This is a genomic window from Spiroplasma apis B31 (assembly GCF_000500935.1).
GTDB classification, from domain to species: Bacteria; Bacillota_I; Bacilli_A; order Mycoplasmatales; family Mycoplasmataceae; genus Spiroplasma_A; species Spiroplasma_A apis.
Window position 1 is genome coordinate 115,344 of sequence record NC_022998.1, and the last position, 57,671, is coordinate 173,014.

At 29.7% G+C, this 57,671-nt stretch carries 39 protein-coding genes and 17 tRNA genes (2 of these 56 cut by a window edge); 51 read left to right on the forward strand and 5 right to left on the reverse strand.

Annotated elements, in window-relative coordinates; translation table 4 throughout:
- The 11 genes from SAPIS_RS00495 to gatB form a co-directional block, all read left to right on the forward strand.
- A protein-coding gene (locus SAPIS_RS00495; RefSeq protein WP_023788883.1) for a hypothetical protein crosses the window boundary here: on the forward strand, positions 1–1,166 show its 3' portion. 655 nt of this gene lie to the left of the window's left edge; only the last 1,166 of its 1,821 coding nucleotides appear in the window; its start codon lies off the left edge, out of view; it ends in the stop codon at positions 1,164–1,166.
- A gap of 109 nt (positions 1,167–1,275) precedes the next feature.
- On the forward strand, positions 1,276–2,994 hold the full coding sequence (gene ptsP, locus SAPIS_RS00500; protein WP_023788884.1) for a phosphoenolpyruvate--protein phosphotransferase: 1,719 nt from the start codon (positions 1,276–1,278) through the stop codon (positions 2,992–2,994).
- 61 nt (positions 2,995–3,055) lie between these two features.
- Positions 3,056–3,532 (forward strand): PTS sugar transporter subunit IIA, encoded by a 477-nt coding sequence (locus tag SAPIS_RS00505; protein WP_023788885.1) that lies wholly within the window; start codon positions 3,056–3,058, stop codon positions 3,530–3,532.
- Between the two features lie 127 nt (positions 3,533–3,659).
- On the forward strand, positions 3,660–4,664 hold the full coding sequence (locus tag SAPIS_RS00510) for a CPBP family intramembrane glutamic endopeptidase (protein WP_023788886.1): 1,005 nt from the start codon (positions 3,660–3,662) through the stop codon (positions 4,662–4,664).
- An 8-nt stretch (positions 4,665–4,672) separates the two neighbouring features.
- Positions 4,673–5,566 carry a pseudouridine synthase gene (locus SAPIS_RS00515; RefSeq protein WP_023788887.1) on the forward strand — a complete coding sequence of 298 codons (894 nt, stop codon included), beginning with the start codon at positions 4,673–4,675 and terminating at the stop codon, positions 5,564–5,566.
- Positions 5,567–5,602: 36 nt separating this feature from the next.
- Positions 5,603–7,510 carry a hypothetical protein gene (locus SAPIS_RS00520; protein ID WP_023788888.1) on the forward strand — a complete coding sequence of 636 codons (1,908 nt, stop codon included), beginning with the start codon at positions 5,603–5,605 and terminating at the stop codon, positions 7,508–7,510.
- Positions 7,511–7,584: 74 nt separating this feature from the next.
- Positions 7,585–9,204, forward strand: a complete 1,620-nt coding sequence (locus SAPIS_RS00525; protein ID WP_023788889.1) for a hypothetical protein — start codon at positions 7,585–7,587, stop codon at positions 9,202–9,204.
- A gap of 11 nt (positions 9,205–9,215) precedes the next feature.
- Positions 9,216–11,216 (forward strand): NAD-dependent DNA ligase LigA, encoded by a 2,001-nt coding sequence (gene ligA / locus SAPIS_RS00530; RefSeq protein ID WP_023788890.1) that lies wholly within the window; start codon positions 9,216–9,218, stop codon positions 11,214–11,216.
- Positions 11,216–11,506 (forward strand): Asp-tRNA(Asn)/Glu-tRNA(Gln) amidotransferase subunit GatC, encoded by a 291-nt coding sequence (gene gatC / locus SAPIS_RS00535; protein WP_023788891.1) that lies wholly within the window; start codon positions 11,216–11,218, stop codon positions 11,504–11,506. The genes ligA and gatC overlap by 1 nt, the downstream gene beginning before the upstream one ends.
- Positions 11,506–12,972 (forward strand): amidase family protein, encoded by a 1,467-nt coding sequence (locus tag SAPIS_RS00540; protein WP_023788892.1) that lies wholly within the window; start codon positions 11,506–11,508, stop codon positions 12,970–12,972. The genes gatC and SAPIS_RS00540 overlap by 1 nt, the downstream gene beginning before the upstream one ends.
- Positions 12,965–14,410, forward strand: a complete 1,446-nt coding sequence (gene gatB / locus SAPIS_RS00545; protein ID WP_023788893.1) for an Asp-tRNA(Asn)/Glu-tRNA(Gln) amidotransferase subunit GatB — start codon at positions 12,965–12,967, stop codon at positions 14,408–14,410. The genes SAPIS_RS00540 and gatB overlap by 8 nt, the downstream gene beginning before the upstream one ends.
- A gap of 56 nt (positions 14,411–14,466) precedes the next feature.
- Here gatB and SAPIS_RS00550 read toward each other — a convergent pair whose 3' ends face one another.
- Positions 14,467–15,159 (reverse strand): potassium channel family protein, encoded by a 693-nt coding sequence (locus tag SAPIS_RS00550; RefSeq protein WP_023788894.1) that lies wholly within the window; start codon positions 15,157–15,159, stop codon positions 14,467–14,469.
- Positions 15,160–15,254: 95 nt separating this feature from the next.
- Here SAPIS_RS00550 and SAPIS_RS00555 point away from each other — a divergent pair, with 95 nt between their 5' ends.
- The 37 genes from SAPIS_RS00555 (at position 15,255) to SAPIS_RS00735 (ending at position 50,312) form a co-directional block, all read left to right on the forward strand.
- The gene (locus SAPIS_RS00555; RefSeq protein ID WP_023788895.1) at positions 15,255–16,880 is read left to right on the forward strand and encodes a TrkH family potassium uptake protein; all 1,626 of its coding nucleotides are present in this window, start codon (positions 15,255–15,257) and stop codon (positions 16,878–16,880) included.
- Positions 16,881–17,395: 515 nt separating this feature from the next.
- Positions 17,396–17,471 (forward strand) — tRNA-Asn (locus SAPIS_RS00565).
- 8 nt (positions 17,472–17,479) lie between these two features.
- Positions 17,480–17,555, forward strand: a tRNA-Glu gene (locus SAPIS_RS00570).
- Positions 17,556–17,568: 13 nt separating this feature from the next.
- Positions 17,569–17,644, forward strand: a tRNA-Val gene (locus SAPIS_RS00575).
- Positions 17,645–17,653: 9 nt separating this feature from the next.
- Positions 17,654–17,729, forward strand: a tRNA-Thr gene (locus SAPIS_RS00580).
- Positions 17,730–17,814: 85 nt separating this feature from the next.
- Complete coding sequence (locus SAPIS_RS00585) at positions 17,815–18,189, forward strand: hypothetical protein (protein ID WP_041612566.1); 375 nt, start codon at positions 17,815–17,817, stop codon at positions 18,187–18,189.
- 162 nt (positions 18,190–18,351) lie between these two features.
- A tRNA-Lys gene (locus SAPIS_RS00590) sits at positions 18,352–18,427 on the forward strand.
- Between the two features lie 5 nt (positions 18,428–18,432).
- Positions 18,433–18,517: transfer RNA gene (locus tag SAPIS_RS00595), tRNA-Leu, on the forward strand.
- A gap of 86 nt (positions 18,518–18,603) precedes the next feature.
- Positions 18,604–19,443 carry an HAD-IIB family hydrolase gene (locus SAPIS_RS00600; protein ID WP_023788897.1) on the forward strand — a complete coding sequence of 280 codons (840 nt, stop codon included), beginning with the start codon at positions 18,604–18,606 and terminating at the stop codon, positions 19,441–19,443.
- A gap of 13 nt (positions 19,444–19,456) precedes the next feature.
- Complete coding sequence (trxA, locus tag SAPIS_RS00605) at positions 19,457–19,759, forward strand: thioredoxin (protein ID WP_023788898.1); 303 nt, start codon at positions 19,457–19,459, stop codon at positions 19,757–19,759.
- Positions 19,760–19,778: 19 nt separating this feature from the next.
- Complete coding sequence (locus SAPIS_RS00610) at positions 19,779–20,588, forward strand: Cof-type HAD-IIB family hydrolase (protein ID WP_023788899.1); 810 nt, start codon at positions 19,779–19,781, stop codon at positions 20,586–20,588.
- Positions 20,589–20,647: 59 nt separating this feature from the next.
- Positions 20,648–23,521, forward strand: a complete 2,874-nt coding sequence (locus tag SAPIS_RS05140) for a glycoside hydrolase family 18 protein (protein WP_023788900.1) — start codon at positions 20,648–20,650, stop codon at positions 23,519–23,521.
- A gap of 101 nt (positions 23,522–23,622) precedes the next feature.
- Positions 23,623–23,748, forward strand: coding sequence for a hypothetical protein (locus tag SAPIS_RS05560; RefSeq protein ID WP_023788901.1), 126 nt, complete (start codon positions 23,623–23,625; stop codon positions 23,746–23,748).
- A 54-nt stretch (positions 23,749–23,802) separates the two neighbouring features.
- Positions 23,803–24,861, forward strand: a complete 1,059-nt coding sequence (gene potA, locus SAPIS_RS00620) for a spermidine/putrescine ABC transporter ATP-binding protein (RefSeq protein WP_023788902.1) — start codon at positions 23,803–23,805, stop codon at positions 24,859–24,861.
- The gene (potB, locus tag SAPIS_RS00625) at positions 24,861–25,874 is read left to right on the forward strand and encodes a spermidine/putrescine ABC transporter permease (protein WP_023788903.1); all 1,014 of its coding nucleotides are present in this window, start codon (positions 24,861–24,863) and stop codon (positions 25,872–25,874) included. The genes potA and potB overlap by 1 nt, the downstream gene beginning before the upstream one ends.
- Positions 25,838–28,975, forward strand: coding sequence for a spermidine/putrescine ABC transporter permease/substrate-binding protein (gene potCD, locus SAPIS_RS00630; protein ID WP_023788904.1), 3,138 nt, complete (start codon positions 25,838–25,840; stop codon positions 28,973–28,975). The genes potB and potCD overlap by 37 nt, the downstream gene beginning before the upstream one ends.
- Before the next feature lie 62 nt (positions 28,976–29,037).
- A tRNA-Cys gene (locus SAPIS_RS00635) sits at positions 29,038–29,112 on the forward strand.
- A gap of 202 nt (positions 29,113–29,314) precedes the next feature.
- Positions 29,315–29,391, forward strand: a tRNA-Arg gene (locus tag SAPIS_RS00640).
- A 45-nt stretch (positions 29,392–29,436) separates the two neighbouring features.
- Positions 29,437–29,513: transfer RNA gene (locus tag SAPIS_RS00645), tRNA-Pro, on the forward strand.
- 25 nt (positions 29,514–29,538) lie between these two features.
- Positions 29,539–29,614 (forward strand) — tRNA-Ala (locus SAPIS_RS00650).
- A 7-nt stretch (positions 29,615–29,621) separates the two neighbouring features.
- Positions 29,622–29,698: transfer RNA gene (locus tag SAPIS_RS00655), tRNA-Met, on the forward strand.
- A gap of 23 nt (positions 29,699–29,721) precedes the next feature.
- A tRNA-Ile gene (locus SAPIS_RS00660) sits at positions 29,722–29,798 on the forward strand.
- 49 nt (positions 29,799–29,847) lie between these two features.
- A tRNA-Ser gene (locus tag SAPIS_RS00665) sits at positions 29,848–29,940 on the forward strand.
- 8 nt (positions 29,941–29,948) lie between these two features.
- Positions 29,949–30,024: transfer RNA gene (locus tag SAPIS_RS00670), tRNA-Met, on the forward strand.
- A 4-nt stretch (positions 30,025–30,028) separates the two neighbouring features.
- Positions 30,029–30,105: transfer RNA gene (locus SAPIS_RS00675), tRNA-Asp, on the forward strand.
- Between the two features lie 8 nt (positions 30,106–30,113).
- A tRNA-Phe gene (locus tag SAPIS_RS00680) sits at positions 30,114–30,189 on the forward strand.
- Positions 30,190–30,320: 131 nt separating this feature from the next.
- Positions 30,321–30,397 (forward strand) — tRNA-Ile (locus SAPIS_RS00685).
- Positions 30,398–30,476: 79 nt separating this feature from the next.
- The gene (locus SAPIS_RS00690) at positions 30,477–32,264 is read left to right on the forward strand and encodes an MATE family efflux transporter (RefSeq protein ID WP_023788905.1); all 1,788 of its coding nucleotides are present in this window, start codon (positions 30,477–30,479) and stop codon (positions 32,262–32,264) included.
- Between the two features lie 179 nt (positions 32,265–32,443).
- Positions 32,444–35,149 carry a magnesium-translocating P-type ATPase gene (mgtA, locus tag SAPIS_RS00695; RefSeq protein WP_023788906.1) on the forward strand — a complete coding sequence of 902 codons (2,706 nt, stop codon included), beginning with the start codon at positions 32,444–32,446 and terminating at the stop codon, positions 35,147–35,149.
- 72 nt (positions 35,150–35,221) lie between these two features.
- A complete protein-coding gene (gene leuS, locus SAPIS_RS00700; protein WP_023788907.1) occupies positions 35,222–37,642 on the forward strand; it encodes a leucine--tRNA ligase in 2,421 nt (806 codons plus the stop codon).
- A gap of 276 nt (positions 37,643–37,918) precedes the next feature.
- Positions 37,919–41,758, forward strand: a complete 3,840-nt coding sequence (locus SAPIS_RS00705) for an AAA domain-containing protein (protein WP_023788908.1) — start codon at positions 37,919–37,921, stop codon at positions 41,756–41,758.
- A gap of 13 nt (positions 41,759–41,771) precedes the next feature.
- Positions 41,772–44,039, forward strand: a complete 2,268-nt coding sequence (locus tag SAPIS_RS00710) for a hypothetical protein (protein ID WP_023788909.1) — start codon at positions 41,772–41,774, stop codon at positions 44,037–44,039.
- Position 44,040: 1 nt separating this feature from the next.
- Positions 44,041–45,129, forward strand: a complete 1,089-nt coding sequence (locus SAPIS_RS00715) for a hypothetical protein (RefSeq protein ID WP_023788910.1) — start codon at positions 44,041–44,043, stop codon at positions 45,127–45,129.
- An 8-nt stretch (positions 45,130–45,137) separates the two neighbouring features.
- Positions 45,138–46,949: an AAA family ATPase gene (locus SAPIS_RS00720; RefSeq protein WP_023788911.1), complete on the forward strand. Its 1,812-nt coding sequence runs from the start codon at positions 45,138–45,140 to the stop codon at positions 46,947–46,949.
- Entirely contained in the window at positions 46,936–47,532 is a 597-nt protein-coding gene (locus tag SAPIS_RS00725) for a 4Fe-4S single cluster domain-containing protein (RefSeq protein ID WP_023788912.1), read from the forward strand. The genes SAPIS_RS00720 and SAPIS_RS00725 overlap by 14 nt, the downstream gene beginning before the upstream one ends.
- Positions 47,533–47,620: 88 nt before the next feature.
- Entirely contained in the window at positions 47,621–48,268 is a 648-nt protein-coding gene (locus tag SAPIS_RS05145) for a nitroreductase family protein (protein WP_023788913.1), read from the forward strand.
- 172 nt (positions 48,269–48,440) lie between these two features.
- The gene (locus SAPIS_RS00735) at positions 48,441–50,312 is read left to right on the forward strand and encodes a hypothetical protein (protein WP_023788914.1); all 1,872 of its coding nucleotides are present in this window, start codon (positions 48,441–48,443) and stop codon (positions 50,310–50,312) included.
- A gap of 63 nt (positions 50,313–50,375) precedes the next feature.
- Here the strand turns inward: SAPIS_RS00735 and SAPIS_RS00740 are convergent, their stop codons facing one another.
- Entirely contained in the window at positions 50,376–51,221 is an 846-nt protein-coding gene (locus tag SAPIS_RS00740; RefSeq protein ID WP_023788915.1) for a bifunctional 5,10-methylenetetrahydrofolate dehydrogenase/5,10-methenyltetrahydrofolate cyclohydrolase, read from the reverse strand.
- Between the two features lie 112 nt (positions 51,222–51,333).
- Here SAPIS_RS00740 and SAPIS_RS00745 point away from each other — a divergent pair, with 112 nt between their 5' ends.
- Genes SAPIS_RS00745 through SAPIS_RS00755 form a run of 3 tightly spaced genes read left to right on the forward strand, consistent with a single transcriptional unit; the run spans position 51,334 to position 53,983 of the window.
- Positions 51,334–52,080 carry a polysaccharide deacetylase family protein gene (locus tag SAPIS_RS00745; RefSeq protein WP_023788916.1) on the forward strand — a complete coding sequence of 249 codons (747 nt, stop codon included), beginning with the start codon at positions 51,334–51,336 and terminating at the stop codon, positions 52,078–52,080.
- Positions 52,074–52,430 carry a hypothetical protein gene (locus SAPIS_RS00750; RefSeq protein WP_023788917.1) on the forward strand — a complete coding sequence of 119 codons (357 nt, stop codon included), beginning with the start codon at positions 52,074–52,076 and terminating at the stop codon, positions 52,428–52,430. Before SAPIS_RS00745 ends, SAPIS_RS00750 begins: the two co-directional genes overlap by 7 nt.
- Positions 52,418–53,983, forward strand: coding sequence for a formate--tetrahydrofolate ligase (locus SAPIS_RS00755; protein WP_023788918.1), 1,566 nt, complete (start codon positions 52,418–52,420; stop codon positions 53,981–53,983). Before SAPIS_RS00750 ends, SAPIS_RS00755 begins: the two co-directional genes overlap by 13 nt.
- 55 nt (positions 53,984–54,038) lie before the next feature.
- On the opposite strand, the gene SAPIS_RS00760 is transcribed toward SAPIS_RS00755, so the two are convergent.
- The 3 genes in view from SAPIS_RS00760 to SAPIS_RS00770 are tightly spaced (at most 7 nt apart) and all read right to left on the reverse strand, a layout consistent with a single transcriptional unit that may run on beyond the window.
- Entirely contained in the window at positions 54,039–55,163 is a 1,125-nt protein-coding gene (locus tag SAPIS_RS00760; RefSeq protein WP_023788919.1) for a mannitol dehydrogenase family protein, read from the reverse strand.
- A complete protein-coding gene (locus SAPIS_RS05150) occupies positions 55,163–57,028 on the reverse strand; it encodes a PTS sugar transporter subunit IIA (RefSeq protein WP_023788920.1) in 1,866 nt (621 codons plus the stop codon). The genes SAPIS_RS00760 and SAPIS_RS05150 overlap by 1 nt, the downstream gene beginning before the upstream one ends.
- A 7-nt stretch (positions 57,029–57,035) precedes the next feature.
- On the reverse strand, positions 57,036–57,671 hold the end of the coding sequence (locus SAPIS_RS00770) for a PTS mannitol transporter subunit IICB (protein ID WP_023788921.1). The gene runs 900 nt beyond the window's last position; 636 of the gene's 1,536 nt are visible here — the last part of the coding sequence; the start codon falls outside the window, past its right edge; it ends in the stop codon at positions 57,036–57,038.

Genomic DNA, 57,671 nt, shown 5'->3' on the forward strand with positions numbered 1-57,671 from the left:
AAACTAAAAAACTTTCTTTAATTAATAAAAGATATGAACTAGGAAGCGACTTTTATCAAAAATTTAAAACTCATTCTATCATGAAAGATGTGTTTACTGATTCAAAACCTTACGGTGAATTAGGTAACTTATTCAATCAGTTTTCTAAGGATGACGGAAGGATTTCTAATAATTTATTAGCAAGAGCCTTATTTATGGGGCAATCAAGTATAGAATCTTATACAACTAAAGATAATGTACTTAAAAATTGAAAAATTTATGATAATGTTTTAAAACCAGTTTATGAGGTTACAAAAGACTATAAATCAGACACCACAATTAAAAACTTAGACAGTAATTATTTATTTGGTTCATTTACAAATCAAACAAGTAGATCACAACTTAACTTGAAAGCTTATTCAAATTTCCTAAAAGGAAATGAAAAAACAAAAAATCTATCTGAATTATTTGATTATGCAACATCTGTTTACGATAAATATTGATATGGATTAGCAAATGAATCATACATTTCAAATTACTCAATAAGTTTTAAAGGCAATTCTTTATTACCAAGAGTTGTTGGAACAACCAACTTGATATTGGGTGAAACAGAGGATTCTTCAAGACCTTCAGAAGAAGATAAACATGATTTAGAATACAACAAAGGATTATTTAACTTTTATAATGAACACCCAGAATTAATGGTTATGAACTTTTTAGTTACACAATTATATAATGTTGCAACTAATTTTGATAACTTTAATTTCGTAGATGTATTCAAAACTTATCAAGAGGACTTAACTTTCGAAGATGCCTTAGAAAAATATAATAGTGTTTATAATAAAGCTAACCAATTCAATAACATCAACTTTTTAGGCAACTTCTCTTGAATATATAGAGGATATTCTAACGACCCCTTTTATATGGATTATTTTTATTCAGATCTTAGCACAACAATTATCACTCCTTATGAAGGGATCAAATATATAACACCAGCTGATATTCAATATGCTAAAGAAAAATCAGCAAGCAATCAGCTTTCAAAAAATTTCGAGCCTATATTTGAATCTAAATTAAAAGCAAAAGGTGGAATAAATTATTGATTATCTGTTTCATGTTGAATCGTAGCAACAGGAATATTCATATTATTCTCTGCTTTAATATTTAAAAGAAAATCTAAAATCTAAAACAAATAACCCTAACTTGGGTTATTTTTTTAATAAAAAAAACTAAAAATATAGGGGTAATAATTTTGTATAATAAGTATGTTTAATAAATTAGGAGGAATACGTAATAATGTCAACAAAATTAAATGGTATTGGTGCCAGCAACGGTATAGCTTTGGCTAAGGTTTATTTATTGGATGAACAACCAATCATAATACCTCAAAATAATATTACTAACACAGAAGAAGAATTAAATAATGTCAATCTAGCAATCATAAATGCAAAAAAAGATTTAGAAAATCTTCAAGTTATTGCAAAAGAGAAGTTAGGTGAAGAAAAGGCTGCTATATTCGAAGCACATGCGTCAATTTTAGAAGACCCTGCTATGGCTGAAGAGTTCACAGAATTAATAAAATCTAAAAATTATAACGGAGCAAAAGCAATCAGTGAAGTGGCAAACAAGTTTATTGAGATGTTTAATGCAATGGAAGATGAATATTTTAAAGAAAGAGCAGCAGACATTAAGGATGTTACAGATAGATTGATAAGATACGTTCTAAAATTGCCTGTAGTTGATCTTGCTACCATTTCAGAAGAAGTTGTAATTGTAGCAGAAGATTTAACACCTAGCCAAACAGCACAATTAAATCCAAAATATGTAAAAGGATTTGCATGTAATATTGGTGGTAGAACAAGCCACGCAGCAATAATGGCAAGAAGTTTGGAAATACCAGCGGTTCTTGGTCTGAAAACAATATTGGAAGAAGCTAAAAACGGTGATATCCTTGCGATTGACGGTAACTCAGGAGAAGTAGAAATAAACCCAGTAAGTAAAGAAGAATGAATCAAGAAAGCTGAAAACTTCTTGAAGGAAAAAGCTGAGCTAGAACAATTTAAAACAAAAAAAACATTAACAAAAGACGGGTATGATAAATTTGTTTTAGAAGGTAACATTGGTAGTCCCAAAGATGTTAGTGCTGTCCTAGAAAATGGTGGAGAAGGAATAGGTTTATTTAGATCTGAATTTTTGTATATGGATAACGATCACTTCCCTACAGAAGAAGAACAATTTGAGGCATACAAAAAAGTTGTCTCAGATATGAATGGTAAAATAACTATTATACGTACACTAGATATTGGTGGCGATAAAAAATTATCTTACTTCGAATTCCCTCATGAAATGAACCCATTTTTAGGATACAGAGCAATAAGATTTACACTTGATAGAAAAGATATTTTCAGAGACCAAATTAGAGCATTACTTAGAGCAAGTGCTTTCGGTCCTGTTGGAATTATGTTCCCTATGATAGCAACAGTTGATGAGTTCTTAGCGGCTAAAAACTTTACTTTAGAATGTAAAAAACAACTTGAGAGTGAAGGTGTAAGTGTCGGAAAAGACCTACAAATTGGTATGATGGTTGAAATACCAGCAGCAGCAATTCATGCTGAACAATTTGCTAAATACTCTGACTTTTTCAGTGTTGGAACAAATGATCTTATTCAATATTCAATGGCTGCAGATAGAATGAGTGAGCATGTAACCTACTTATATCAACCTTTTAACCCTTGTATTTTAAAGTTGTTGAAACTTACAATAGACGGAGCACATAAACACGGGAAATGAGCTGGAATGTGTGGAGAAATGGCTGGAGAACCAGACGCTATACCACTATTGATGGGTCTTGGGCTTGATGCTTATTCTATGTCTGCAACTAGTATTTTGAAAGCAAGAAGCATAATGTCAAAACTAACTACTCAAGAAACAAAAGATTTGGCTTCAAAAGCATTAGAGTGTGATACTTCGGAACAAGTATTAGAACTAGTGAAAAATTTGATGAAAAATAAATAAACTATTAAACTAATGTAATGTATTACGATATCATATTAATGAAAGAGGAGAGTGCTTAAATATGGGTTTATTTACAAAAAATAAAAGTATTGAAATTTTTTCACCAGTTGATGGTGAAATAATAGACTTAGCAAAAGTAGAAGACGAGGTCTTTGCAGAAGGAATGATGGGTGATGGTTTAGCCTTCGTACCATCTAATGGTGATTTTGTTGCACCAATGGCTGGAAAGTTAGTAACTGTTTTCCCAACTGGACATGCTTATGGAATAGAAAGTAAAAATGGAGTAGAAATTCTTTTACACATAGGTTTAGATACAGTTACTCTAGAAGGTGAAGGTTTTGATGTAAAAGTTAAACAAGGTCAAACAGTATCTGCAGGTGACCAGTTAGTTGTTGTTGACTTAGAAGAAGTGGCTAAAAAAGTTCCTTCTATACAATCACCTTTAATATTTACTATTGACTCTATGGAAGGCAAAAAGTTAGAAATAGTAAAAAAAGGAAAAGTAGCAAAAGGCGACTTGGTTGCAATCGTAAAATAAATTAATAAAATCTCAAAAATAATTTTGGTGAACTTTAACCACAATTATAAAAAGAGATTTTTTTTATTTTTTTATTTCTTGCAGAGTTCTCGTTATAATTTAGATAGTGACAAAAAGGTGGCTTATTGTGAGTAATGTGAAAATTCATCCAAAAAATAAAAAAAACAAACAACTTGATTTTAAAAGTTGACAAGATAAACATTTTTCTACTAACCATAATTTTAAGTTTGATATATTAAACTGAAAAACTGACGGTATGATTTTTGCAAGTTCTGCATTATTTGTACCTTTATTGTTATCGATAATTTTCACAATTTTTTTCAATTTACAAAGTTCGGTAAATGTACAAGCAACACTCCAAATACTAACTCTTATATCTGTTGGTGTTGGTTTTATATTCAATTATATGCGAAACGGTTCGGGCTTTTGAAAAAATGGTTATGGATGATTTTACATTTATACATTCTTACAACCTGTATTAGCTCTTCTATTAAGTATCTTTTTATTGAGTATACCGAACTCAGACGATATAAAAAGTTTTTTAACCATAGGATTATATATTGTGTCAACCACCATCCTTGTTATCTTGGTCATGACTAAGGACCGTACTATATTTAAAAGAATTAAAGAAACTTTAAAGACTCAAAAAGTAAAGTTATTACTTGTTACATTTGTTGGTATAGTGCTTATTTTGGCTATCTGTCAAGGTATATTTGTATATTTGTATAACTGAATATTTAATATAAAAGGCGAATCTAATAATCAAGAAAGTTTAATAGGACCGTTAAAAAATAAAAACACACCAACCATAACAAAAGTTATTTACTTGTCTATTTTATTTATATATGTTGTTTTATTAGCACCTATATGTGAAGAAATAGTAACTCGTAATTGCTGATTCTTGAATGTTTCTAATAAGTGGTTCGCATACATTACAAGCTCAATTTACTTTGGTTTTCTACACTTTGGTTTTACAGGTGATTATATTCATTCACTGAGCTACATATCAAGTGGTTTTATTTTGGGTGGTGCTTTTATTTTAACCAAAGGGAATGTAACTTACTCATGAATGTTACACCTAACTAACAATTTAATATCGTTCATACTAATATTAGTATCAATATTCATATAGGAGAAATAATGACAATTTTAAACGTAAATCAAAATGATGAGAATCAAACAATTTTTAACTTCATTAAAAAGAATTTTAAAACAACTAAACTATCTATAATTTATAAATGATTTAGAACTAACAAAATCAAATTAAACAATAAGAAAGTAAAAGATCAAAAACTTAAATTAAAAGCCGGGGATGAGATTAAGGTATACGACTCATCACAAAGTGTTTTGAGAGATGAATTCGTAATGTGTGATTTCTCTAGTTTAGATATTATTTTTGAAGATGAAAACATTCTTATTATTGATAAAAACCACAATGTAGAAATGCACTCGCAAATAAATCCTTGTCTAGATAACATGGTTAAGACATACTTAATAAGAACAAAACAATATAGTCCAGAAGAAGAAAATAGTTTTGTTGTTAGTCATGTTCATAGGTTAGATAAGCTGACAGCAGGTCTGGTAATTTATGCAAAAAATAAAAAGACTTTAGATGTTATGCTTCTCGCAATACAAAATAAATTGCAAATACAAAAATACTACCAGGCAACTTTGGAAAATGATAGTCTTCCCGAGGGCCTTGTTGAGGGATTTATATTATATGATAGTGAAAAGCAAAAATCTGTTTATTCCGAAATAGAAAAACCCGGTTATAAGAGTTGCCAACAAATTAATAAATTAGTTGATAAACTTAAGTATACTTATGAGATTCAACTCTTATCAGGCAGAAAACATCAGATAAGAGCAATATGTAGCTTTTTTAAAGCACCAATAGTTGGTGACTTTAGATATGGTGCTGAAAGAACGGGTGTTAAAGCAATTGGCTTAGTTGCAAGCAAGTTACGTTTCGAGAACTTTGAAAATGATTTAGCATACTTAAACGGAAAGGAATTCCTATCTAAAAAAAGAGTTTAAATGATAAAATATTATTTATATAAGGAGGAGGACTAAATGGTATCTACAAAACAGGGTATTTTCAGTATTATTATTGGTACTACTATATCGCTTTTTAATGCCATAATTCAATTTTTAACTATTTATTGGGTTTTGGAAAAGTTTGGATCACAATTTAACGGGTTTATCAGGTTGGTTAGTTCCTTTTCGGCATTGATTGCAACTGCCGAAGGTTCTCTTGGTTTAGCAACAACGATTTTATTGGTTAAACCCATTGTTCAAAATGATTGAATAACCGCTAACGAAATTTATTCTACCTCAAAAAAAGCTTATAAAAAATCTGCTTTAACTAGTATAATTCTTGTCTTGTTACTAGCATTTATTTATCCTCTATATGTTGGTGTTTCTGCAAATGGTAGCATATTTGATACTTCTAGTTGAAAGCAAATTGGGTTGAATATCACTCAAAACGGCGAGACTACACTTTTAGGTTATTGAGCGCTACTGATTATTACCCTTATATTTGGTTTCAAAAACTTTGTAGGTTCTTATTGATTTAATGTCTACGAAAACTTAATCGCAGCAGATAATAAAAACTCAATTAGACGCTTAGTAATATTATTCACAGATATTGCAGTATATTGGATACTATTCTATTTGCTTAGTTTAAAAAATGTGAATGCCATAATTCCATTTATATCCATATTACTTTATTCGCCAATTAAAGGTGCAATGATTTATTTATATGCAAAAAAGAAATACCTTTGATTGAAATATTACAAGGATTTTAATAGTTTCAAACTAAATACTACCAAGCGAAAAATTGTAGTTTCTTCAATTGGTACATCATTATTATTAAATACTGACGTTATAATAGCATCACTTGTTCTTGGTCTTGGAGTATCTTCTACTCTTTCGCTATATCTTGTAATTGCGGTTAACACGCGTCTAATTATGACAAATTTTATTACATCATTTAGAGAGTTCTTTGTAGTTCTAGTTGCCAAACGGGGTAGAATTCAGTGAGAAAGCTACGCAAAATATGAGCTTTATATTTATTTAGTGGCTGGGTTTACTTTTATAAATATGTCAATATTATCACCTTATTTTGCAAGTGCATTGTATGGTGATATTGCTCAAAAGTCTCTGGAAACATTGAGCGGTGAAGATGAAGCATTGAGATTCATGTTTTATAATCCGTACTTTTCTATACTATACGCTAGTTCAACAGCTTTAATAATTTTGTGCGAAGCACAAATAACCCTTATTCATGCAAAGGGTAGGTATGGGGAAGTATCGAAGTTTCAAAACTATTTAGGTTCTATTTATATAGTGTTAAGTTTCGCAATAAGCTATATATGTAAGATAACCAATGCAGGTGGGGAAAACTTCGCATTGGTGTCAGGTATCATTGCCCTTTACACAATTAAAATGATCTTTTTAGTAGCTAGATATGCTTATTTATGGTTTTATGTTTGAAAATACGCAACTTACAATTCAACTAAAAAACACGTTTTGAATAATTTTTTAATACTTATAGTACCGGCTATAACTATGAGTTTGATAAATTGATTCGTGATAAAAAATAAGTTTGATGTAGAATCATCAGCAAGAGGTAATGCACCTATTCAACCTTTAATCGGATTATTCTTTGGAGTTATTTTTGTTTCTGGTGTTGTGCTAGTATTGTTCGCTTATTTATTTTCTCCAAAAATGATGAACGGGATCATGATTAATATGCCATTGATTAACAAAATAGTAACAAAAAAACTCGCTGAGGAACGTCAAAAGCGATTTGAAGAGAATGGTATAGATGTAAATGATATTGTCGACAATACAGAACAACTATCACAAGCTCTTTATGGAATTAAAGACGACAGTGCAGCTGCCCATATTTCTTTAGAAACATTAGATATAAATGTCAGCTCAAATAACGAAAAAATTTATATTATAAAAGGGAAATAACACTCCTTTTTTTATTTTTTTCTAGGCTTATTGTTGGTATGTTGGGAATGGTATAATAAATTTGGTGAAAAGAAATGACGAGTTTATCAATTTGATTCCCTATTGTGTTAACAATACCTATTATCTTTATGTTTTACACATCAGGGACTATTATATTAGAACTTTTAAAGTTTAAAATAAAGAATAGTTTTTCAGCAATTGCAGCTGGTTTTTTTACTTATTTCACATTTATATCAGTACTAACATTTCCATTACAACTTATTTCTGTACTACCTTATATATTCTTTATATATTTCATATGAGCATTGACAATTTTGTTTATCGCTTTTTGTTTTGTTTTCTCAAAGTACTGACTATCAACAAACGTTTTCTCATTGAACACAATCATCTACATGGGAATAGTTGCTTTGATTGTAGGTATTAATTTTTTTGGTATCCAATTCGTGAATAACGTTAGTTTTGCACGACACAAAAATACATTATCAATATTGAACTGATTAAAAGATAATCCTGTTTCATTTTTCAATAACGCAACATTATTTAATTTTTTAGGTTTCAAACCATTTCAAGGGTGATATACTTTTCAATTATCTTTGATAATATTGGGTAATATTGAAACCTACCAGTATCAAGATTTCATAAAACCTTTTTGTTTTATTATTGATGCATTTCTTTTCTCTTCAATATTCATAACTATGTTTGAGGCTTTAAAGAAAAAAACTAAAAGCATAAATACTTGTGCTTTGTTCGCCATATCTCTAATTATATTCTCAATAAGTAAATTATTGATAGCTTACTTTGACGCATCGTTCTGGGGAGGAGAGTCAATATTCATTTACTTAGTATTTTATTCAATAATGTTATTATTGAAGTACACCACTTCTGAGTATAGAGAAAGAAATAACACATTTTTTAATGGAATGGTTTTAGGTGGTTATATTTGTTTTTCTTGAGATAGTTCTTACCAAGTATTATTTCTTCTTTATGGATTTATATTTGTAATTCAAAAAACGTACTCTAGAAACTTTACTAAAGATTTACTAAAACTTTCTATATTCTCATTGATTGATATATTTTTCTTTAACATTGTCTTGGGTTATTATATACAAAGTCTTCTTTTCGGAATACTTACTGTCTTCTTGATATTGACTGCTTTTTGAATGTCTCGTAATTATTCGGTTGTATCAAAGTTTGAAATATTTATTGACCAAAAGACAAATTTCACAATATTGCTACTTCCTATAAGTTTTATGTTAATTTCCATCGCTATAACACTAGGTATGGAGCAGCCGTTTGTATCTACAAACGATAACTACCTTAACTTTCTTTACGTTTGAACTTCAATATTTAAAAATAAAAATGTTAACTTTTGAACAACTTTTATTCTCGCAATGGTTATTTTAGCCTTATCATTTTTTTGAATATTCATTAGGAAAAAAATTAGAACTACAGGGCTTACAGGAATTATTGATTTGATATTGATTAGTTATTTAACTTTCTACAATCCGATAGTTGTTAAGTTTATAAACTTCATATACCCAGATATGACAAAAACAAATGGTGTTGTTATGATAGTAATGGGTATAGTATTATTAAATGTTGTTGTTTATTGATTGTTCGACTTCATCAAAAGACGAAAAGTAAGCACAAATGAACCAGTTATTATTAAAAAATATACTTGATTAAGTTTATAGGAGATATTATTATGAGCAATATAAAGGAAAAGTTAGATAGCTTGAAAAAAAAGCTTAATGAGTGAAACCACGCATACTACGTTTTAGATGCGCCTTTGGTTTCAGATGCTGAATATGATTCACTTTTGAAAGAACTTATCGAACTAGAAAGTTTAAATCCAGAACTAGTTACATCAGATTCTCCAACTCAAAAGGTTGGGGGACTCGTACTAGATAAGTTTGCCAAACACAAACATCAGGTGCCTATGCTAAGTCTTAGCAACGCTTTTAACGAACGTGATTTGATTAATTTCGATGATCAAATATTTAAAAGTATAGGTAATAAAAATTATAATTACTTTGTTGAACCAAAAATTGATGGGTTATCTATATCTCTTCTTTATAAGTTCGGCGTTTTACAAAAAGGTGTCACAAGAGGAGATGGTTACTATGGGGAGGATGTAACTAATAATGTTAAGACAATAAAAAGTATTCCCTTAAAAATAGAAAATTCAGATGAATATTTTGAAGTTAGAGGTGAAGTTTTTCTTTCTAAAAAAGAGTTTGACAAAATAAATGAAAAAAGAAAAGACAACGATGAACCTCTTTTTGCCAACCCCCGAAATGCCGCTGCTGGAACACTAAGACAATTAGACTCATCAATAGCAGCAAGCAGAAATTTAGATGCTTTTTTATATTATTATATGAATAGAACCAAATATCACAAACACTCTGAATCATTAGATTTTATTAACTCTGTTGGTTTTAAAGTAAATAAGTTAGGTAAATTATGCGAAAATATTAATGATGTCTTGGAACATATTAACTATATCAACAATATAAGAAGCGAACTTGATTACGAAATTGATGGAGTTGTTATCAAACTAGATAATTTTGATTTATATGATCAAGTTGGTTATACATCTAAATCACCAAAGTGAGCAATAGCATATAAGTTTCCCGCAGAAATAAAAGAAACTTTATTGAAAGACATTTTTGCCACTGTTGGTAGAACAGGGAAAATAACTTATAATGCAGTTTTAGAACCTGTTCAGCTTGCTGGTACTACTGTTCAAGCAGCCACTTTACATAATTCTGACTTTATCCACAATAGAAAAATAAAAGTTGGATCAAAAGTCAAGGTAAAAAAAGCGGGTGATATAATACCAGAGGTTATAGAAGTTGTTAAAGATGATAATTATAATAACCTTGAAAATTGAAAAGAAACTCTTGAGTGTCCAGAATGTAAGTCAAAACTTGAAAGATTTGAAGATGAAGTAGACCAATATTGTATCAACAATTTATGTCCAAGAAAAAGAATCAGAAGTATTGAGCATTTTGTCTCTCGTGACGCAATGAATATCGAAGGTCTAAGTATAAAAATTATTGAAAAACTTTATGACAACGGTCTAATCAAAAAAGTTTCTGATTTGTATACATTGAAAACTAGCAAAGAGAAAATTTTAACACTCGACAAAATGGGCGATAAGTCTGTCTCAAATTTACTTACAGCCATCGAAAGTTCTAAAAAAAACTCTTTGGAAAAAATATTCTTTGGACTAGGTATTAGACATGTTGGTAAAAAAACAGCCCAAACTTTGGCTATTAATTTTCAAAATATTGACAATATCCTAAAAGCTAGTTTCGAAGATTTTAGTAAAATATATGATATCGGTCCAATTGTTGCAAAATCAATAATAGATTGAAGAGAAGTAACTCAAAATATAGATTTAATAAACGACTTAAAAGCAAACGGTGTTAATTTAATTTACTTAGGAAATATTGGAAGCGTTTTCAACGAAACCATTAGCAACAAAAACTTTGTCATAACTGGAACGCTATCTAAACCAAGAAATCATTTCAAAGATATTTTAGAAAGCTACGGTGCTAAAGTTATAGATAGTGTTAGCAAAAAAACAGATTATCTTTTAGCAGGTAAAGATGCAGGAAGTAAATTAGAGAAAGCAATAAAATTAAACATTAAAATATTAAGTGAAGAAGAGTTCAACAATATGATAGGAGACATAAATTAATGAAAATCACAAAGAATTTGATAAAAGAGCTAGCAGCCGATGTTATGCTGGACTTGGATGAAAATGAGGTAAATGAAATTACAAACTTGGAAAATGATATTTTAAATAAGTTTGAAAAAGTGCTTTTAATAAATACTGAGGGTGTTGAGGAAGCACATTACCCTTTTGATTTAACAAATAGTTATTTAAGAGAAGATGAGGTTTCAAAAACAACACCAAAAGAAAAAGTTTTAAGAAATGCACCACAAACATCAGAAGGTTATGTGGTAATTGAAAAGGTAGTGAACTAATGGAAATAAAGTTTTTAAGTATTAAAGAACTAAACGAAAAATTAAAAAATCAAGAAATCACTATCTCCCAACTAACAAATTTAACTATTAAAAACCTAAAAGAAGAAATGAGCTCAAACTTTCTTGTGACTTTAACCGAAGATCATTCCCTTGAAAGAGCAAAGGAGTTGGAAAAAACAAAAAATTTTGATAATCCCCTTTATGGAATTCCTTATGTAACAAAAGACAACATATCGACAAAAGACATTCTAACAACTGGTAGCTCAAGAATTTTATCAAATTACTATCCTACTTTTGACGCAACAATAACAGAAACCCTTGATAAGTCTGGTGCTATCCTTTGTGGTAAGGCCACTTTGGATGAACTAGGTATGGGGGGTACTGGACTTTTTGCGTTCAACGGAGAAGTTCGTAACCCTTTAGATAAAGAAAGAATAATTGGTGGAAGTTCAAGCGGAAGTGCTTTTGCAGTGGCTACTGGTTTAGTTCCTTACTCAACAGGGACAGACACTGGTGATTCAATTCGTAAACCAGCAAGCTATACAGGTATTGTTGGTTTTAAACCAACTTACGGAAGTATTTCTAGATATGGTGTGATACCATATTCTCCAAGCTTAGACCATGTTGGTTTTTTTACTAGAAGTGTAGAAGATATGGCTATATTGTGCGATGCTTCTTTCGGTTTAGACCACAATGACTTTACATCAATAGATAACAAACAAAGTTTTTCTGCAAACTTAAATGAAAAAAAAGAAAAAATCAAGTTTGGTTTTTTAACATCTGTAGAAAAATATATGGATAAAAGTTTGCTTGGAAGCTACGAAAAACTTTTCGATAAGGTTAAAAAAGACGGCCATGAAGTTATTTTTGTAGACTTCAAAAAAGAGCTACTCGATGCTATAACTGCCGCATATATGATGATATCTTTCTCAGAAGGTGCAACCACACACGCGAACCTGGATGGTATTAATTTTGGTAAAAGGGAAAAAGGACAAGATTACCTTGAAATTATGCGAAACTCAAGATCAAAAAACTTTGGATCCACAGTGAAAAGAAGATTTGTTATTGGAAGTTTTCAGTTAAAAAAAGAAAATCAAGAGAGACTTCTTGCAAAATCTAAAAAGGTACGACGATTAATTAATGAAGAGTTATCAAGAGTATACGAAGAGATAGATATTTTAATTTTGCCACCAAGTTTGAATGTGGCACCTAAAGTTTCTGAAGTTCTAGGTACTGATGTAGAAGAAAGAGATAATGATGAAAAAGTATTTCTTGAAGATCTTTTAATTTTAGCTAACTTCAACGGTATGCCTTCAATAACTTTGCCTTTTATTAAATCCAACGGTCTTCCAATAGGTATAAATTTAAATGCCAGACCAAAAAATGACTTGGAATTATTACAAGTATCTAAGTATATAGAAGAAGTAGTTGCAAAACAAAAAAATGGGGGTGAGACAAATGACTAATTTTGAAGTAATAATTGGTATTGAAAATCACGTAGAGTTGAAATCAAATACAAAGATATTTTCACCCGCACCAGTTAATTTCGGCCTTGAACATAATACTCAGGTTTCCGAGGTTGATCTTGGTTATCCTGGAGCTTTACCAAGTGTTAATAAAGAATGTGTTCGTCTTGCGTTACTTGCGTGTAATGCATTAAATTTGAAAATAGACCCCTTACTAAGATTTGATCGCAAAAACTATTTTTACCCTGATCTAGTCAAAGGGTTTCAAATAACTCAACAATTCTTTCCAATAGGGAAAGATGGCTTTTTAGAAATAGAACTAGATAATAATACTTCTAAAAAAATAGAGATAGAAAGACTTCATATCGAAGAAGACACAGCCAAACAGATACACAAAGATAATTTGACATTTATCGATTATAACAGAAGTGGTATAGGGCTGATAGAAATCGTTACTAAACCAGTAATTAGATCATCTGATGAGGCTGTTGCTTATGTAAATGGTTTAAGAGAGATTTTGCTATTCCTAGGTGTAAGTGATGTTAAAATGAACGAAGGGTCATTAAGATGTGATGTAAACATTTCTTTACGTCCATTTGGATATGACGGCTATGGTTCCAAAGTAGAAGTTAAAAATTTAAACTCGCTAAACAATGTAAAAAAAGCTATTGAGTTTGAAATCAAAAGACAATCAGACTTATTACTTAACGGGCACAAAATTCAACAAGAAACTAGACGTTTTGATGAAAACAAACAAGAAACTGTCTTAATGAGAGTTAAAAACGATGCGGTTGATTATAAATATACACGCGAGCCAAATATTTTTCCGATAAAACTAAATGAACAATGAATAAATGAAACTATAATTAATGCACCTGAGTTACCATCAGTAAAAAGAAAAAGATACTTTGGTGATTATAAATTATCAATGGATGATATAAATTATATTCTTTCAGACTTAAACTTGACATTATTTTTTGAAGAGACAATAAGTTATGGTGCTGACCCTAAAAAAGTGGCGAACCTTTTAATAACAGAAATAAAAGCAATATTAAATAAGGATAATATAACTCTGAAGGGGTCAAATTTAAAACCAAAAGACTTATTTGAAATCATCTCACTCACAGATAAAGGAGTTATTTCTTCAAAACATGTAAAAATGATCATGCCAGTAAAAATCAAAAGTAATGAAAACGTGCTTTCAATTATAGAGAAAAATAATTGAAAACTTATAAGTGACACAGACGAAATCAAAAGATTAGTAATGCCTATTGTTGAAAAAAATACTTCGTTGATAAAAGAACAATTTATAAACAGACCTGAAAGGGTAGAAAAGACAATAATGGGTGAGTTGATGAAATGTACTGGTGGAAATGTTAATCCAGATATTGCAATCAATATAATCAAAGAACTTGCAGATGCAGCTTTTAAAAATTAATAATTGTACAAAATAAACTAAAAAAAGAACCTTGGTTCTTTTTTTAGTTAATGCTTTTATTCATACTCATCTTCACCACGTATTTTAAGAACTAAGTCATTTATCATATGATTCTTAGCGAAAACGACTAATACATCGTCTTCTTTGAGAGTAGTATATTCATCGGGTATGACAATTTTACCATTTCTTTTAATTTGAACAATGTTGAAGTCTTTATTTGAGCTCAACCCAGCGTCTCCGATTGTTTTATTAATTACGTTTTCTTCTGCTACTTTGATGCTTGTAAAGACATATTCTCCATCGGTTGATTGAACCTCACTTTCAATATCAAAAAGCGACTTAGTTGCAACCATTTTTCCTGTTATTACATCAGGTATAATTACCTTGTCCTCGTCTAATCCAAGTGCTAATAAAATTCGTTTATGATGTTTGTCTCTTGCCTTAACGATTATATTTTCAACACCTAGATCAATTAAATTTAGAACAGTAAGTATACTTGCTTCCATATTTGTTCCAAAACAAACAATTACTCCATCAAATTGTGATATTCCATTTTTCTCTAGTGCTGCTTTGTTGGTAGTATCTAATACAACAGCTTCAATAGAGTCAAACTCAGACATATATAAATTTAATTTTTCAACATTTAGATCAAATATTTTTATATGTTGTTTTTTTTCTTCTAAAGTCTGGGCTACAGATAATCCAAAATAATTCGCTCCCATAATAGCGAAACTTTTCTTTCTAGCCATATTTTGCCCCTCATTTCTTTACTCATTTTATTATATAACTCTTTTAAAGTTTGTTGTATAATTTAAGGTAGTTTTATTAATTAGGAGATGATTTTGTGGATAATTCTAATAATAACTCACTTACAACTGGTGAACCTAAGTCTGGAAAAAAGAAAAGGTCAAAAAGAAAATACTCAACTGAAAAATCTGAGAAAACCTTTTTTGCAAAACCAAAAAATTGATGGCCGTTTTCTAGGGTTAGCGGTAGGATTATATCCGTTTACCTGCTTACCATTGTAATTGGTGGTTTTTTATTGAGCATTCCTGGTGTTGTAAAAGAGGAGTCTAATTTTTGAAACTTTATAACTGGTATGTTTACCGCCTCAAGTGCATTTTCTGACACAGGTATTACAATGATACAAACTAACACTGGATATAGCTTTTTTGGCCAGTTTTTAATATTGCTTCTTATACAAATGGGTGGGATCGGTATTCTAACTGTTAAAATTGTATTTTTAGTATTTTTAAATAAAAAAATTTCATTAGACGACCAAAGTGTTGCAAACACCGAAAGAGGAAGTAACTCTCTTGCAAACACTGTTGAAATGATTAAAGATGCGTTCTTCTTTCTCCTTTCTGTAGAAATTATCGGAGCATTTATTCTGTTTTTTGGGTTTTATTTCACTCCAATGTCAAAGAGTTATTTGCAAGAGAATCCAAACACTACTACAAATCCATATCATAATTTTGGAACATCATTGTGAGCGTCTATTTTTCATTCAGTGAGTGCTGTTAATAATGCGGGTTTTGATATCTTGAGTGGAAACTCATTGCAGCCTTATAATCAAGATGACTCAAGAGGTTACATCCTACAATTTACATTTTTAGCTCAATGAATTATTGGTGGTCTTGGTTATCCAACATACCATGATATTAAAAGAAAATTTCGTGCTAGAAAATTAGGTAAAACAGTTAAGTTTTCTTTATTCACAAAACTTAACTTTATAGTGTATGTAACTTTATTTATATTGGGTCCAGTTTTAGTGTTTCTTTCTGAATATTTAACGATCGAGAATAGTGCTATCTTACTTAATAAAGATAGTAACGGGGAGCACTCAGAAAAAATATGAAAACCAGCCTATGTTTGAATAATTGATATATTATTCAATGTTTCTTCTTGTAGAAATGCTGGTTTTGCGAGTGTGGATATTAATAATTTTACTGCTGGATCAAAGTTCATTTTATCAATTTGAATGTTTATTGGTGCAGCGCCTTCTTCAACGGCTGGTGGTATTAGAACAACGACTCTAGCAATTTGTTTTATAGCAATTTTCTCAATAATGAGAAATAAATCTTCTACAGAAGCGTTTAAGAAACGTATCCCAGACGAAACAGTTAAAAGAAGTTTTGCTGTTGTATTACTTTCCTTCATGATTGTATTGGTCAGCATATATGTTGTTTATTTAGACTCTAACGAGATGTTGTTTAACACTGATGACTCAAAAAATACCGAGTCCACAATCATTAAACTAATTGTTTATGTTTGTAGTGCTTTTGGAACCGTTGGTTTTCAACCATTTACTAATGGTCAGATTATTCAAATGGGTGTCATAAGTAAAATTATGCTAGTAATAACAATGTTTATAGGTCAATTAGGTATATCTAATACTTTGTTGGCTTTCGTTAAACCTAAAAACAAACAGAATTACGGATATTTAGAAGAAGATGTAACAATCGGATAAAAATTAGTGTATATATTAAATAAAATCTACACCTTCAAAAGTGTAGATTTTTTAACATGATTAAGCCGCTTGCAATTGATCTCAATATCAATTATGAGCAATGTAAGTGGTATAAGATGTCATAAATCGCTCATATAGCTTAGATTAATAATAAAAAAACTCGTTCTTTTAATCTAATAGCGTCTTTAGTTAGTGTATTAAGACTTTAAAACAATGTGAAAACTTTGCATTATTATAGGGTGCAATTGTAGGCAAGTATAATCAAAAGCTTGTTCTTGAAAGCCTTTTTATGAAAAAAAATCAGAAGGAGTTTATTGAAACACTTTTATTTTCTTGAGTAAACAACAAAAAGTTTGTCATTGAACACCAAGTTATAGATTTTTATCCAAAGAGTGATATTATTAACAAGTTCATAGATAGAGTTCTATTAAAAATAAAAAAAGAAAAAAAATTCAAAATTTTGTTGCTTTTATTTATATTTATATGCTATTATGAATAAGTAGATTTTGCTCTATGGCTTTTTAGCTCAGTTGGTAGAGCAACCGGCTGTTAACCGGTTGGTCGCAGGTTCGAGTCCTGCAAAAGCCGCCATTTTTTATGGCCTGTTGGTGAAGCGGTGAACACACACGGTTTTCATCCGTGCATACACGGGTTCGATCCCCGTACAGGCTACCATTATTTTATTGTTGGAGTGCTAGCTCAGTTGGGAGAGCTCCTGCCTTACAAGCAGGCGGTCGGCGGTTCGAGCCCGTCGCACTCCACCATTTTTTTATGCTGATGTGGCTCAATTGGCAGAGCAACTGACTTGTAATCAGTAGGTTGTAGGTTCAAGTCCTATCATCAGCACCATCAAAAGAATTTAAAACAATCTTACAAGAAGATTGTTTTTTTATTAAGTGAAATATTGTATCATTAAAGAAATATGGGGTACATAATGAAGAAATGAGTTTTTATTTTAATTATTATAGGGTCAACATTTTTGCTCTTAAACCAACTTTTGACACTTATATTCTATAAGACGGTTTCAACAGCCCTTGGTTCTTTCAATTTACTTGGTTATGGCATGGTAATTGGTTATTTGGTGGTTAACATTATATGGATAAGCACCTACACAATATTAACTTTACTAAAAGGTAAATTAACAAAAAACTACACAGGAGCAATACTAGGTCTAGTTTTCTCTGTAACTACAATTTTGTTATCTTGACTTTTTGTAACTTGAATTTTTTGGGCATTGAATCTTATATTTTCTATATTAATTACAATAGCAATGTCAGTTATCATTAAAGATAATAGAGAAAATTTATAATAATATATTTTATATCTTGTAAAAAATCCTAGTTAGATTTAAATAGGAATTTCTGTAGTTATATAATTGTAATTAATATAGGATTACGATAAAAATAATAATTTTTAGAGTTTTAGTTACACCTTACTTAAAAATATGTTATTATAATTTTGTTCAATTTTCGTCTCGTTAGCTCAGTCGGTAGAGCAACTGGCTTTTAACCAGTGGGTCATAAGTTCAAGTCTTATACGGGACACCATTTTTCCGGAATTGGCGGAATTGGCAGACGCACCAGACTTAGGATCTGGCGTTGTAAAACGTGGGGGTTCAAGTCCCTTATTCCGGACCATAAAAGATTTTAAATCATTCTTAAGAATGATTTTTTTTATTAAAAATTGGTAGAAAAACTATAATATAATTAAAAAAGGTGATAACGTGAGAAATGAATTTAAAGAAAAATTATTAATATTCTCTGACTTGGATGGGACTGCACTAAATTCTAATCATGAGTTTAGCGAACGAACGAAGAATACAGTAAGAAAAGCTTATGAAAACGGTCATTATTTTATTCCAATAACCGCAAGAAGTACTAAAGATGGAATTTTCACACAAGCTATAAATATCGGAATTGATAAGTTGGGTGGAATAGCCGTATCAAATAATGGTACTCATATTTATGATTTTGAATCAGGAACTTGGTTACGTGAGATATATGTAAGTCAAAAATTAATAAAAAAAATATTTAACAAAACATTTGGCAAGGTTGGCAAATATAAAGTTCACTATTTTGCCAACGACATAACTTATGTATATGGTCCAGGGGAAAATTCAAGATATTGAAGCGATATAATGAAGGTTGATTATAAGGTAATTGAGTCACTTGAAGAGATAACAAAACCGATATCACATTTAACAATAATCTTACCCGATAATGCTGGTGAAGTTGAGGAAAAAGAACTTCATAAAGACTTCAACTTTGCCAAAAGAGGTTTAGACATAATCAAATATACAAACAGAGTTTATGAGATAATACCCAAAAATATTAATAAAGGAGAAGCTGCACAATTTATTTCAAAACATTTTGCTAAAAAGAATAAATCTTTCCAATCAATATGTTTCGGGGATAATTTCAATGATATTCCTTTATTTGAAAAAACTGATTATTCAGTTGCTATGGATAATGCAATTGATACTTTAAAAAAAATAGCTACACACAAAACTCTTTCTAATAACGAAGATGGTGTAGCGCACTTTATAGAAAAAGAAATACTTTAAGGAGAAAAAGAAAATGGCAAAAATTATTACTAGTAAAGAAGAATTTAAAAACGAAATATCAAAATCAAACACTGTAGTTGATTTCTATGCAGACTGATGTGGACCTTGCAAAATGCTTGCACCCGTATTTGATGAGGTAGCAAAGGAACAAACTGAAATAAACTTTATAAAAGTTAATACAGATGACTTGAAAGAAATAGCAAACGAATATGGAATAATGTCAATTCCAACTTTAATTAAATTTGAAAATGGTGAAGAAAAACAAAGACATTCAGGTTTTATAGGAAAAGACCAACTAATTCACTTTGCAAAGTAGGCACAACCAAAAATATAAAATGATAGCATTGGACCTTGACGGTACCTTGATTGGTAAGGGGAGAAAGGTTTCAAAAGAAAATATAAAAGCTATCAACATGGCTAGAGAAGCCGGAATGAAAATTTGTATAGCCACCGGGAGAAGCATAAGTAGAGTATTAAGCATTGCAAAAGAAATCGGAAGTTTCGAGTTTGAAGAATTTGTAATTTGTTTAAACGGCGGAGGAATATATAAATTAAAAAAAGATTTTTCTTACGAAATAATTAAAGAAGTGTTTTTCGAGATTGAAGATGTAAATTCTATCTATGAAAAATCTAAGGAACTAAAAATAAATTGTTTTTCTTATATAGAAGACCCTAAGATATCTTATGTGATAAAAAAGGGCGGACTTTTTATTTGGTTCATGAAGAAAATAACAAATAGGAAACTTATCATTTTTAACAATAAAAACATAAAACATAGAGCATATAAAGTAATAGCCTGTGGAAAAAAGAACAACATACAATATCTTAAAAAGTTTATTGAAAATAAAAACTACGAGAGTTATGCTTGAAGTTATGTCTCAAAAAAAACTATGAATATAGAAATTAGTCCACCGAATGTCGATAAGGTAAATGCCTTAAAAATTGTTTCAGATATTTATAATATTGTTAAAGAAGAAGTTATTTATTTTGGTGATGGTGAAAATGATAGACGCTCAATAGAATGGGCTGGTGTGGGTGTTGCAATGGAAAATGCCTCACATTCTATCAAAAGTTCTGCAAACGAAATAGCACCACATCATAAAAAAAACGGTGTATCATATAAAATTCACCGATTTATTGATTAAACTTGATTTGATACAATAAGTTGTTTAAAATAAATAAAAATAATAAAGGGGCTAAAAAAATGAAAAAATTATTAATTGGATTGTTGACAGTATCTATGTCAACAGCTGTTGCTTCAAATGCAGTAGCGTGTACAAACTTTAAAGTAAATGAGTTAAACGAACCTTTAAAGATAGAAAATCCAAATGCCGATGGGGGCACAAAGCAAGGTGAACAATTACTCAAAACTTATAACAAATCAAAATCAATGAAGTGAGGAGAAGTTTTAACAAAAGATTATAGTTCATCAAGTGAAAAAGGTCCTCAAGCTAGATCTGCAAATTTATCTAACTCTATTACAAAGTCAACATTAGCAAAGAAACAAATTCTTAATATAACTGATAATTTATCATTTACACCTTATACAGATATCGGTATAGTTAAAGATACTGCTGAATACCTTTTAAAAGAGAAAGGTGTTAGTTCAAACCATCACGGTGATGCTGAAAAAAGTCTAATTGACAAGAATAACGAGTATAATAACCTAGGTAAATTAATTAACAACAAAGAAATTTTTAGTGATAATGACGGCATAACATTAGGTTTTATGCAAAATGCTAGCGACGAAGATAACTTAGTACCTATGTGAGACGCCGCACCAAATAGGAGTTCAAATAATTCAGCTAAATGATTTGAAAAAAGATTTGAAGAATGAACAAACAACGGTCTAAAAACTGAAAAATTAACCATATCATTTGGACCGTTTGCAAATTCCCTTTGACATGAAGCATATAAAAATAATTTAACAGAAGAAGAATTAGCAGATAAGTTACAAAAGATTTCAGAGAATTACTCAACAAAAAAATTCGACTTTTACTTTGCAGCACCTTATTTGTCAAATAAAGGTAGCTATGCGGATTCTCAAAGACTTTTAGCAGGGGCTTTAAAAATACTTCTAGAAAAACATAATGATTTTGATATAAGATTGTCCCTTGTTGTCTCAACAGAAGATGGAATCTCAAGTGTCGCTGGACAAGAAAGTTGAAATGGAGATATTTCATTATTATCAGATGAGGAGTTTCCTTTATTCATGTTCACCAAGTACTTGGGTACGAATTTTAGATTAAATCTAGTATTACCATATTTGACATATACTGATAAGCACTCTTCAAATGAAGATTGAGAATTACCAATCATGAAAAAAGCAATTGAGAATACAAAAAATACTTGAAAGATTATGAATCAAAATGTTAATGAAAATAATCAGACAAGAGATGACAAATTTTATTTTAAACATATGGGAGTTACTCCTTGAATTGGTAGACGTGCAGAAAAAGCGGTTTATAATTTTACTGCTAAGGATGCATTGGAATTGAGAAAATTTGCAGTGGAAAAAGGGTTAGGACAAATCTCGATGTTCTACTTAACAAGAGACTATCCGTCTAAGTTTGAAAGTAATAATGAAAGTAAGGAGGCTTTAGCTGATAAAAATCCACTAGACCAAAACATAAGATCTGGTGCAGGGTTTGAAAAACTTACTTTTGCTAAGATATTATCAGGTCATTTAAATGAAGCCAAAGACGAAGTAACAAAAGCTGAGGATTTAGAAAAATTAGATGGATATATTGACTACGATAAGAATATTAAAAATAATAAAGAGCTAGACAAAATTATTCAAAAGGAGCCTAATCAATGAGATGGTGTATCAGGAAGTACGCCAGGTGACGGTAATGTTGTAGCACCATCTACACCAAGTACTTCTTCTAAATCTAATTACATATCTTGAAAAGACGCTAACCCGAACCGTAGCTCTAAAATAAACCAAAAAGCAACTCCAAATGGTAGCACTTATTTTTCTCCTTACCTAGATGCCGGTCTATATGAAGGAAATGATATATCAAAAATAAGAGAGGTTTCTGGTTTAGATCACTTAACACTAGCGTTTGTTCAACAAGTAAATAGTCATAGTAATTATCTTGATTTATCAATAGCAGGTATTGAAAATAAAGGAGAAGGATTCGATTGGTGAGAAAAAAGTCAGTTATATGAAAAAGATTTAAAACCATTAATTGAATCAAATAACTTTAAAAATATTAAAGTAGCATATGGTGGAGCAACAACAGGGGGATATATTGAAAAAAACCCTTGAAATGTGGCTTATAAACAAGCAAATGGGGATATTAATAAAGCTGCAGAACTATTGGAAGAAGCCTTAATCAAGTTCAACCAAAGTCTTGTAGATTTAGCAAAAAGAAAAAATCATAATGTTGAAATGCCAAAAAACATAGACTTTGATATTGAAGGTCAAGCTCAAAATGATGAAACAGGTAATGCTGTTTTGGCTAAAACATTAGCAAATATGAAGAAAAAAGACAGCTCATGAAACTTTTCTATAACACTTCCAGTACTTCCAACAGGGTTAACCAGCGTTGGATACAATGTTATGGACAAGTTTACTAAGGCATACAAAAATGCTGGAATTTCATACAAGGATTTACCAGTAACAAACTTAATGTTGATGGATTATGGTAATCCAATATACGAAGAGGCAATACGCCAAGGTAAAACAAACTTTGACTTAGCTAAGGAAGCTGTTGATAACACAAGAGACAATATAGCAAAATCAATTATGAACAATTACAAAGTATCTGATTTATTGAAAAAGGACATCTATAAACTTATTGGTGCGACTCCTATGATTGGAGTTAATGACACTGTTTCTGGAGTGTTCACTTTAGAAGATGCAAAAGAACTTTATAATTGAGCACAAAATGTCGGATTGGCTTATCTTTCAATGTGATCTGTTAACGACGACCGTGGAAAAAATGCAAATGGCGTTGGGGTAGCAAAATCATTAGTTAATCATGGACTTAGTTATTTAAGAGAATATGATTTCTCAAAAGCATTTAATGGTTCATGGGATGATGGTGTTAAAAATCCTAGCGATAAAGCTTAAATATATATAAATTAAAGAGTGTTTAAACTCTTTTTTATTTTCAAAAATGTTTTAAGTGTTATAATAAATTTTGAACGAATTATTTTATAGGAGGTAAAGCAATGAAACTAATAGATACAATAAATATTTCTCAATATATTATATCTGAATGATTAGATGTTGTTATTACAAGAACAGAATGATTCGAAAAGATATTAGAAACTGAATGACTCTCCCTGAATGCGTAATAACTTAGATTACGCGATCACAATTAAATACTTTACTTAAAGGGAGAAAACACAATGAAAAATAATAAAAACATTTTGGAAATTCGTAACTTGACTAAAAGTTACGATGGAAAAGTTGTTTTAAGAGGTGTTAGTTTTAATGTCCACGAAGGAGAGTTCATAACTCTTTTAGGTCCTTCTGGTTGTGGAAAAACCACAACCCTAAACATAATCGGTGGACGTGAAAAACAAGACTTTGGGGATTTGCTTTTTGAATCAAAAAACTTAACTCCAATACCCAGCAATAAGCGCCAGATTAACACAATTTTTCAAAATTATGCCTTGTTTCCTCACTATGATGTTTATGACAACATAGCTTATGGTCTAAGAATCAAAAAAATGAAAGAAGACCTTATAGAACAAGAAGTAATGAAATATATCAAAAAGTTCTCTTTAGAAGGTCATGAAAATAAAAGAGTTCATGAACTTAGTGGTGGTCAAAAACAAAGGGTGGCAATCGCCAGAGCCTTAGTTTTAAAACCTAGAATATTGTTACTTGATGAACCAATGTCGGCTCTTGACGTACAATTAAGAAAAAGAATGCAAAACGAGTTAAAAGATTTGCAAGAAGAAATTGGAATAACATTTATCTTAGTAACACATGACCAAGAAGAAGCACTAACACTAAGTGATAGAGTTGTCGTTATGAATGAAGGTAACATACAACAAATAGGAACACCAGAAGAAATTTACAATGAACCAGAAAATAGATGAGTTGCAAACTTCATCGGAGTTTCAAATGTCATTGACAATGGTGTTATGATAAAAGACTTAAGACTTAAATTTGATGGAAAAGAGTTTGATTGTATAGACAAAGGTTTTGGTGAAAACGAAACTAATATTGACATAGTTATCAGACCTGAGGATATCAAGATTTCAGAACCCGGAAAAGGTTACTTTGATGGTATCGTTGAAAATGTTATTTTCAAAGGTGTTCATTATGAGATAACTATCAAAACTGAGTATAGAACATTTGTTGCACATACAACCGAGTTCCACGATTTTGACAAGAAAGTTTCTATAAAATGATTTGACAATGATCTTCATGTAATGTGAAAAGAAATTGACGATTAATGATTAATCAAGATACTACAAATGTTTTAAATGACAATCTTGACTTAGATCAAGAAGTTGAACATGAATTAGAAGATATTGAAATAATCGAATCGGAAGGTGAAAATCAAGAATTCGTCTATCCTAAAAAAAGTCTTAAGGAAAGAATCGGCAATTTCAAAGTTGTCAAAGCAATGAAGGGGAAAATATGACCAGTTTTATTACCCTTCATACTTACAATGGTAATTTTAGTAATATTACCATTATTAGGAATCATAATATTTGCAATAGTTAAGCCAACTGGAAATAGTCTTAAGTTTTCTGTAAACTTAGATAATTTTTGAAAATTGTTTAGCTCATCAGGAATAATGTCTGTTATGGGATTATCACTTTTATATGCTTTTATAGCAAGTATTATTTGCGTTATAATGGCCTACCCAATAGCGCTGATTCTATCTCAATTAAAAAGTAAATGAGTAGCTAAAAACGTATGAATATTATTAACTTTACCAATATGAATTAGTATGCTACTAAAAATACTTGGTTTGAGAAGTTTATTTTACTTAATGGGTTCAACAACAATAGGAACTCCGTTTGCAGTTATAATTGGAATGGTTTATATGTTTATACCATTCTCAATTTCTCCAATATATAATGCTCTAGAAAACCAAGACCCAAATTATTATCAAGCTGCGCTTGATTTAAAAGCCAGTAAAGCAAAAGCCTTTTGACATATAACTTTTAGGCAATCTTTACCTGGTATTTTCACAGCATTTACATTAGTGATTGTTCAAGCAGCAACTTCACTACTTATTGTGAGATATATGGGTGACGGTAAAATTAATTTAATTACCACAATTATTGAAAACTACTTTTTCAAAGGATCAGACTTTGGATTTGGAGCTACAGTAGCTGTTGTCCTTGCTGCCCTACTATTTATAATAATGGGGTTAATGAAATTAATTTCAAATAAATTTGAGGTAAGGGGGTCTAAAAAATGAAAAAATTCATTAAATCAAGTTACTTCGCAATAATACTATTATTTATTTATGTACCAATTGCAGTTATGATGTTTTTTTCATTTAACTCTGGAAAAACTCTTAGCTCATTTGAAGGTTATAGCACTGAATGATATAGTTACTTTCTAAGTTACTCACCATTCGTTAAATCAATTATCGTATCACTATTTGTTGCAATGGTATCGACAATTATATCTGTTGTAATTGGTGTTATGGCTTGTGTTGGTTTAGCGAGAATCAAAAGAAGACAATCTAACAACTGAGTGCGTGTAGCAAATATACCACTAGTAAATGCAGATGTTATTACAGCTGTTGGACTGATGCTATTATTTGTTATAGCAGGTTTAAAGTTTGGAGCTTTTACTCTAATTGCAGCACACGTTTCATTTAACGTGCCTTATGTAATAATTACTGTTCTTCCATTTATGCTAAGATTAGATAAAAATATTTTGGAAGCATCTAAAGATCTTGGTGGAACACCTACAAAAACATTTTTTAAAGTTGTATTACCAATTCTTACACCTTGTATAATAACTGCATCAGCAATTTGTTTTGCTATGAGTTTTGACGACTTTATAATTTCATATTTCACAGGTGGTGGACAAACTAACGTATCAACATTTATTTATACTGCTAAAAAAATGCAACCATATATAAACGCTTTTGGTACAGTGCTTGTAGCAGTTATATTATTTGTAATCATCATCTGAAATGCAGTTCATCTTTCATTTCAAAAAGCAAATGAAACAAAGAATCAAATTAAAAAAGGTGAATATAAAATAAAAAAAATAAGTCAGTTAAAAAAGAAAATTGCTTATTACAATAAATGTGTTGAAACAAATACAGTTCTTAGAAGAAGTATGAATATATTCAAATGAATTAATTATGGAATTATTTCATTAGAAGTAAAAAGGTTAAATGCAATTAACCACAACGCAAAAATTAGTAAACTGGAGTGAAAACTTGATAGAATCTCAAATGAAATAAAAGAAGAGAGTAGATTGCAAACAATTCATGCAAAATTAACTCTTAAGAAAAGTCAATTGAGTTCTAAACTTGCGTTATCAAAAAATGAAAAGAGAAATAAAAAACTATCTTCATTATTGTCTAAGTTAGATAAAAAAATTAGTTATTATGAAAAAGAACTTGATTGAATCAAAGAAAGAGACTCTTACGATAAAGAGTTAGCTAATGATTTAATTAAACAAATTAACAATTTAAAAGAAGAAAAAAATGGTTTGCAAAACCCAAGTCAAAGTCTTATTACATGATATGATAAAAAAATTGCAAAACTAACTATAAAAAAAGATCAATTGATTGAAGGAAGAAATAACTTTAAGCTTCGCTCAACAATCGAAAAAATACAAGCAGTTAAATTAAAAACTGATGAGAAAATAGCTAAAAAATATCAAATGCTAGAAGAAGCTAAATGAAAAGTATTCAAAAAAGTTTCGTTCTCAAATGCATTAGATAAAGCAATTATCAAGCTAGAAGCATCAAAAAACAAGCTTTCAAATTATCAAGAGAAATTAGCATCATATGAAGAAAGAAAATCAAAAGTAGTTGATTCAAAGTTAGCAAAAATATTATCAAATATCAAAAAGAACAATGAAAAACTAGAAAATATTAAGATTGATACAGAAAAGAAAAAAGCAAAATACTTTCCTGATGTATTGTCTGCAGATTACGTTTCAACAAGAAACAGATGATTCAAAAGAAACTGAAAACAACTTTCAATGGGAACTATTCTTTTGGGTTCATTCTCATTAGTTACAACAGCATACATTATGAACAATATCTATGATTTGGTTATTGGTAACTGAGGAAGTTATATTGATCCAAAATTACTAGCGCAATTTGAATCTGAAAATAATGTTAAAATAAACTATCAACAGTATGACTCTAACGAAAGTTTATATAACAAAAACTACACTTTCAATTATGACATCATGGTTCCAAGTGACTATATGGTTAAAAAAATGGCCGAAGAAAATATGTTACAAGAAATTGATTGATGTAAAATAGAAAATATCAAAACTCCTAATGAGTTATTGAATAAAAAAGAATGCTCTGATAAAAAAGATGAAAATGCAACTGAGGCTATAAATGATGCCCTGCAAGAAACTATGAAATTAACAACAGTTGGAAAAAATGAAGATTTAAATATACTTTCATATTCAGTGCCTTATGTTTGAGGAGATGTTCGAATAGTTTTCAACTTAGAAAATGAAAATGTCTTAGAGTTTTTGAAAAGTCATAATGAGGGAGAAGATATTTCATCTCCAGAAAATAACCTGATTTATCAAAATACGGATACTCAACCAGAAGCTGATGGTTGAATACTAAATGAAAAAAATTTAAGTTGAAATATTTTATGAGAAGCAGCTCAAGAAAATCTTAACGTTGCACTTAATGAAGACCCAAAAAACGTATTTATGTATGCGTTTGAAAAATTATATGGAAATGTCGAATCTGTACCGAATAAAGATGATAACAAGACATTACCTTCAAGAATGGAACAAATTGACAAAGCAGCCGAAGCTGTAATAGAACTATTAAAACCTAGAAATGTTGGGGTATACGGAGATCAATTAATGGATAAAGTTCATGATGGTGATTATGATATTGCTGTTATGTATAATGGTGATGTTTTATGATCACTATCACCTGATTATGAATCAGAAGGCGGAGAAGAAGACAGTCTTTCAAAACAAGAAGCTAGTGCAGAAGGTGATGAAGAAGAAAATGCTGAAACTCCAAAAGTTATTACTGGTGTACCTGGTGCAAAATCAGAACTTAATAAAGACAAAAAACAAAAAACAAATATTTTTAGTGACGACTTAGTTATCAGTAAAAGTAACCGTAATATTGACTTAACATACAAATTTATCAACTTTATCTATTCTCACGAAAGTCAAATGGCTATCGTAGAAGAAACAAGCCAAACTTCTCCTTTGCAAAGTGTTATTGATAAAATACAAGAAGGCTATGGAAAAGACTCATTATATGCTAAATGATTTTTACCTTCAAAAGAAGGTGAACCATTTGGATTCAATGAAGAGTTAGATAATTATTTAGTTGATAGATACAACAACATAATAGCAACAAAAATTTAAAGTTAGAATTTTCTAACTTTTTTTAATTTAGAGTTCAAATTTGTTATAATATTTTTTGTAATGGTACCATAGCCAAGAGGCTAAGGCATGGGACTGCAACTCCCTGATCGTCGGTTCGACTCCGACTGGTACCTCCAAAATGAAATAAATAATCAAAACCCACCTCGGTGGGTTTTAAAGTACTTGTAAATGTAAAAGTTGCAACTATTTAACAAAAATTGAAAAAAATATATACATTAAAAATATATTTGTTATAATAAATATTGTCGATTTTATAACAAATCGCAATAATTATTAAAAATTGTATTATAATATTTTTGGTTGTTTTTATTATTATTTGCGCCCTTAGATCAATTGGATAGATCGTTTGACTACGGATCAAAAGGTTAGGGGTTCGAGTCCCTTAGGGCGCGCCATTTTAGGAACAACTAATGAATATTCAAAATTAATATTCATTACTTCGGGAAGTGGCTCAGCTTGGTAGAGCATTCGGTTTGGGACCGAAGGGTCGCAGGTTCGAATCCTGTCTTCCCGACCATTAATTTAATATTTATTTTATATATGGGCCCGTAGCTCAGCTGGGAGAGCACCTGCCTTGCACGCAGGGGGTCGACGGTTCGATCCCGTTCGGGTCCACCATATATATGGCGGGGTAGCTCAGCTGGTTAGAGCGCTCGGCTCATACCCGGGAGGTCAAGAGTTCAAGTCTCTTCCCCGCTACCATATATTTATCAATTTTATATTATGGACCTTTAGCTCAGTTGGTTAGAGCATCCGGCTCATAACCGGATGGTCATTGGTTCGAGTCCAATAAGGTCCACCATAATTTGACTCTAGATAAATTCGCGAATTATGTGGAACGAAATAAATACGGAAGATTACCCAAGTCTGGCTGAAGGGGTCGGTCTTGAAAACCGAGAGTCGGGGAAACCCGAGCGGGGGTTCGAATCCCTCATCTTCCGCCATTTTATATCGCGGGGTGGAGCAGTTGGTAGCTCGTCGGGCTCATAACCCGAAGGTCGTAGGTTCAAGTCCTGCCCCCGCAACCATTTTGGCCCCATAGCGAAGTTGGTTATCGCGCCTCCCTGTCACGGAGGAGATCACGGGTTCGAGTCCCGTTGGGGTCGCCATTATTAATGGTTTTGTAGCTCAGTTGGTAGAGCAGTTGACTGAAGCTCAACGTGTCGGCGGTTCAATTCCGTCCAAAACCACCATTATTGAAACTGCGACATCTTAAATAAAGATGTTTTTTTTATTGATTGATAAAAAATCATAATTAATAATTTATTTTTATAAAAAAAGTTTGCAAATTATGAATGATTATCTTATAATTAATATTGTTTTACGGAGCATAGCTCAGCTGGTTAGAGCGCACCCCTGATAAGGGTGAGGTCGGTGGTTCAAGTCCACTTGTTCCGACCATTTAGAATCAAATAAGGCACTTCATGTATTTTAGGGAAGTGTCTTTTCTTATTAAACATTGAAAATAGAAGGGGTAATCATGAAAGAAGACAACTACATCTTGAAAGAAAAAAGTCTTGATACTACAACTATTCATAAAAAGAATAAAGTTAAAAAAAGATTTTTTGCAGAAAAACAATGATATAAACTGACGTTGACAATAATTTTATGATCAGTACTCCAAGAAGTTATTATGGCTTCTACAGATTTGGTCGACAATATTTTTGTTAACCATCTTAGGCCAGAACATATAAATGGGTTTCAAGAATTGTTAAACTACATTAAAGACTCTGGTTGAAAGGAATTATCAACAAACCCTGATTTTTTGAAGCTACTTGAACAAAACGGATTATTAGGTTACGCTGGTGATGGTATGTTTTATGAAGCGGGTCAAATAGGTGTTAATGCGGTTTCAGCAAGTAATCAGCTATATATAATTATGTTTTGTATGGTTTCTGGTTTCTGTTATGGTGCTGGAATATTTTCAGCACAATATTTCGGTGCGGGTGAGTATCAAAAACTAAAACAAGTAACAGCCTTGAAAATGTATTTGACATTATCAATAACAGTATTATTTATGCTGTTTGCTATACCAGGAATTACTGAGAAGATGATAGGATTCACCACTCATCCTTTAAATGTATCTAAACCAACTGACCAACTTGTAGCTGAAAAAGACTCAATTATGTCTTATTTTAGTTACTTTCAAAACGAAGCAGCAAAGCTAGCAACGCAAGAAGGTGTCAGATATTATAGAATAGTTTCAATGAGTTACATCTTATTAACAATTAATCAAGTGACTGTAACTGTTTTAAGAGAAACAAGAAGACCATTTTATTCTTTATTTATGGCGTCAATATCACTTGTAGCTAATTCAACTTGTAATATATTCTTAACATCTCCAACATTTATCCCAGGATTTATAGGGTTTGGAGTTGAAGGTTCTGCATATGGAACAGTTGCTTCTAGAATAATGCAAACTATATTCATTTTTTGCTTATTATCAATTAAAAGATTCGAATTCATTCCTAGAATCAAACATTTTTTGATAAATAGAATCATTGTAAAACTTGTTCTTTTGAAGTCTATTCCGATTTTATTTAATGAAACACTTTATGCATTTGCACAAGTATTACAAGTTAAATTGAGAGCTTTATACTCCGTAGAGTCACTAACGGCTAATGCAATGTATGAAACCATGTTAATGGCCTTCTTCTCGCCAATGTATCATGGTTTAAATGCCGGTATATCAACCCTGGTTGGAAATGAGCTAGGAGCACAAAGGTTTGATAAAGCTAAATACAACGCTACTCATTTAATGAGACTAAGTTTTGTTATAGGTATATGTTTTACAGCATTATTATCTGGTCTTTCATTTGTAATTCCAAACTTGATATTCCCTAATGCTCTTCCTGAAGCAAACAGGATTGGTATATGAATGATTTTTATATATACTATGACTTATCCAGTTATTATGATTAATAATTGTTGTTACTCCGTTCTAAGAGCGGGTGGTAGTGTTATAAGTTCATTCTTGATGGATTCTGGATTTAATTGAACTATTCAAATTCCAACTCTAGCATTTCTTATATTAGCTAACAAACACATTTTCCCAGAGTCAGGGCTATTCACCTTAGACATCGTATGAGTTCATTTAATTACATGTCTATGCGAAACATTTAAGTTGATACCTGCATTAATTTTATACTTCAAGAAAACATGGGTTAGAAGTTTAATTGAACCTAAAGAAGAAGATCCAACATATATTTTAACAGCAGACGGAAAATCAAAAATTGACGATCTCAAAGAAGTAAAATCAACTAATTAAAGTTGATTTTTTATATTAAGATAAGTTATAATTAATAAGCATTAGAAAGAGGTGGTAATATGAGCATTCCTTCCGCCAAAATGGAACTTATCAATAAAAATAGAAATAAAGGGAGTGCCATATTATGCACCAATTTTTCAGTAGTATAAAACGAGCACTCTCTTTAAAGGAGAGAGGTTATGAAAAACGAAATTAAAAATAATAATAAAAAAAATACAGCTAAAAATATGAGCAATGAACTAGCTGTTTTCTCAAATGTATCTTCTAAAGAGGTTTTAAAAAAGTTTAACATTTCAAGATTTGGTTTAAATGACGACGAAGTTGAAGAACTTGCAACTAAATATGGGGAAAACAAACTTGATGCTAAACGTTTTAATGTTTTCAACGCATTTGTTAAATCTTTTTTAAGCCCTTTTAACTTAATTTTAATAGTTATTGACTCGTTTAGCTTTTATCAATATTTTTCAGATAGTGGGTCAGAAATATTCGATCTTTTCGGAGCTTTATTGGTACTATTTATGATTGTTCTAAGTGGAACAATCACATTTTTTCAAGAAGTTAGATCATTTCTTGTCATTAAAAAAATGAAATACGATAGTAAGCAAACATGTAAAGTAATAAGAAATACAGAGTTTAATGTGCAAACAATTGATAATGCCAACTCTATCAAGTTGATCAAAGAAGCACATAATATCATTACAGAAGAACTTGTCCCTGGTGATTTGATTTATCTATCAAACGGTGACTTAATACCAGCAGATGTAAGAATTGTTTGATCTAATAACTTATATCTTAATCAAGCTGCATTAACAGGAGAATCATTTCCTGTGCAAAAAAAAGATACAAATATCAACACAAATTATTTGGAGTATGAAAATATTTGTTATACAGGAACAGATGTAGTTTCAGGTTCAGCATTAGCGATCGTTGTGGCGACAGCAAAAAACACATACTTTTCTACAATAAATGACAAAATAACAGAAAAAAGACCAAAGAGTTCATTTGATAAAGGTATTCGTAAAATAACATTTTTATTGATTGCTTTTATGCTTGCAGTTACTCCAATTGTTTTATTAGTTTTTGGTCTAAGACCTATTGGAGATGGCAAATGATTAAATGCAGCATTATTCTCTTTATCGATAGCAGTTGGACTTACTCCAGAAATGTTACCCATTATTGTTACCTCAAATCTTACTAGAGGTTACTCTAAAATCAAAAAACACAATGTTTTAGTTAAAAACTTAAATGCTGTACAAAACATGGGTGCCATTGATATACTTTGTACCGATAAAACAGGTACTATAACAAATGGTGAAATCATATTGGAAAAAGTATTGGATGTTACAAATCAACGTAATGAAAAATTAAATAGAATTTTGTATTTAAATAGCTACTTCCAATCTGGATTTCAAAATCCAACAGATAATGCTGTATTATTATCAAACTTAATCGATAAACCCAATGTTGAAGAGTATGTTAAAGAATGAGAAGTTCCATTTGACTTTAAAAGAAAAATGTTATCTGTAATTCTTTCTAAAAAAGAACAAAAGGAAATATTCACTAAGGGCGCAATTGAAGAAGTTTTAAAAATTTGTGACAGAATAGCTGTGAATGGTGTAATTGAACCATTAACAGATGATTACAGAGAAAAAATAGTAAGTAAAGCAAAGGCTTTAAATGAAGATGGATTTAGAGTTATAGGTGTAGCTCACAATGAGTTAGAGGACGAAGACATAGAAGAAGATTTGATATTTTATGGTTTCGCTACTTTCTTCGATGAACCAAAAACCACTTCAAAAAAAATTATAAAAAACTTAAAAAATAAAGGAATCGATGCAAAAGTTCTTACTGGTGATAGTGAAGTTATCACAAGAGCAATTTGTAAAAAGGTCGACTTTAAAATAACAAAACTTTTCTCTGGAAAAGAAATTGAAGAAATGAATGAATCTCAACTTGCTAAGGCGGCACGAGAAGGAAACGTTTTCGTCAAACTGAGTCCTTTACACAAGTCTATGATAATCAAAGCATTAAAAGATCAAGGTCACGTAGTTGGTTTCATGGGTGATGGGATAAATGATGCGCCTGTTCTTAGAGAGTCTGATGTTGCAATATCATTTGCAAATGCTTCAAACATTGCTCAAGATGCAGCAGACATCATATTGATGGATGACTCTTTATTACCAATAGAAATAGCAGTTCATGAAGGAAGAGTTTCGCTAGCTAACATTCTAAAATACATAAAAGTTACAATTGCTTCAAATTTTGGAAATGTTCTAAGTGTATTGGTGGCATTATTCATAACTGTTGTTTCACCAATGCAACCAATTCACTTACTTCTTCAAAATCTTTTATATGATATAGTTATGTTTGCATTTATTTTTGATAAAGTAGACAAAAAGTTTACTGATAATCCACGACCACTTAGAACAAAAAATATCATATGGTTTACTTTAATAAACGGTCCGGTAAGTTCTATATTTGATATACTAACGTTCATTGTTTTACTTTACGGATTCCAAAGTTATATTGGAATAAAACCTGGAATAAATGTTGACCCAGATAGTTTTGATGCCAGCTCTACTAGTCGCTTTAATGCATCTTGGTTCGTAGTCGGTTTAATGACGCAAACTGCAGTTATGCAAATGTATCGAACAGAGAAATTACCATTTATTCAATCGAATGCATCATGACAAGTGAATGCATCTACAATATTTGTTTGTGGTATGGCTATATTAGTCCCATACTCACCAATAAATAGACTTGTTAAAATGGAACAACCACCATTGGTATTTTTACCGGTTGCTTTGTCATTTGTCTTATGTTACATAATGCTAGCACAATTGGTAAAAACACTTTATATAAAAAGATTTAAAGAATGATTATAACAAAAGCACCTATTGGTGTTTTTTCTATTGTAAAATACAATTAGATTTAATTTATAGATATAGAGGTAAAAAATGGAATACTCACATAAAAAAATAGAAAAAAAATGACAAAAGTTCTGAGAAGATAATCAAACATATGTAACGACAAATCATAATGATAAAAAAGCTTACATTTTAGATATGTTTCCTTATCCTAGTGGTTCAGGATTACATGTTGGACATCCCAAAGGTTATACAGCTACTGATGCATTTGCTCGCTTAAGAAGACTACAAGGTTATGATGTATTACATCCAATCGGTTGAGACGCTTTTGGTTTACCTGCAGAACAATATGCATTGAAGACAGGAAATGATCCAAGAGAATTTACAGAAAAAAATATTATAATATTTAGAAATCAATTGAAAAAATTAGGTTTTAGTTACGATTATAATAAAGAAGTTAATACTAGTCATCCAAACTATTATAAGGTTACCCAATGAATCTTCCAACAATTATATAAAAAGGGCCTAGCAGAGATTAAAGATGCAAATGTAAACTGATGTGAAGGCCTTGGAACTGTTCTTGCTAATGAAGAAGTATTATTAGAGAACGGTAAGATGATATCTGAAGTTGGCGGATTTGAAGTAGTCAAAAGACCTATGAAGCAATGAGTTCTAAAAATAACCAAGTATGCTGATAGGCTACTTGAAGGCCTAGACGAATTGGATTGACCGAATTCAGTAAAAGAATTACAAAAAAATTGAATAGGAAAATCTAATGGAACAATAATAAATTTCCCTGTGGTTGGTTTGAACAAAACAATATCTGTATTTACAACAAGAGCAGACACTATTTTTGGTGTTTCGTATATTGTTTTAGCTCCTGAAAATAAAATAGTTTTAGATGTAACAACAGATGATAACTTAGAAATAGTTCAAGATTACATCAAAAGCACTCAAATGAAAACTGATGTGGAAAGACAAGATGATTCAAAAGAAAAAAATGGTGTCTTTACAGGAAGTTACGCAATAAACCCTATTACAAAAGAAAATGTTCCAATCTGAATAGCTGATTATGTGTTGAACGATTATGCAACAGGTTCAGTAATGGCAGTTCCTGCCCATGATGAGAGAGACTGAAAATTTGCAACAAAATATGATTTACCTATTAAATTTGTTTTAGAGACTAAGGATATGTCTAAACCTTTTGTTGGCGAGTCTATTCATATTAACTCGGAATTTTTAAATGGAATGAACAGAATCAAGGCACTTGAATGCATAAATGAAAAAATAACAAATCAAAACATGGGAACTCTAACAACTAACTATAAATTGCGAGATTGATTATTTTCTAGACAAAGATTTTATGGAGAACCTTTTCCTTTAGTATTTTTGGAAAATGGTGATGTTGCATTGATTGACGAAAAAGATTTACCTTTAACACTTCCTAAGACAGATTATATTAAACCTTCTAAAACGGGTGAGTCACCATTGGCAAATCTGAGTGAATGAGTTAATATAGAGTACAATGGAATGAAAGCTAAACGAGAGACAAATACAATGCCTCAATGAGCTGGTTCTTGTTGATACTATTTGGCATACATTTTAACTTCTAGTCCAAATAACCTAGTGGATATTACTAGTGAAGAAGCTATGAATTTATTTAAAAAATGATTACCTGTAGATCTTTACATTGGTGGACAAGAACATGCAGTACTTCACTTACTTTACGCTAGATTTTGACATCAAGTATTATTCGACCTAAATATAGTACCAACTAAAGAACCTTTTCATAAACTTATTAATCAAGGTATGATCTTGGCCGATAATGGCGAAAAGATGAGTAAATCGAAAGGAAATGTCATCAATCCAGACGATATTATTGAATCTCATGGTGCAGATACATTAAGACTTTATGAATTATTTATGGGGCCACTTGAAGCTTCCTTACCTTGAAGTTTCAAAGGCTTAGATGGTTCTAGAAAGTGATTAGATAGAGTTTATCGTATGATAGAAAAAGTGGTTTTAGTAGATAACCACGAAAATCAGAATTTAGATTTCGTATATAATGATGTTGTTAAAAAGGTCACACAAATGGTTGAAGAATGCAAATTCAACACTGCTATCTCGCAACTGATGGTGTTTGTTAATGCGGTTTATAAAGAAGAAAAACCCGTCTATAAGAAGTATGTAGAAGGGTTCTTGATTATGTTATCTCTATTTGCTCCTCATTTAGCTGAAGAGTTATGGGAAAAAATCGGGAATTCACCATCTGTGTGTTTGCAAAAATGACCAACATATGATGAGACCAAACTTGTATCATCAACAGTTGTGATTGCAATACAAGTCAATGGTAAACTTAAAACTACAATGGAGGTTTCTAAAGGAACTGCAAAAGATGAAGTTCTAAAAAGAGCAAAAGAATTAGAACAAGTTGCTAAAAACCTAAACGGGAAAACTATTTTAAAAGAAATAGTAGTTTTAGATAAAATAGTTAACTTCGTAATTAAATAAAAAAGAGTAATAAAAGTTAAAACAAACACATTTAGAAAAACACCTTTGTGGTGTTTTTTCTTTTCTGAGTTTTATAATTAACGAAATAACAGGATAAATACTTTGTTGTATAACTGCTTTTATATTAAAATACTTTGCGATCATTTATTTTTTTTATATAAACTAGAAAATACTCTCCCGCACTAAAACCTGTGAAATTTGTTATTTTTTTTGGCATAAAGATAATTAAACTCAAGGTGTTATAATTTATTTATATATTTAATTCGAGGTTAGATTATGCAAAATATGATAAAGAATAATGAAAATAAAGAGATATTTTTAGACTTTTCTTTTATGCAAAATGTACGCTTTAAAGAAAATCACAGCTCCTTGGATGAGATTATTGAAAAGCTTGAAATACAAAATGTAAAAACATATCAAGAGTTTTTATCTTTCTTGCGTAATTCAATAATGAAACAAGGTTTTATTTGTTTAGTGAATGATACTACAAGAAAAGTAAACTCAAAATCAAATGAAGATTATGTTTATGATGCGATAATCAGAATGGAACTAAATACAACTAGTCAAGAAAAGTTACCTAAGGAAACATACCTAGGTTTTTTTGTAAATATTAATCCAAAGGCACCTGTATTAACTATAACTTCTATATTTCAAACTAGACTTTCAAATAAAGCCCAAGACTTTGAAACTACAATCGACGAAGCATCGATAGAACTCATAAAATATAAAAACCAGTTTCAAACAGATGAACTACTAAGAAGGAATTTGTTAAACTCTAGCACTATAGAAAATATAGGTGTACTTGTTTCCAAGTTTATCGAAACTAAAAATAAATGATCAAATTATTTAAATTTCTTGACTGATTTATTAAGCGTTCAAAGAAAAGTGGCACTTCCATTTTTAAATTTAAGTTGAAGTAGAGTTGTTAAAGTTGAGAAAAAAGAATTTACTGATGACCTAAATTCTTTCATAGTATCTAAAACGAAAAACAAAAATTATTTTTATTTAAGTTTAGATTCTATGACGTTACTTGAGAATAAAAATATTTATTTTGATGTGGTTGATCTTGTTACAATAGATTTATTAACAAATAATTTAGATAAAGTGAATAATTTTAAAGTTATGGAAAGTTTAGCTCTTATACCCTTGGTTAATAATAGAGCTCTTCCTTCTTTGTCAGAGTTTCAAAGAGACCCAGAAGTTTTGTTTGATTTCGAGTTAGATAAAAATAAGGATAGTAAGGAACTTCTTTCGCTCTCAGAGTTGGTTGCAATAGATGAAAAACAAATAAATTTTGTTTCCTATTGAGAAGAAAAGCAAAATATTTTTTTAGGCACAAGAAAAGATTTGAAAAGTATTCTAACTAAGCATGCAAATAAATTATCTGAGTGATTTGTTTTAAAAGTAACTTTTGAAACTGATTATTTTATAGAGACTACAAACATTAATGAGAAAAACATTATTGATACATACAAAACAGGTTATTTAGCTTACTCTGGTGTAGGAGAAGAGGTTTTAATTGAGAGAAGTAAACAAGTATTAAAAAGAATAGCAGAGGGAAATACCAAGAACCCTTACTTGATAAATTACTTGTTTAACACAAAATTATTAGAGCTAACAGAGAGTACTAATTTACAAGAATTAGAAAATTACAAATATGAGCTTAACCAAGAACAAAAAGAAGCTGTTAACAAAGCCTTAAACTCTAAAGATGTTTTCATTTTACAAGGTCCGCCAGGTACTGGTAAAACCCAAGTTATATGTGAAATAATTTATCAATTATCCCAAAAAAATAGAAAAGTTTTGATTTCAAGTCAAAATCATGAAGCTATTAAGAATGTAGTTGATCGCCTGCCATATGAACCAAATGTGAATAGATTAAGACTTACTAATAGATTAAATACTTCATCTAAGGCGCAAAATAATTTCTCCCCAGAGAGAGTTGTGTACAACTATTATAAATCTATAGCAAACTCAGTTTTTGAATACTTGAGAACAGAAAGTTTCTCGATCGAAGAATTTAATAATACTATTATGGAGTTGGAAAAACTTATAAATAATAGTAAAGGTTTTCACCAATTAAATAATAGTATAAGAGCCTTAGATATAGAAATTACTACAATGAAATCTAATGTGCAAACATTTAAGTCTAAACGTAATGACTTGTTTAGAAAAAAAGATAAACTAAAAGATGAATTATTAAATTTAAAAAATTTTATAGAATTGCTGAGCACAAAAGATTTTAGTATGGCAATTGTAATAAGTGATAAATTAAAAAGTTTATATGAAATGAAGTATCAAAACTTATTCGATGACTTTAAGTGAAATAATAATTTAAGCTTTATGATTAGCGAGAATTTTGTTAGAACTTTAGAAAACATTTGTGAAGAAGTTTTATTTAGTAATGACATCTATAAAGAGATTGCAGCATTAAAAAGAGACATATACCAAAATAAAAAAATGGGTAATTTAGAGAATGTTTTAAAATTAGAAAGTCAGATATCCACACTTGAGAAAACTTTGGATGAAGTATCGTTAATAAAAGAATTTAATAACTTTCTTTTCTCCTTGAGCAAAGATTTAGATTTCTTAAAAACAGATCTAGAACATGAACTGTATGAAGTTGAATATTCTTTGGCTGATGATAGTATCATAAACAATCAAGAAGTTGAAATAAACAATTTAGAAGTAAAACTTCAAAAACTATATAAGTCACGAACTGAGAATAATAAAGAACTCACAAGTTTATTGAAAAAAATAAATAACAAGTTCAACTTGAACCTAGATTTAAAAAATATCGATTTAGAAGAAATTCTTAGAGAAGAGTTGAATAGTTTTTCTAGTGAGTTGGAAGCAAAACAAAGTAAAAGAGAAGAACTGAATGAGTTTTATTCCTTGATAACAAGTTATCTTAAAGATAATTACAAGATAGAAGATGATTTTGACAGTGAAGTGGCAACAAATAACTTTACAGTACAAATGATACAAGAATCAAAAAAATATATGCCTACGCTTATTAAAAATATTATAAATGTTTATGCGATGACTCTTACCTCATCAAACCTTTTCAAGTTTAATAAAAACGAGCAGGCAAATAAGTTAGGATTAGAAGAAATTAGTTTAAAGTCAATAGATGTGGATGTTGTTATTATTGATGAAGCTTCAAAAGCAACTTTATTAGAAATACTTATGCCATTAATTTATGGGAAAACATTAATACTTGTAGGTGATTATAAACAGTTACCTCCAATTTTTAAACTTCAACCAAGTGATGTTAAAACAGTTAATGAGCAACTGGGAAAAGATTACGATTATTATGAGTTGATGGAATTACTAGATCAATCCGCATTTAAAAACTTAGTTGGTGTTAATAAAAAAGAAATTACTACTCTATTAAGAACACAATATAGAAGTCATCGTAAAATTATGGATATTGTTAATAAATTTTATGACGGCTTTCTTAAAGTAGAACAAAATGTTAGTGACCAAAAAGAACACAATCTTATAGTACTGGGTAATAAAAACAAAGAGATTATTAATCAAAATAGCTCTGTGTATTGAATAGACTCAACATATGATGAAAATGATGAAATATTCTTTGAACAGAGAGAAGATAATTCAACAAGTATTTATAATGACTTAGAAGTTGAAATAACCATTAACATGGTATCTAAACTAAATGAGTCTGTTAAAAATTTATCTCTAGATAAAAAACCAACACTAGCAATAATTAGTTTTTATGGTTTACATGTTAAAAAAATAAAAAACAAATTACGAAATCACAAGTTTAAAAATATAGAAATTGTTGTAAATACAGTCGATGATTTTCAAGGGAAAGAGGCAGACTACGTAATAGTTAATATTGTCCGTAATCCTGCCAAGTTATCATCAAAGAGTGGCAGAGAGTTTTTAAAAAAATATGAGCGTATAAATGTCGCCTTTAGTAGAGCGCGAGAGCTTTTAATTATCGTTGGTTCAAAAAGAGCGGTTAATGATATCACAGTTAAAATACCGAAAACTTCAGACCCTAATATCATAAACACACACGAAATATACTCATCAATAATAGACAAAATTGAATATGATGGAAGTTTTTTAACTTTAAAAGATATTTAAGAAGGAGGATAAGATGGTTTTTGAAAAAATTGAAATTTTATATAACAAGAAAGTTTTACAACTAAAAATCAAGTACTCAGAAATAAGAAAACCAACTTTTCCTGAATTTGTGATTTTAGCAACTTTGATTACTCATCCGAATAAGAATCTCTCCATAAGAGAAATTCTTGAAAGAGACCTAAAGATAACAAACGCATATATTTTTGAACGAGCGCTTAAAGATTTAATTGACTTTGATATTGTTGAAACAAATAAGTCAAATGACATTTGAAGTATCTTAGATATGGATTTAAAAACCAAAGATATGTGGGTAAACGAAAAAATAAAAGAAAACTTTTTAAAAAAAATATACAGTATTTCACAATATAATAAATACCAAGATTTTAAACTTAGTTTTGATCCTATTAAAAAAACTTATGAAAGAATTAGGGAAGTCAATTGAGATAAAAGAGTTTCAGGTGTTAAGTATAGTAGCTTAATCGAAGTAACAGAAAAACCTAACTTTTTTTATAACAATCATTTCTTAGAAGATGAAGCTATTGAGTTTATGGAAAAGAACAAAGAATTATTTGGTGAAAACTCTAAATTCATTCAGGTTGAACTTAAAGGTAAAAATGATACATTAGATCCTACATTTGTAGAACAAAATATTGATAATGTGCAAAAAGCAGTAGAAGGAAAACTTATAATAGAAAACAATTGATTCAAAATTGAGACAAAAGAAAAAGTTATAGATAACTATCTTAAAAATAATGATGTTGCTCAGGTAGAAATAGCTAAGGGAGTTTTGAAAAAGTATACAAATAAATTGAAAGAGATTTTTATTCCCAAAACAAATGTTGGTATAGAAGGCACACATTATGACAATTTCTTTTCTTTGAATGATATTTCTAATCACTATAATTGGTCACTTCTACTAATTAATGGTGAAGATATTTACTCAGTTGACAAACTTCTTAAAACTAAAGAGGTAACATCATGTTCGGACACTATAATTATTTACAATTCTAAAATTAACAATAAATTGCTAGAAGTTTCAAACAACAAAAATATTGTTTATTTTGAAAACATGAATAATGAGTTTTTAAATGAGAGCTCATTGATTTATGTTGACTCTGAAAACAAAGTTAAAGCATATACTTTGTTAGATAAATATTTGAATTACTTAGATTTCAAGACACCGGTTTTAGTTGAAAGTAAAAAATTAAAAGTTTTAAATTTAGATACTACTTTCAAAGACTCTTTTGTAAAAACACTAGAAAACTATCGTTGAGAACTAACACAAAAAGTTTTTACCAATTCTGAGCTGATTTACACAGTGTCAAAAAAACTTGGTTTGGAGTTAGAACTTCAAAAAGTTCTTATCGCTTTTTTAAAGGAATGTTTAAAAAGTAATAATGATATAAAGGAGATCAAAACAAGTTATGTTTTTGAAAATGACTCAGAAGGAATAAACTTTTTTGAAAAGTGCTTGTGTAAATGTATCATAGAGCTTACTAATGACGACACTAGTTTTAATACATTGGAGTGAATTGAAAACTACAGTTTCAAAAAGTCTAAAAACCTATTTAGAGTATTGCAATCATTCTATAAAAATACTTCAATAGAAAATATATTTTTGATTAACTCTATTTTAGAAAAAAATAACTTCGATGGCTGGTTGGAAAATCATAATGATTCGCTAGTAAATTTGTTATTGTATGCAAAAGATAATCTAAAAAAAGACTTAGTCGATGAAAATATGTTTGACTCTAAAACATGGCAACAGCATTCATTGTTGATAAACAAAGTAGGTGAGTTACTAAAAGATTTATATAACAATAACCTTGAAGAGGTTGAAGTTAACTACGAAAGCATCCTGAAAATAATTAGGGTTGTAACTAAAGAAAACTTAAGTATGCAAAACTACAGTTCATATTTACAGGCCTTGGCGCTTTTATTGAACGAATTATACCCTTATTATTATGATGTAAAAAGAAAAGCATTGAGTGTAGAGGACCATGATACAATAAACTATAAAGTTCAGCTATTAGCAGGAAATTATTTAAGCAAATGCGAAAAGGTTTTAGATTCGAATATTAAAGAAAACATATCTAGCTTTCCAATAGAGTTGAAACTAGCATGAAACAAGTATGTCGAAAATACAGATACAAAAAAAGAAAAATGAATTAATAAAAACGAAACAAATATATTTAAAGCATTATGTATTATATTTGGTAAACAAAAAAACTTTAATAAGAAAGATCTGGACCATTATCAACAAGTCTTTGGAGGAAATTAATATGAGTATGTCAGCACAACAAGTATTACTTAATTGTAAAAAACATTTTGAGTTAATCAAAAAAGATTTAAAACTTTTACTAAGTTACATAAAAGAAGAAATAGAGAAGTGCAAAATGATTGACGCCTCAAATTTTCATCAAGAGGAGATTAATAAACTATATAAGGAAGTAGAAAAAGAACTTTTAGATATGAGCATTGCAGATGAAATGGCTAAGGAAGTTCAAAAAGACGAACACATAGCAATAGAACAATATAATAAAATTAATAATTATTTAGAAAGAAAAAGAGAAACTATTGCAGATTTAAAAACTAAAGTTTTTATTTATAAAAAAGATATTGTCAATACAGAACAAAAGTTTATTTCCAATGCCCTTATAAATAAGAGTTATGCTAGTTTTCAAGAACTTGTACAAGGAATTATTCAAAGCCAAGTATCGACAGATGATAAGATACTTGTAAAAAAGTTTCTAATAGATAACGAAGTTAGATTAATAAATTTACCTAAAAACGATGTTATAGAGGAAGCTAAAAACTACATTTTTAATCAAAAACAAAAACCAGAGTACATTATTAATGATGTTGTAAAAAGTTCGATTGAATATATTAAAGATGAAGAAGGTATGGAAGATTATCTTAAAGATGAAGTCTCAACTTTTAAAGAAGTTACGAATGAACAAAACTTATTCAAAAACGTTAAAAGTTATTTTATAAACGCATCTAAGAGTACAGAGAGTGAGTTAGTAAGAAGAGACAACGTAATAAAAATAGTGAATGCAATAAGAAGCATAGGATACGTAGTCAATCCCGAGAATATCATTAATAAAAAAGAAAAAAATGTCATCTTCATTCATGGGGAAAAACCATCTGGTGAGACTGCTGACTTTGCAGTAAGATTGGATGGAAGCTTCATATATAACTATGAAGGCTTTGAAAATCACGATCATGATGAAGATGCAAACGACTTTATGAAAAAGTTGAAAGAGTTTGGTTTGTCCTCAAGTGAGGCTTATAAAAAAGTATACAGAGAGCCAAAATATGTGGCAGATGTAAAAAAACTTCATAAAAAGAAGTACAATTCAAGTAAGTAGGTGTAAATATGAGTGTTAAAAAACAGTTGGAACAATTAAAAAATATTATAGGGATAAAAAAAGTCATCATATTAGAGGGAAATGTTGACGATATTTATGAGTTGGAAGGTAGATATGTAAATGTCCATGAGTACTTAAAAACAGTATTCAATGAGAAAAATTTCTCTGACATATTCATTTATGACACAAACTCTGGTCTAAGAGGAAGCAAAATGAGCTCATTGATATTGACAAATGAAGATAAGAAAGCGGCTTCCAATACAAGTTATAATGAGTTTGAAGAACTTTTTGAAAACAATAAACAAACAGATGATAGTTCTTCAGAAGTGAGAAAGCCAATCGATTTTTTTAAAGTGTTGAATAAAAACTTGAATAGGGAAGATGATAAAACAATCGGTTTCATTGCCGACTACACTAACTTTGTTTTTAATGAACAATCAATGGATATCGAAGATCGATTTGTCCTAACGGAGTTCTCTAAAACTTTAAAAGAGTTTAAGTTTGTTATATCAAGAATAGATGAGTTAACAAGTTGTGTTATATTTATCACAAAAAAAATTAATCAACTTCCGCCAAGTTTTTATTTAGACAATCCAGAAATTTTAATAAGTACTTTACCAAAGCCTAGTAGAGAAGAACGCAAACAGTTTTTAAGTACTGTAAAAGTTAGAATATCATTAATTGATGTCAATGAAGAGTTTGAAAATATAGTAGATGCTACAGAGGGATGAACAATCAAAGAGTTGTCTCACTTTGTAAAATTTACTTGCAATTTCAGACAAACGCTAACATTTGCTAATATGATGAACATATATAAATATGGTGACAAGGTATCTCCTTGGGAAGAATTGAATTATGAGAAAATGTTATCTATCAAAAGTGAGTTGAGCAAACGAGTTATAGGACAAGATGACGCAATTGAAAAAGTTACCAGAGTTATTTACAAAGCTTTCACCGGTTTAACTGGAATAACTTACTCTGCTAGTCGTTCAAAACCTAAGGGAACGTTATTTTTTGTGGGTCCAACAGGTACGGGTAAGACTGAGTTAGCGAAAGCAATAACAAAGTTTTTATTTAATGATGAAGCTAACTTAATTAGATTTGATATGTCTGAGTATGGCCAAGACAACGCAGATCAAAAGTTGATAGGAGCGCCCCCTGGATATGTTGGGTTTGAAGGTGGTGGACAGCTAACAAATGCTGTTAAAGAAAAGCCTTTTAGTGTAGTTTTATTTGATGAGATTGAAAAAGCTAGTCCTAAAATTTTTGATAAGTTTTTACAAATCCTTGAGGATGGTAGACTTACAGATAACACTGGACAAACTATAAGTTTTAGTGAAACATTTATAATATTCACATCAAATATAGGTGCAGCAGACGTATCACCAAATCAGAGCAAAGAGGAAATATTTAAAGACTTCATCAAAAAAGTACACAATCATTTCACAAACGAGTTAAATAGACCCGAGTTATTAGGGAGATTTGGAAATAACATCGTTCCATTCAACTTTATTAAAGATGTTTCAATGAAAGCGGCAATTATAAAACAAAAAATTAGACCACTTCAGATGGCTATATATGAAAAATACAAAGTGGAGCTTCACATAGATCTTTCAAATCCAACAATATTATCAATTTTGTTAAAAGATGCAGATGAAAGAAGAGGTGGGCGTGATGTGGTTAACTCTTTAGAATCAAACCTTGTCGACCCTCTCTCAGAGTTTATTTTTGAGAATTTACCTTCAATGAAACCGGGAAGTAAAATAAAAACAATTGATACTACCAATAAATTAGGTTTCCAATTTTATGGCGAATATTAATGTAGGCAAATTTTTAATGAACAGTGATATTGAGGGACCAGGAACAAGATTTGTTTTATGATTTCAAGGATGTAACATTGGGTGTAATGGTTGTTCCAATCAAGAACTTTTACCATTAGAACCAAAGTTTTTCATGCCTACAAGTTATATTTTTGAAAAGATTGTTGAAGCCAAAGAAAAATTTAATATAGAAGGAGTAACCTTAATCGGAGGCGAACCCTTCTTACAACCCGACGGTCTAAAAGAAATAGTAGACTTTTGTTACAACAAAGATTTAACTGTAATATGTTTCACTGGTTATATATACGAGAAACTTTTAGAGGAACACCAAGATATTCTCTCGAAAATAGATATTTTAATTGATGGGCCATTCATTATGAAACTTTTAGATAGAAAAAGAAGACTTATAGGAAGTAAAAATCAAAGAGTTCATAAATTATCGGAGAAATACAAAAATTGTGATTATTTTGAGCAACCACACTCTGAGGTTGAAATTCAACTTTATAATAATAGGCTAGCTATAAATGGCGATGGAGTTGTATTTGATGATGAAAATGGCAAGTTTAATTTTAAAATCGAGTAATACATAACTAAAAAAGTTATACTTTATAAGTACCTAACCAGGTATAAATTTATTAATATTATTTAAGTTTAAATTATAGGAGATTGTTATGACAAAAAGTTTAGAATTTGTATCAAAAAGAAGATCAGCTAAAAAGTTCATAGAAAATTATAATTTATCAGACACAGAAATTAATGAAATATTAGAATCAATTAGAATGGCACCAACTTCTTTTGGAATGGAACCTTTTAGGGTAATTTACCTAGAAAATAAAGAGATTAGAGATGAATTATTTGAGACATGATGAAATCAAATAGGAGTAAATAAATCGTCAGCTCTGTTGTTATGATACATTCCTACTAACGAAGTTATAATCAATAAATGAATTGATGAACAAAACAACAGAAATATACCAGATGGTTTTGAACACATAAAAACCTATCGTAAAAGTGGTTTGGATTTAGTTTTAAAAACACACAGTTTAGATGTTGGTGAGTGAGCGGCAAGACAAGTATATTTAAGTCTTGGTGTATTATTAAATACAGTGCAAGAACTAAATCTTGACATTTGTCCGTCAGAAGGCTTTGATCCAAAAAAAGCTGAGGCTGTACTGGAAAAAAATGGTTTAATTGATCTCTCTAAAGAAAGATTGGTCTTGGGTGCGTTTCTTGGTAAAGTTGATAAATCAAAAGAAAACCATCACGCGTTTGAAAAGATAAGAAGACCCTTGACTGAAATGTCTAAAATAATTAAATAATAAGATTCACAAGGGTAATAGCTCTTGTTTTTTAATTGGAGTACCTCAATGCGCAATATATCTATATAATTAATTAGAGTTAGGGGATAATGATTATGCATTTTATTTACAAAAGTATGAATGATTTTAACTCCAAGAGCCTTTTTTTAATTTATTAAAGAAAGGAGAACTTATGAATTCACAAACTAAAAAAACACAAGCTATTATTAAAATTTGTGTAATTGCACTAATTAGTGCCTTAAGTGTTTGTTTAAATATTTTTTTTGTTTGAGTTCCTGGCTTAGATTTCGGTTTATTTGTAGTTGTACTTTGTTGTTTGGTTTTTACTTGAGAATCATCTCTAACAATAAGTTTGGCAATAAGCTTTTTGATGTTTTTTATAAAACCAACCATCATTGAAGGTCTAGCATATTTAGCAACTAATATTACCGTTTGACTTGTAATGTTAGTAATAAGAAAACAAAGTTTCAAATATAGGATAATAATTTATATTGCTTTTTTAGTCTTTTCAACATTCAACGATTTCTATATTTTGTTTTTTTGAACGGCAATAACAGATTGAAAAAATGGTATGGCAATTTACTTGGCACGTGTTGTTCACATACATGTAATGTTTGCACTTTATTGTTTTTTACCGATTATTTTTCTCAAGAGAGTAGAAAAACTATTCAACAAGTTACTCGGTAAAAATGATTTCTTATTTAATAAGAATTTTAAGCAGTACACAGAAGATAAGGAGAATATAATAAACATGAAATATTATGATGATAAAAAATACTATATAATTCAAATGCTATCTTTAATAGTTTCATTAATGTTGATGGTGAACTTTTTGGCATTCATACCTTATAAAATTGTAGTTTCATTTAATATACATTATTTAGCAGCGATCTTAATTGTGCCGGTGTTGATGTTAATAATTACACCGAATTGAATGAAACTTAAGAAAAAAGTCGGGAACAAGAATTTGTTACAATTTAATAGTTTTGGATTATTGATTGCAACAGTTGTTACTACTCTGGCTTTCTCTTTTAGCAATAATATCGTGGCCCATATTTTGCTTTTTTTAGGATTAATTCTTTTTGGAATATTCATTGCAGGATTTGTGCCAATTAATATAGAAATGATTAAAAGCCATGATTTAAGAAATGGTAACGCCCACATTACAAATAAAATTACAAGCCTTACAATTTTTTGGACTATTCCTATACCGTTCATAATAAACGAATATTCAAAAAATACTTTTAATGTTATCTTTCTAGGTATGTTGGCAGTAACTATAATAATTTTGTTATTTACAAATAAAAACATAATGGATAAAGGTAATGTTCTGGATGTAGATAAAAGCCAATTTAAATCTTTAAAATCTAATAAGATATTCTTTATATCTATATTCTCTCAAAACTTATTTGTAGGTATCATTAAGTTTCTTGAAATTGCATTATGTTTATTCTTTTTTGTACGATTAGAAAACAAAGAATTATATTACTCTTTCAATGAGAGTAATACATATATCTATCTTGTATTAGGTTTTCTTTCTAAGTTTATTGCTCAAGCAATACTTAGACAAGTCAGCTTAAAAGAAAAATATCATAGTCAACTCAACATGATTGGAATGTTATTAATAGTTTTTGGGTTTATGTCTCTTTTTGCTTATATATTAGCTTATAAGTTTCTAGGTTTTAATAATCCAAATACTCTTTATTATGCTCTTTTAATTGCTGTACAGTTTCTTTTTGGTGCAGGTTATATTCTTATAGAAAGAACAAAAGCAAGTTATTATAAAACATTAGTGAGTAAAGATGAATTTAAAATGGCTATGATTATAGATCATGTTCTTGGTAATGCGTTTTTTTCACTGCTAGTAAATATTTTATTTTTAATAACAATGGTTTTCTTGAGTCCAACAATATTTAAGTTTATCTTAATATTAGGAGTTGTATTCTCAATGACATTAATTTCTATGATTGTTAATGTTGCCATTAGGCACAAAAACAAAACAAAAGTTATGAATGAGGAACACAAAATTATAAATAAAATCTAAAAAAACAACACAAAAACAAAACCCCTTATTGCTTTATAAGGGGTTTTGTTATATATATATTAATTATTTTAGTTTATTCAAGTATAAGTTCACTAAATTTTCAAGTAAACAAACTATTGTCATCGGACCGACTCCACCAGGAACAGGTGTGATTAAACTAACCTTGCTTATAACATCATCGAAATTTACATCTCCACAATATTTACCTTGAACAAAATTTGCACCCACATCTATAACAATGCTATCTTTTTTTACAAAATCTTTTGTTACCAAACCAGGGGAACCTGCGGCACTTACTAATATATCTGCTTTTGAGCATATTTCGCTAAGATTTTTAGTCTTTGTATTACAAATCGTTACAGTTGCAGATTCGTTTATAAGTATATTTGCTAAAGGTTTACCCACAATGTTGCTTCTTCCAATTATTACAACATTAGAACCTACCAAGTTAACTTTTTTCCATTTTAGTAACTTCAATATTCCTGATGGTGTTGCAGGAAATATATTGGTATTATTTAAAATTAGACTTCCCATGCTATTTGGAGTAAAACCATCAGCATCCTTAGTTGGTGAAATTAAATTGTTTATTTTGCTTCCATCAATATGATTGGGCAGTGGTAGTTGCACAATAATCCCATCAACTTCATCATCATCGTTCAAATTGCTTATTTTTTTACTCAAAGCTTCTTGGTTTATATTTTCTTCTAATCTAAGGTGTCGCCCTATAATTCCCACAGTTTCGCAAGCCTTTAATTTATTTTTTATGTATTTGTTACTTGCTAAATTATTTCCGACTTGAACAATCACTAAAACTGGGGGTCTTTGTAAACAACATTTTTCAATTTTGCTCTTCAAATTACTTAAAAGTTCCAATGATAGTTGTTTACCATCAATTATTTTGTTATCCATATTTAATTCCTGACTCTTTGCTTTCCAATACATATTATAATAAAAAAAATACAATAATGTTTTAATAGTTTCTTATCTATGTTTTAATTAAAAAGTAATTAAGGAGAATAAAATGAAAATTTTGAAATATTTCGTTTATAGTTTTATGATATTAACGCTTTTATTCTTATTTGGAACATTAGTTTACAATTCGATTAATGACAAAAACTCATACGTAATAAATAGGATAGCAACTAAAGAGAAGGTGGTTATGTTAACTTTCGATGACGGACCAAACAAAGTTAATGATAAAGAGATCATTGATATATTGGAATCTAATGGCGCAACAGGTACTTTCTTTTTTACCGGAAGTAATATAAAAAAATATGCTGATGAAAATAGTGAAAAAGAATTATTTAAGAAAATAAAAGAGTCAGATATGTCCGTAGGTAATCATTCATATTCGCATTCTAAATATCAAAACAATAAACAAAAACTAATAGATGAAATATTAGAAACTGACAATTTAATTAGAGAGAACTTTGAGTTAGACCAAAACTATGAAATTCCAATGAGAATGCCTTATCTTCAATTTTATAATGGTTTGAAAAAAGTTTTAGAAACAACAAAGAGAACTTATTTTACAGGTGGCTACCTAAGTGGAGACTGAGATTATGAAAAACACGGTCATGATAAAATTATTAAAAGATATCTTGACAACCTAAAACCTGGTGAAATATTCATTATGCATTCAACACATTATGCAAAACTATTTTTGAACGATTTGATAAAGGAAATCAAAAACAGAGGATATGAGTTTGCGAATTTCAATCCTAGCAGTCAAAGGTATTACAAAAAGTTTGGAGAACTAGTATGGTAAATTTAAGTATGTTATCAGATTTCATAGATGTGACAGGAATAGCTACAACATTGGTGTCAGCCGTTTTTATAGTTGCAACAGTATACTTTATAATTAAAAGATTTGAAGTGAAGAAAAACAAAAAAGCGTTTAAGTTACTTGTGACGTTTGATTGTTTAGCATTATTTATTTGTGGATATTTTTTTGTTTTGAGTATTATGAACTTTTATTTTCTTACAAACAGTTACAAGTATATAATAATTAATAGAATTATGTGTTTGGTTACCCTTACATTGATATTTGGATATTTTTTAATAGTAGAAATTTATTTTTTAAAAAAAAATAAAAAGAGGTTTAAATGAATAAAATAACTGAAGTTTTAAAAACACTTAACTTGAAAGAAGACGAGTACGAACTCTACGGAAATGACATTGCAAAAGTTAATTTTAAAAATTTCGCTTCCTTGGAAAGAAAAGCAAAATTAGTATTAATGACTTCGATAAATCCAACCCCAGCAGGAGAAGGTAAAACAACAACTGCAATTGGTTTAACTGATGGTCTTAACTACATCGGAAAGAAAGCAATTTTAGCTTTAAGAGAACCAAGCTTAGGTCCTGTCTTTGGTAGAAAAGGTACTGCAACTGGAGGCGGTGAAAGTGAAGTTATACCCATGGATAAAATTAATCTTCATTTTACAGGAGATATTCATGCAATAACAACTGCAAATAATTTAATATCTGCTTCTATTGATTCCGAATTATATTGAGGAAATAAATTGAATATCGACCCAGAAAATATAATTTGAAAAAGATGTTTAGACTTAAATGATAGAGCTTTGAGAAAAGTTGACTTACAAATATCAAAAACCTTATCAAGAAAAGAAGAGTTTACGATTACTGCAGCAAGTAATATGATGACTATTTTGTCTTTATCTAAAAACGAGGAAGATTTGAGATGCAGACTTAACGAAAGTATAGTGGCCTATGATTTAAACGGAGAAGAAGTTTTATTAGAAAAATTGGGAATTACAGGTTCATTAATGGCTCTTTTGAAGGATGCTATAAAACCAAACTTTGTTTTAACAAAACATAACTCACCAACTTTTGTACACTGTGGACCTTTTGCAAATATCGCCACTGGGACAAACTCAGTTATTTCAACAGATCTTGCCTTAAAGTTAGGGGAGTATGCTATAGTGGAATCAGGGTTCGGGAGCGACTTAGGTTTTGAAAAGTTTATGAATGTTGTAAACGAACAAAATAGTTTTATTCCTCATTGTGTAGTTATGGTGGTTACTTTAAGAGCATTGAATTTGCATAAAGATTTCGAAAACAATTTTGAGCATTTAGAAAAACACATCTCACACATAAAGAACTATGATTTAAATTTTTTAGTGGCTATAAACTTTATAGAGGGCGATGATGAAAATCAATTAACATATTTAAAAGAATGGCTGGATGAGAAAAATTATCCGTGAGAAATAAATGAAGCATATGTTAAGGGCCCCAAAGGTGCCGAAAAACTTGCTAAAAAAGTTGTAGAGATTTCCAACACAAACTTTACTTTTAGAAAGTTAATAAACCCAATGGATAAAATAGAAAACAAAATTAGTAAAATAACTGAAAACTTTTATTTCTTGAAAGATTTCTCAATTACAGATGAGGCAAAAAAAGAAATTGAAAAAATAGAGAACTCAAAATATAGAAACTTGCCGCTTTGTATGGTTAAGTCTCACAGTGCAATTGACGGTAATGAAACCAAAGACAAAAACTATTTATTGAAAATCAAAAACGTTAGAATAAATAGTGGAGCCAAATTTATTTTAGTTTTTACAAATGCAATAATGAGCATGCCTGGTTTAAATAAAGAACCAAATTCAAAAAGTATTGACGTTGAAAACGATCGTATAACTGGTTTAAAATAATTAAAAAAATGTAGATTACTCTACATTTTTTTATTTAAGATTAAGCGAAACATAATTAATTTGTTATCAATTGGATTATTGAGTCATCTATATTTTCTACTAATTTTTTTATTATGTAATCTAAAGATTTGTTCTCTTGTAACAAACTTTGAATAATAGTTCCATCCTCATCATTAGTATTGTTATATGAAAAAGCATTTTTAATTGTTTCTTTCAACTTCACAAAGCTTATATCATTTTTTTTAGCTATTAAAAAAGGTTTCATTATTCTTTCATCTAATTGCAATTTTTTAATAGTGTTTCTAGCAACTCTCTCAAAATCATCTTTAATATAATTATTGGTGAATCTCTTGATAATGGTTTCTATAAAATCCTCTAGTTTTTCTTTGTCATAATTAAATTCAACTGAAACTATTTCAGATATTTCCTTTAAATAATCTTGTAAAAAATAAAGAAGAGTGTGGTCCTTAGCGTCGTTTAACGTTATGTTTATGTATTTCTTCTCGAACTTTGTAAGTGTTCATTCCTTTCAAGCTATAGCTGCATGAGCTCCATTTAGCATTCATACTTTTTTACAAATCTCTGCATCAATGTTATTTGTATATGTTATTGTTTCAAATTTATTAGTTTGTTCTGGTCAAGCATCTTCATTCGCTACTCAAGAATAATAAGGTTCAACTTTGATACTCAAGTCATCAGATACTTCATTTGGAACGATCCTGTCCACCATAACATCTACAAATTTTATTAAATCATTATTTATAACGTGATGCTCCTCAATTTGATTTTTGAAGAATGAAGATACTTTTTCACCATTCTCACAACACATTATAATTAATGGTGTGTTTGATTTTTGTTTAGCCTCTATTATACTTATAACTTGACTTATGATATGCTTTAAATTTCCTGAGCCAATTGAGGTTGTTATCACATCAATGGTTTCTAAGCTCAAATTGCTCTCTAGTTCATTAGATAACAATGCTTTATAACCTTTAACGGTATCAACTTTATTGCTTTCATCTAAATATTTTATTTTATACTCTTTGCTGTTTTTAAGTTTGTTTATAAGTTCTTTATTGTTGTCGATGAAATAAAATTCTGTTACAAAACCACTATTTAATAATATCGGAGCAATGAAACCACGACCAATATTACCAGCACCATAATGTAAAATTTTCATTAAAAGTTGAACTCCTTTAGTATTCTATCTTTTGAAGGATTTTTGATTAAATCCTCGACAAAGTCAATATCCATCATCTTTTCAGCAATATTTGATAATATATCTACATGATTGTCAGATTTAGCTGCTATTCCTATAAAAAAGTGCACAGGATTTGAATCATAATCTACTGGTTCATCGTAATGGACAATAACTATTCCATCTTTTATTACTCCATCATCGTTTATTCCATGAGGAATGGCTAAATAGTTACCAATGTACACGGAGAACTTTTTTTCTCTTTCTATCATTGAGTTCACATAGTCCTCTGTAATATAACCTTGTTCTATAAGTAAATTACCACATTGTTTTATGGCATCAATTTTGCTTTTTGCTTTTTGCTTTATTAATATATTTTCTGCTTTTAAAATTTGTGTCTCCATTTTCTCACCTATTAAATTTCTATATATTTTTTCACTTATTATTTTATGTATGTCATTTTTCTTACTTAGAATTAAAATAATTGGCATAGCTAAAATGTTTGGTAATTTGTATTCACTTAAGTCAATTGAAGAAATAACTAAATCGTATTTCATTAGAAGTTTTTTATTAACCGATGAGTAAGGTAAATTCTCAACATCTGCATTTCGGTAAATTGATTTTAAGTGGTTTTTAATCATAACACTCTGACCAAACCCCCCAATACAGATAGTTAAGAGCTTTAGTTTTTCATTATATATGTATGTATCAAACCATACAAGCACATGTATAAATATTTCATATGCAAGAACCTCAAATGATTTTAGATCTCTAAAGTATAAAGCTAAATTTTTTTCAATTTCTTCTCATAGTTCAACAAACTTCATTTTGTATGGTTGTAAACTTCTTGAGTATTCTTTGATAACAAACTCATCCACATTCTGAATATAAATATTTGATGCCAAGTGATTTACAATTCTTTCTTTTATATTGTTATCTAGACATAATTTTTCATTGAATAGCTTGAATAATCCTTTATCCAGATTGTTTACAAATTCGATAACACTATTTTTATTTTTATCTATTGAGATCTTTTTACTTAAAAAGTGATTAATATCATCACTACAATATAACCCACCAATATTATCAATGAACTCGTTATAATAAGCTGAGTCTTTAAGTTTTTCTAATAGTATAGAGTTCTTTGAATGATTTAATCAGTACGTAATTTTGATCGATAGCAAAATGGCATTTAAGTTAGATATATTAATGTGGTTTGATGTGTACTCAATTATTCAATGAAATATCTTATTATAAATATCAATATTATATTTTTTCTTTAGTGTTGTATAAATGTAACTAGAAAAAAGTTTTTCTATTTTGTTTAATTTCAAAATCGAGTAAACTTTTTTAAATAACAAACATTTAGTTGTAAGTTCTACAACAGCTTCAATCTCATTTTCTTCAGTGACATCTGCAATTTTCAATCCTTGTTTGCTAATTGTTAAATTTATTTTTTGTTTATTACAAATATTTCTTAACTCATCAATATCATCTTCAATGATATTTAAAGAAATATCTAGATCGTCTGCTAGTTGTAATTTTGTAGTTTTTTTATCTCTCAGTAAGATTAAGAAAATATATAATAATCATTCTTCTTTCATTAAAAAATTATCATCTAGCTGCAACTTTTGAAGAATGTTTTCCGTATTTCCTTTGAACTCAATGTTGTTATCATTATCTAAAATAATGAAATCTCCTAAGCCCTTTAAAAAAATGTTGATTTCTTCAAAATCTCTATTTAGAGTTTTTTGGCTAATATCGAAATAACTAATCAACATTTCTTTTTCTACGTTTTTATAATTTATTAGTATATTTAAAATTCTAAATTGTCTTTCTTTTTTCATCTGTCATCTATATTTTTTTATTAAAATCTAGGATGATTTTATCATAAAAGTTTTTATCTAAAAAGTTAGTGATACTTTTATGTATAGCGTTTGGCGCTTTTTGTTTAGCGAAGTCTGTTAACTGTTCTTGTGTAATTACAAACATTGCATCACTTGGAAGTTCTTTTACAGGTAGATTAATTACTTCAACTTCTATTTTATTTTCCTTAAGTTTTTTTCTCAAAACAGAAGCACCCATTGCACTTGAACCCATACCTGCTTCACAGGCGAATATGATAGTTTTAACATCTTCGATATTTGGTAAACTGACCCCATGTTCACTGTTGGGTTTTAGATATTTACTTTCTTTACCTTTAAGATCATTAACTTTATCAACTGCTTCTTCATAAGAAAGTTCTTTACTTTTGTATTTACGTCTCATAATAATATGAATTAATGACCCAACTAAAAGGGTAGTTGCACATGCTGCAAATACTCCCAGAAATACTCCAACATAATTCATAGCACCAGAAGCTATAAATATAGAAATAGCTATTATTGAACCTGGTGAAGCGGGCGCGATTAATCCTGCATCAAATATTTGGAATATTGCATCACCAACAAGTCCACCTGCTATTAAAGCTATTAACATTTCAATTTTCAT